At 67.3% G+C, this 42,900-nt stretch carries 37 protein-coding genes; 6 read left to right on the top strand and 31 right to left on the bottom strand.

Translation table 11 applies throughout. The annotated features are described in order from the left end of the window. Positions 1-365 precede the first annotated feature (365 nt). The 12 genes from VGV37_RS04590 to VGV37_RS04535 all read right to left on the bottom strand — a co-directional run bounded on the left by VGV37_RS04590 (position 366) and on the right by VGV37_RS04535 (position 14,371). Positions 366-1,811, bottom strand: a complete 1,446-nt coding sequence (locus VGV37_RS04590) for an aldehyde dehydrogenase family protein (protein ID WP_326878445.1) — start codon at positions 1,809-1,811, stop codon at positions 366-368. A gap of 39 nt (positions 1,812-1,850) precedes the next feature. Then, entirely contained in the window at positions 1,851-4,583 is a 2,733-nt protein-coding gene (locus tag VGV37_RS04585; protein ID WP_326878444.1) for a PAS domain-containing protein, read from the bottom strand. A 62-nt stretch (positions 4,584-4,645) separates the two neighbouring features. Then, entirely contained in the window at positions 4,646-5,296 is a 651-nt protein-coding gene (locus VGV37_RS04580; RefSeq protein ID WP_326878443.1) for a chemotaxis protein CheX, read from the bottom strand. After that, positions 5,293-5,676 carry a response regulator transcription factor gene (locus tag VGV37_RS04575; protein WP_326878442.1) on the bottom strand — a complete coding sequence of 128 codons (384 nt, stop codon included), beginning with the start codon at positions 5,674-5,676 and terminating at the stop codon, positions 5,293-5,295. Before VGV37_RS04575 ends, VGV37_RS04580 begins: the two co-directional genes overlap by 4 nt. A 99-nt stretch (positions 5,677-5,775) precedes the next feature. After that, positions 5,776-6,411: a chemotaxis protein CheX gene (locus VGV37_RS04570; RefSeq protein ID WP_326878441.1), complete on the bottom strand. Its 636-nt coding sequence runs from the start codon at positions 6,409-6,411 to the stop codon at positions 5,776-5,778. Continuing rightward, complete coding sequence (locus VGV37_RS04565) at positions 6,408-6,776, bottom strand: response regulator (protein ID WP_326878440.1); 369 nt, start codon at positions 6,774-6,776, stop codon at positions 6,408-6,410. Before VGV37_RS04565 ends, VGV37_RS04570 begins: the two co-directional genes overlap by 4 nt. A gap of 106 nt (positions 6,777-6,882) precedes the next feature. Then, positions 6,883-7,134 carry a hypothetical protein gene (locus VGV37_RS04560; protein WP_326878439.1) on the bottom strand — a complete coding sequence of 84 codons (252 nt, stop codon included), beginning with the start codon at positions 7,132-7,134 and terminating at the stop codon, positions 6,883-6,885. Then, entirely contained in the window at positions 7,131-9,086 is a 1,956-nt protein-coding gene (locus VGV37_RS04555) for a chemotaxis protein CheA (protein WP_326878438.1), read from the bottom strand. Before VGV37_RS04555 ends, VGV37_RS04560 begins: the two co-directional genes overlap by 4 nt. Next, complete coding sequence (locus tag VGV37_RS04550) at positions 9,086-9,949, bottom strand: protein-glutamate O-methyltransferase CheR (RefSeq protein ID WP_326878437.1); 864 nt, start codon at positions 9,947-9,949, stop codon at positions 9,086-9,088. The genes VGV37_RS04555 and VGV37_RS04550 overlap by 1 nt, the downstream gene beginning before the upstream one ends. Then, positions 9,946-11,046: a chemotaxis-specific protein-glutamate methyltransferase CheB gene (cheB, locus tag VGV37_RS04545; protein ID WP_326878436.1), complete on the bottom strand. Its 1,101-nt coding sequence runs from the start codon at positions 11,044-11,046 to the stop codon at positions 9,946-9,948. Before cheB ends, VGV37_RS04550 begins: the two co-directional genes overlap by 4 nt. After that, positions 11,043-12,470: a chemotaxis protein CheW gene (locus VGV37_RS04540; protein WP_326878435.1), complete on the bottom strand. Its 1,428-nt coding sequence runs from the start codon at positions 12,468-12,470 to the stop codon at positions 11,043-11,045. Before VGV37_RS04540 ends, cheB begins: the two co-directional genes overlap by 4 nt. Before the next feature lie 41 nt (positions 12,471-12,511). Further along, positions 12,512-14,371: a methyl-accepting chemotaxis protein gene (locus VGV37_RS04535; protein ID WP_326878434.1), complete on the bottom strand. Its 1,860-nt coding sequence runs from the start codon at positions 14,369-14,371 to the stop codon at positions 12,512-12,514. Between the two features lie 324 nt (positions 14,372-14,695). Between VGV37_RS04535 and VGV37_RS04530 the strand changes: the two genes are divergently transcribed. Further along, positions 14,696-15,571, top strand: a complete 876-nt coding sequence (locus VGV37_RS04530; protein ID WP_326878433.1) for a cupin domain-containing protein — start codon at positions 14,696-14,698, stop codon at positions 15,569-15,571. Positions 15,572-15,580: 9 nt separating this feature from the next. Next, positions 15,581-16,537, top strand: a complete 957-nt coding sequence (locus tag VGV37_RS04525) for a fumarylacetoacetate hydrolase family protein (RefSeq protein ID WP_326878432.1) — start codon at positions 15,581-15,583, stop codon at positions 16,535-16,537. Position 16,538: 1 nt separating this feature from the next. On the opposite strand, the gene VGV37_RS04520 is transcribed toward VGV37_RS04525, so the two are convergent. The 9 genes from VGV37_RS04520 to VGV37_RS04480 form a co-directional block, all read right to left on the bottom strand. After that, positions 16,539-17,300 carry an IclR family transcriptional regulator gene (locus tag VGV37_RS04520; RefSeq protein ID WP_326878431.1) on the bottom strand — a complete coding sequence of 254 codons (762 nt, stop codon included), beginning with the start codon at positions 17,298-17,300 and terminating at the stop codon, positions 16,539-16,541. Between the two features lie 82 nt (positions 17,301-17,382). Further along, positions 17,383-18,528 (bottom strand): FAD/NAD(P)-binding oxidoreductase, encoded by a 1,146-nt coding sequence (locus VGV37_RS04515; RefSeq protein ID WP_326878430.1) that lies wholly within the window; start codon positions 18,526-18,528, stop codon positions 17,383-17,385. A gap of 6 nt (positions 18,529-18,534) precedes the next feature. Then, a complete protein-coding gene (locus tag VGV37_RS04510) occupies positions 18,535-18,741 on the bottom strand; it encodes a ferredoxin (protein WP_326878429.1) in 207 nt (68 codons plus the stop codon). A gap of 28 nt (positions 18,742-18,769) precedes the next feature. Then, entirely contained in the window at positions 18,770-19,510 is a 741-nt protein-coding gene (locus VGV37_RS04505) for an SDR family oxidoreductase (RefSeq protein ID WP_326878428.1), read from the bottom strand. A 75-nt stretch (positions 19,511-19,585) separates the two neighbouring features. Continuing rightward, complete coding sequence (locus tag VGV37_RS04500) at positions 19,586-20,812, bottom strand: cytochrome P450 (RefSeq protein ID WP_326878427.1); 1,227 nt, start codon at positions 20,810-20,812, stop codon at positions 19,586-19,588. A 28-nt stretch (positions 20,813-20,840) separates the two neighbouring features. Beyond that, positions 20,841-22,355 (bottom strand): ABC transporter permease, encoded by a 1,515-nt coding sequence (locus VGV37_RS04495; RefSeq protein WP_326878426.1) that lies wholly within the window; start codon positions 22,353-22,355, stop codon positions 20,841-20,843. After that, the gene (locus tag VGV37_RS04490; RefSeq protein WP_326878425.1) at positions 22,352-23,185 is read right to left on the bottom strand and encodes an ABC transporter ATP-binding protein; all 834 of its coding nucleotides are present in this window, start codon (positions 23,183-23,185) and stop codon (positions 22,352-22,354) included. Before VGV37_RS04490 ends, VGV37_RS04495 begins: the two co-directional genes overlap by 4 nt. 5 nt (positions 23,186-23,190) lie before the next feature. Next, the gene (locus tag VGV37_RS04485; RefSeq protein WP_326878424.1) at positions 23,191-24,192 is read right to left on the bottom strand and encodes an ABC transporter substrate-binding protein; all 1,002 of its coding nucleotides are present in this window, start codon (positions 24,190-24,192) and stop codon (positions 23,191-23,193) included. 208 nt (positions 24,193-24,400) lie between these two features. Beyond that, positions 24,401-25,288 (bottom strand): NAD(P)-dependent oxidoreductase, encoded by an 888-nt coding sequence (locus VGV37_RS04480; protein ID WP_326878423.1) that lies wholly within the window; start codon positions 25,286-25,288, stop codon positions 24,401-24,403. 110 nt (positions 25,289-25,398) lie between these two features. Here VGV37_RS04480 and VGV37_RS04475 point away from each other — a divergent pair, with 110 nt between their 5' ends. After that, positions 25,399-26,517 (top strand): NADH:flavin oxidoreductase, encoded by a 1,119-nt coding sequence (locus VGV37_RS04475; protein WP_326878422.1) that lies wholly within the window; start codon positions 25,399-25,401, stop codon positions 26,515-26,517. A 4-nt stretch (positions 26,518-26,521) separates the two neighbouring features. Here the strand turns inward: VGV37_RS04475 and VGV37_RS04470 are convergent, their stop codons facing one another. Continuing rightward, positions 26,522-27,208 (bottom strand): EthD domain-containing protein, encoded by a 687-nt coding sequence (locus VGV37_RS04470; RefSeq protein WP_326878421.1) that lies wholly within the window; start codon positions 27,206-27,208, stop codon positions 26,522-26,524. Between the two features lie 95 nt (positions 27,209-27,303). Between VGV37_RS04470 and VGV37_RS04465 the strand changes: the two genes are divergently transcribed. Beyond that, a complete protein-coding gene (locus VGV37_RS04465) occupies positions 27,304-28,452 on the top strand; it encodes an NADH:flavin oxidoreductase/NADH oxidase (RefSeq protein ID WP_326878420.1) in 1,149 nt (382 codons plus the stop codon). A 12-nt stretch (positions 28,453-28,464) separates the two neighbouring features. Here VGV37_RS04465 and VGV37_RS04460 read toward each other — a convergent pair whose 3' ends face one another. The 3 genes from VGV37_RS04460 to VGV37_RS04450 form a co-directional block, all read right to left on the bottom strand. Continuing rightward, positions 28,465-30,285, bottom strand: a complete 1,821-nt coding sequence (locus VGV37_RS04460) for an ATP-binding protein (protein WP_326878419.1) — start codon at positions 30,283-30,285, stop codon at positions 28,465-28,467. Next, positions 30,282-30,842 (bottom strand): YfiR family protein, encoded by a 561-nt coding sequence (locus tag VGV37_RS04455; RefSeq protein WP_326878418.1) that lies wholly within the window; start codon positions 30,840-30,842, stop codon positions 30,282-30,284. The genes VGV37_RS04460 and VGV37_RS04455 overlap by 4 nt, the downstream gene beginning before the upstream one ends. Positions 30,843-30,913: 71 nt before the next feature. Continuing rightward, positions 30,914-32,791: a TonB-dependent receptor plug domain-containing protein gene (locus VGV37_RS04450; RefSeq protein WP_326878417.1), complete on the bottom strand. Its 1,878-nt coding sequence runs from the start codon at positions 32,789-32,791 to the stop codon at positions 30,914-30,916. A 407-nt stretch (positions 32,792-33,198) separates the two neighbouring features. Between VGV37_RS04450 and VGV37_RS04445 the strand changes: the two genes are divergently transcribed. Beyond that, complete coding sequence (locus VGV37_RS04445) at positions 33,199-33,582, top strand: response regulator (protein ID WP_326878416.1); 384 nt, start codon at positions 33,199-33,201, stop codon at positions 33,580-33,582. 31 nt (positions 33,583-33,613) lie between these two features. Here VGV37_RS04445 and VGV37_RS04440 read toward each other — a convergent pair whose 3' ends face one another. The 5 genes from VGV37_RS04440 to VGV37_RS04420 all read right to left on the bottom strand — a co-directional run bounded on the left by VGV37_RS04440 (position 33,614) and on the right by VGV37_RS04420 (position 40,545). Next, positions 33,614-34,891: an MFS transporter gene (locus VGV37_RS04440; RefSeq protein WP_326878415.1), complete on the bottom strand. Its 1,278-nt coding sequence runs from the start codon at positions 34,889-34,891 to the stop codon at positions 33,614-33,616. Beyond that, the gene (locus tag VGV37_RS04435) at positions 34,878-35,480 is read right to left on the bottom strand and encodes a PRC-barrel domain-containing protein (protein ID WP_326878414.1); all 603 of its coding nucleotides are present in this window, start codon (positions 35,478-35,480) and stop codon (positions 34,878-34,880) included. Before VGV37_RS04435 ends, VGV37_RS04440 begins: the two co-directional genes overlap by 14 nt. Then, positions 35,477-37,249, bottom strand: a complete 1,773-nt coding sequence (locus VGV37_RS04430; protein ID WP_326878413.1) for an ABC transporter ATP-binding protein — start codon at positions 37,247-37,249, stop codon at positions 35,477-35,479. Before VGV37_RS04430 ends, VGV37_RS04435 begins: the two co-directional genes overlap by 4 nt. A gap of 67 nt (positions 37,250-37,316) precedes the next feature. Next, positions 37,317-39,503, bottom strand: coding sequence for an amylo-alpha-1,6-glucosidase (locus VGV37_RS04425; RefSeq protein WP_326878412.1), 2,187 nt, complete (start codon positions 39,501-39,503; stop codon positions 37,317-37,319). Between the two features lie 16 nt (positions 39,504-39,519). Then, a complete protein-coding gene (locus VGV37_RS04420) occupies positions 39,520-40,545 on the bottom strand; it encodes a glycosyltransferase family 4 protein (RefSeq protein ID WP_414637920.1) in 1,026 nt (341 codons plus the stop codon). A 323-nt stretch (positions 40,546-40,868) separates the two neighbouring features. On the opposite strand from VGV37_RS04420, the gene VGV37_RS04415 reads away from it, so the two are divergent. Beyond that, on the top strand, positions 40,869-41,345 hold the full coding sequence (locus VGV37_RS04415) for a helix-turn-helix domain-containing protein (protein WP_326878410.1): 477 nt from the start codon (positions 40,869-40,871) through the stop codon (positions 41,343-41,345). A 6-nt stretch (positions 41,346-41,351) separates the two neighbouring features. Here the strand turns inward: VGV37_RS04415 and VGV37_RS04410 are convergent, their stop codons facing one another. After that, the gene (locus VGV37_RS04410; protein ID WP_326878409.1) at positions 41,352-42,800 is read right to left on the bottom strand and encodes a TolC family protein; all 1,449 of its coding nucleotides are present in this window, start codon (positions 42,798-42,800) and stop codon (positions 41,352-41,354) included. Positions 42,801-42,900 lie beyond the last annotated feature (100 nt).

Raw genomic sequence — 42,900 nt, 5'->3', positions numbered from 1 at the left:
CCAAGGGAAAAGGCCGCGGGAATCCCCGCTTCGATCAAGTCTGAGGACAGGCCACGAACGGCGGCAAACCAAAATTTTTAAAGGTCTATCAGTAAGTTTGTCGGCGAGGCCCGATTCTTGCGGATTTGCTCGGGATCGAGTTTCTTTACGGTTTAGTTACACCTCAGATTCATGCGTTTCTTTCGCCGACGTCACCGTTGCGGCCGGGAAATGCCCGGCTCGGGGCGTTCCGGCACAGAGCCGGCTACCGCGAATCGTTCGCGTGCACATGTTTAGCGGTGGCTGGGTGCGGACGGGGTTCCGGCGGGGCCGGACGGTCGAATTCTGGCGCTGGAAAGGGTCGGAACGGGATGTCGATCCCGAGCCTACTCGTGCCGGATCGCGACGGTCTTGATCGTGCTGAAATGGAACAGCGCCTCGAAGCCCTTCTCGCGCCCGTGGCCGGAGTGCTTGACGCCGCCGAACGGCAGTTCGACGCCGCCGCCGGCACCATAATTGTTGATGAACACCTGCCCGGCCTCGAGGGCGCGGGCCAGGCGCAACTGCCGTCCGCCATCTCGCGTCCAGGCGCCGGCGACCAGGCCATAGGGCGTGCCGTTGGCGATGCGCAGCGCATCCGCCTCGTCGCGAAAGCGGATGACGGTCAGCACGGGGCCGAACACTTCCTCCTGCGCCAGCGCATGGTCGGGCGGCACGTCGCCGATCAGGGTGGGCTTGACATAGAACCCGCCGGCCGGCGCCCCCGGCGAGATCCGGCCCTGGGCCAGGATCTGCAGTCCGTCGGCGCGGGCCCGCTCGATGTAGGCATCGACGCGCTGCTGCTGCTTCGGGTTGATGACCGGACCGACGTCGAGGTCCTGGGCGCTGGAGCCGACCTGCAGGATGGCGAACCGATCCGCGAGCGCGCCGACGAACCGGTCGTAGATGCCGTCCTGGACCAGCACGCGCGACCCGGCGGAGCAGGTCTGGCCGGCATTCTGGATGATGGCGCTGACCACCACGGGCAGGGCTGCCGCCAGATCCGCGTCATCGAACACGAGCTGGGCCGACTTGCCGCCCAGCTCCAGGGTGACCGGCCGATGGTGGCGCGCCGCCGCCTGCTGCACCAGGGTGCCGACCTCGGGCGAGCCGGTGAACGAGATATGGTCGATGTCCGGATGGCCGGTCAGGGCCGCACCCGCCTCCTCGCCATAGCCCGGCACGATGTTGAGCGCGCCTGGCGGAAACCCGACGTCGAGCGCCAGCTGGCCGATGATGAGCGCGGTCAGGCTCGCTTCCTCGGCCGGCTTCACCACGGCGGCATTGCCCATGGCCAGCGCCGCCGCGACCGAGCGGCCGAAGATCTGCACCGGGTAATTCCACGGGATGATGTGGCCGGTCACGCCGAACGGCTCGCGCAAGGTCATGACCGTATAGCCGCGCAGGTAGGGCAGCGTCTCGCCATGCACCTTGTCGGCAGCCCCGCCGTAGAATTCGAAATAGCGCGCGAGCGCGGTAATGTCGGCGCGCGCCTGCCGCGTCGGCTTGCCGGTGTCGAGCGCTTCCGCCGCGGCCAACTGGTCGAAATGATCGAGCACGGCGGTGCCGAGCCGGGTCAGCAGGCGGCCCCGGTCGACCGCCGCGAGGTTACCCCAGTCGCCCTTCAGTGACCGTCGGGCCGCCTGGACCGCCAGGTCGACGTCTTCCTTGGTGGCCCGGCCGATCTGGCCCTTGATCTGGCCGTCGCTCGGGTCGATCACTGGAATTGTCCCGCCCGACGCCTCGCGCCAGACGCCGTCGATCAGCAGGCCGGTTCGGTTCGCCTCGATCATTCGCGTCAATCCTCTCATCGTGGAGATCGAGCGCCGGCGTCAGCGCCGCTCGATGATGCTGCGGATGCGGACCGCGATCGCATCGACCGAGAACGGCTTCAGGATCAGGTCCATGCCGGGCCCCAGAAAGTTCGGGCGATCGACCGCGTCGGCGGCATAGCCGGTCATGAACAGGATCTGCAGGCCGGGGCGGTGTTCGCGGGCGATCGAGGCGATCTGCCGGCCGTTGAGCCCGGGCAGCCCGGCGTCGCTGACCATGAGGTCGAGGCTCTGCGAGGATTTGAGGATGGCGATGGCCTCGTCGCCGTTCCGGGCTTCGACCGCGGCATAGCCCAGCTCGTCCAGCACCTCGATGACGAGTTCGCGGACGATCTCGTCATCCTCGATGACCAGCACCGTTTCGCCGTCGCCGCGCGGCGATTCGGTCAGCTCTTCAGATCCTGGCTCCTCCAGTACGGCCTTGAAGCGCGGCAGGTAGAGCGAGATCGTCGTGCCGATCCCGAGCCGGCTGTCGATCGCGACATGGCCGTTCGACTGCTGGGCGAAGCCATAGACCATCGACAGGCCCAGGCCGGTGCCCTGGCCGATCGGCTTCGTCGTGTAGAACGGCTCGAACGCCCGGCGAACCACCTCGGGCGCCATGCCCATGCCGGTGTCGGCGACGGTGATCTTGATATAGTCACCCGGCGCCAACTCGCCGTGATCGCCGGTGGTATCCTGGACCAGCCGGACGTTGACCGTGCCGATCGTCAGGCGTCCGCCGTCGGGCATCGCGTCCCGGGCGTTGATCGCCAGGTTCAGGATCGCGCTTTCCAGCTGGTTGGTATCGCCGATTGCGGTCCAGGCATCCTCCGCCAGGTCGAGCGCGATGGCGACGCGCTCGCCCAACGTCCGGCGCAGCAGGTCCTCGATCGAGGTCACCAGGCCGTTGACGTCGAGGGCGCGGCTGTCCAGCGACTGGCGGCGGGAAAAGGCGAGCAGCCGATGGGTGAGGGCCGCCGCGCGCTCTGCCGAGGACAGCGCCATTTCGATCAGGCGGCCGAGGTCGTGGGTCTTTCCGTCCGCGATCCGGCGGCGCATGATCTCCATGCCGCCCATGATGCCCATCAGCATGTTGTTGAAATCATGGGCGAGGCCGCCGGTCAGCTGTCCCACGGCCTCCATCTTCTGGCTCTGCCGCAGCAGGTCTTCCAGCTGCTTGCGATGGGTGATGTCGCGGCCGATGCTGTAGAACACGTCGCCTTCCGGGATCGCCGTCCAATTGATCCAGCGATAGGTGCCGTTCCGGTGACGCAGGCGGCAGTCGAAATCGCGCGAGGCCTTCATGTGGGTCAGTGCCGCGAAATGCTCCGATGCCGCCGCCAGATCCTCCGGATGGATCAATGCGTCGAGACGCGAGCCAACCAGTTCGGCGTCGCCATAGCCCAGCACCGTCCGCCACGCCGGATTGACCGCACGCTGGATGCCGTCGAAGTCGCAGACATTGAACAGATCCTGGGACAGGGTCCAGACACGGTCGCGTTCCCGAGTGCGTTCCCGGACGCGTTCCTCCAGCGTGTCGGCCAGGTCGCGCAGGCGCTCCTCGGCCAGTTTCGAGGCCGTGACGTCATAGATCACGCCGACGAAATGGACCTTCGACGTCTCGCCGTCCCGGGCACTCTCGCCCCGGCGCGCCATCCAGCGCGTTTCGCCGGTGTCGGCGCGAATGATCCGGAACTCGCGGAACGAGGGGCCGACCAGCCGGTCCGACAGGTTGTCGATGATGGGCGGGTCGTCGGGATGGACGACCGAATTGATCGTCCGAACCGGCAGAGTATCGGTTTCGCGCAGGCCCAGCAGCTTGCAGAATTGCCCCGACACGTCGGCCGTGCCGAGCCCGCCCAGATATTCGAACGTGCCGACCCCGCCCGCGGTCTGCGCCACGCGCAGCCGATCCTCGACCCGGCGCTGCTGGGTGATGTCGGACAGCACGCCGGAGAAGCGTACCGGCTCGTCCTGATCGTTCAGGTGCGTTCGTCCGCGTGCCGAGATCCAGGCGACGGCGCCGTCCGGTGCGACGATCCGGTAGTCCTTCGCGAAGACCTCGGCACCGTTCACGATGCCCGCGATGGCGATCCGCACCCGGGCGCGGTCGCCGGGATGAATGGCGTCGAAGAACGCGGTCGTCGGCAAGCCGGCGGCGGCCGCTGCCGGATCGAGGCAGCAGAGGCTCGCAAACCGGGCATCGCCGTATAGGCGATCGGCCGGAATATCCCATTCCCACGCGCCGGCCACGCCCTGGACCGTGCGCACGATCCGCAGCCTGTCCTGAAGTCCGGCCAGCTCCCGACGGCTGGCGGACAGCTGCTCGCGAACCGTATCGGCGGCCCGCTCGCTGGAAATATCGACCTGGGTCGACAGGAAGAATTGAACGACATCGTCGGCATCGCGGACGGGCGCCACGTGCAGCCGGTTCCAGAACGGCGTGCCGTCCTTGCGCCGGTTCAGCAGGTCGACGCTGATTTCCGTCCCGGTTTCGAGGGCCTGGCGGATCCGCGCGACCGCGTCGGGGTCGGTGTCCGCCCCCTGCAGGAACCGGCAGTTCCGGCCGATGGCCTCGTCGGCCGTATAACCGGTCAATCGACGAAAGGCGTCATTGACATAGACGATCGGGCAATCCTGGACGAACGGGCCGCTCACGACCACCGCCATGCCCGACTGCGCGATCGCGTCGAACAATGGCCCACCCATCGAACGCAGACGGTCGAGCACCGGCTGGGCCGTCTCAGCCACGATGCAAGATGATTGTTCGCCGATCGTCATGGGATGAAGTCAAACGATTATATCCTCAAGGGTCACACTACTCCCGGTTCGTCAGGTCCAACAACCCGCGCGATGAAATCATTGACCAGTCCCTTGAGAATTCCGAGGGACGGCAGGTCCATGAGCATGGCGATATAGCCTCGAACATCCCGGTCGTTGATCGCAAAATTGATGTAGAGGAACAAGACGACCCGTCGGTCCGCCTCCACCTCCGTCGCCTCGAACAGCAGCTTTCCGTTGCCGCGCAGCACCATGGGCAATGAGAGCGTCAGGCGGCGCTTCAGCATGTTGGCCATCGAGGCGAGGCAGCCGTTGAGCACGACGTTCCCGGTTTCGGCCAGGGCCTCGTCTTCCATCAGGTGCGCCTCGTCGCCGAGCAGCGGTCCGCCCGCGACCGCATGGGCCAGCGCCAGGCTGCTGTCCTCCGGAAAGATCAGCAGGGCGCGCCCGGAAAACGCGCCTTCGAAATCCTGGCAAACCGCGACCAGGTCCTCGTTTTCCTGTTCGCGGATCAGCTTGGCCGCCGCCGTCCGCGTCATGAGCTCCAGCGACGGAACCGACAGGATCACCTGCTCGCCGACCATTTTCCGCAAACTGACCGCCGATCGGCTCACGCCGATATTGACCAGTTCGGTCAGCGCATCGCGTTCGAGATCCTCGAGGAAGATGATCTGCTCGGTCATTGCCCCGCCGACCGCAATCTCAGCGCGGCGCCGGAGAGAAAGCCGCGCATGCCGTCCTCGGTCACCGGCTTGCTGATGAAGGTCGCATTCACGGCGCGGGCGCCGGCGACAACTTCGTCCTGGACGTTTGCCGTTGCGACGGCGATCGACATGGCCGGGAAACGCCGGCGCAATTCTGCCGCCAGGGCCAGTCCGTCGAGGCCCGGCATGTTGAAATCGAGCACGGCGACGTCGACGGCCTGTCTGTCGACGATCGCCAGCGCCTCGTCGGCGTTGCCGGCTTCCACGCGCGTCCATTCCGGCTGCAGGGCCGTGATCGCCTTGCCCATCACGATCCGTGCGAGCTTGCTGTCGTCGACGATCAAAATGGTCGCTCCCATTAACCTCTCCCAACTGTAATCCGCGGACGTCGACAAAGATCCCCAGCAACGGCACCTTATGATGCGGCCGACCTTGCCGAAAAGTGCTTTCCCAATTCGTCAGGCCGCTCCCGATACTTCCGGGCCGACGATGCGCGTGATGAAGTCGTTGACCAGGCGCTTCAGCACCGCAAGCGACGGCAGGTCCATCAGCATGGCGATGTAGCCTCGGACGTCCCGTACGTCGATCGCGAAATTGATGTAGAGGAACAGCACCACGCCGTCATCCGCCGTCGCGCTCTGTTCGAACAGCGATTGCCCATTGCCGCGGATGATCTGCGGCAGCGAGAGGGTCAGCCGTTGCTGAAGCATGTTGGCCATCGAACCAATGCACTGGTTCAGCACGATATTGCCGGTTTCGGCCAGCGTCTCTTCCTCGATCAGGTCGATCTCGCCGTCGCCGATCACGTCGCTGGCAACCACGCGGACCAGCGACTGGCCGCTGTCCAGTGGAAAGATCAGCAGGGCGCGGCCCGAGAAGACGCCCTCAAAATCCTGGCTGACCGCGACCAGATCCATGTTCTCCCGCTCGCGGATCAACTTCGTCGCGGCGGCGCGCGTCATGAGGTCGAGCGACGGGACCGAGAGGGTCACCTGTTCCCCGACCATCTTGCGCAGGCCGACCGCCGCCCGGCTGACGCCGATGTTGACCAACTCGATCAGGGCGTCGCGTTCCAGCCCTTCCAGCTCGATCATTTCCCAGCCGACCGCAGTCTCAGGGCCGCGCCGGACAGGAAGCCGCGCAGGGTTTCTTCGTTGATCGGTTTGCTGACGAAGGTTGCATTCACCGCCCGCGCGCCCGCGATCACCTCGTCCTGGACGTTGGCCGTGACGATGGCCAACGGCATCACCGGAAATCGCTCGCGCAGCTCGCCCGCCAGGGACAAGCCGTCTCGGCCCGGCATGTTGTAGTCGAACACGGCGACATCGACGCTCTGGCGATCGACGATCGCCAGAGCGTCGTCCGTACTGCCGGCCTCGACCTGCGTCCATTCCGGTTGCAGGGTCGCGATCGCCTTGCTCAGCACGATTCGCGCAAGCCTGCTGTCGTCGACGATCATGATGGTCGTACCCATTCAACTCTCCCTGCGGCAACCCGCAAAGCGCGGCAACGATCCGTGCGGACGCACCATATGGTGCCGACATCTCTGCCGAAAAGTGCGTTTCTTAAGTGTCGGCCCGTACTCTCGTCAGGGTCGGCGCGATCCATCGGCGAATGAAGTCATCCCGGTTGTCGCCCAGCACCGGGGCGCCGAAGGCGACGAGCACTTGAACGACAGCGGTGTGCAGCGTCTCGGCGCCGGACCAGTCGACCGGCCGCCCAGGTACGGCCAGCAATAGCACGAACAGAGGTTCGGCGTCCTCGACATGGCAGCGGCCTTCCAGGCGGATGAGAGTGCCATCGAGCCGCACGGTCATGCGATCAGCTCCGGCAGGTCGAGCACCATCAGCACGCGCCCGTCGCCCAGCACCGCTGTGCCGGCGAGCCCGGGCGTGCCGGTCAGGAGGCCGCTCATCGGTCGCAGCAGCAGGTTCAGGCGATCGGTGAACTCGTCGACCACGACCGCGACCAGGCCATTCGTCCGACGGATGACCAGCAGCCTCAGATCGGCCCCGGGGGCGGCCTGATCCAGCCCCAACCCCAGCAGGATCGACAGGTCGAGAAGCGGCACCACGGTATCTCGAAGCACGAAGGCGCGCCCGTTGCGGACCGGCACCACCCGGTCGGGCGGGATGCGGATCGTCTCGACGACCGCGTCCATCGGCACGCCGTACTGCTCGCCGGCGCAGGCGACGACGATCACGTTGGACAACACGACCGACACCGGCAGCGCCAGGCGAACGGAGGTTCCGGATCCCGGCACGCTCGACAGCGCGATCCGGCCGCCCAGCCGCAAGGCCGCCGTCCGCACCGAGTCCATGCCGACGCCGCGCCCGGACAGATCGGTGACGGTTTCCGCGGTGGAGAAGCCCGGCGTGAAGATCAGATCGATCGTCTCCTGATCGGACAGGGCCGCCAGCGCTTCGTCGGGCATCAGCGCGCGCGCACGCGCCGTCTGCCGGATCTGCGCTGGATCGATGCCCTTGCCGTCATCCGTGATGTCGATCACGACCTGGTCGGCCACGCGTCGCGCGCTGAGGCTGATCGACCCGCGCGGCGGCTTTCCTGCCTTGGACCGGTCCGCCGCCGGCTCGATGCCATGATCGGCCGCATTGCGCAGCAGGTGCAACAACGGTTCGAACAGCCCGTCGACCAGGGATTTGTCGACCTCGATCGTCTCGCCGTCGATGACCAGGGCCACGTCCTTGCCCAGTTTCGCGCCGATCTCGCGCAGCAGGCGCGGGAAGCGTTGGAACAGCGACGATAGCGGCATGAGCCGGATGCGGGTGACCGCCCGATGCAGGCTGCCGACCAGCCGGTCGAGCGTGAGCTGGTTGGCGAGGATGCCCTGGACCAGCACGGCGCCCGCCGTGCCGCCGCGGGCCTGGGCCGCCAGATGGGCGAGCGCGTTGTTCGCGATCACGATGTCGTCGGCGATGGCACCGAGCGCGTCGATGCTGTCGACCTCGACTCGCAACGTCCGGGCTGACACCTCGCGCGTCGCCGTGCTTGCTGCCTGGTGCCGCTCCCGGGAGTTGTCGATCTCGACGAGATCGATCTGATCGAACACCAGGCGCAGAGCGGCCTGTACGTCGGCGCGCGGGGCGGTCGACACCGCGTCGAACACCAGGTTGCAGCGAAACGGATCGAACTCGTCGAGCGCGCCCCAAGGCTGCCGGGCGCCGATCGACAGGGCGCAGAGGCCGGGAATTGCCTTCACAAGGGCGAGGGGGTCGTCGCCCGTGAAGAAGCAATCCTCGCGCGGGGCATAGCGAACGGCGACCAGGTCGCCCTGGGGGATGGCGGGATGCGCATCGAGGATCGCATCGACCCACGATCGGTCGACCGCCGTCGCCTCTGTCCGGGCGGGTTCGTCCGGCGCGGTCGGGTCCATCAGCCGGCGAATGTCGTCCTGCAGCCGTCGGCCGACCTGCGCCGCATCCGCCGGCAGCGATCCCGCGGCGTCGAATGCATCGAGCCATCGGCTGGCCTGATCGATGCAGTCCACCAGCAGGTCGATGATGCCGGCGTCGGGGACGATGGCCTTCCTGCGGAGCGCGCCCAGCAGGTCTTCGGCCACATGCAGCATGTCGCCGAACGGCCGCAGGTCGAACAGGCCGGTCGAGCCCTTGAGCGTATGGACGGCCCGGAACACCGCATCGATCCGATCGGGATCGTCGGGGCGGGCGGCAAGGGCCACCAGGTCGTCGCCGGCCGACTGAACCAACTCGCGCCCTTCGGCCAGGAATTGATCGTTCAGGTTCTCCATCAGCTCTCGACCGGCCGCTGGTAGACGATCGCGTCCTCGAACCGGCGCGTGTCGAACCGGTCGCTGATCCGGGTCATCGACTCGCTGTGGCCCAGGCAGATGAAGCCGCCGGGACGCAGGCGTTCGCGCAGGTTGTGCGATGCCGCCAGCCGGGACTCGTCGTCGAAATAGATCAGCACGTTGCGACAGAACACGACGTCGAACAGACCATGCTGCGTCATCGACGCGGCGTCGATCAGGTTGACCGGCGAGAAGCTCACGGACTCCTGGATATCCTGGATGATCCGGCGCGTGCCGTTCTGCCGCGGCTCGAAATAGCGATCGACCACGTCGGCCGGCATGCGGGACAGCGCCCGTTCGTCATAGTCGCCGACGCGCGCATCCTCCAGCGCGTGGGTATCGATGTCCGACCCGATGATTTCGATATTGTACGCATCGACCAGCGGCCAGTTCTCGAGCAGCCAGATGGCGATCGAAAACGGCTCCTCGCCGGTCGAGCAGGGATTGGACCAGATGCGGATCCTGTCGCCGGGCTTCTTGTCCGCGACCAGGGCCGGCAGCAGCGCGCTGGACAGGCAGCGCAGCTGGTGCTCCTCGCGATAGAAATACGTCTCGTTGACGGTGAAGGCGTTGATCAGCAGTTCGAGTTCGTCGGTCTCGCTGCGCAGCTTCGCGAAATAGTCGCTGAAGTTGCGCATGCCGGTCGCCGCCTGGCGTTCGCTGACGCGGCGGTCGATGTAATAGCGCTTGCTCTCGCCGAACAGCATGCCGGTGCGCCGGTAGAGAAAGTCGGAGAAGCGCTGCAGGTCCTCGGTGCCGAGGGTCGTCGAGGCTGACGGCGCCTGCCGTGGCGGCCGGGTCATGGATGCCTAGCGAGTGCGATGACGCGATCCGCGATCTCCTCGAGCGGCACCACGAATTCGGCACCCCCCGCTCTGACCAGGGACCCGGGCATGCCCCAGATCACGGCGGTCTCTTCCGCCTCGGCGATGGTGCGGCCGCCCTGGTTGCGCACGCGGGTCATCGCGGCCGCGCCATCGTCGCCCATGCCGGTCATCAGCACGCCGACCAGGCGCCGGGCGCCGATATGGTCGATGGCGCTGTCGACCAGGCGGTCGACGCTCGGATGCCAATGAAATTCCGCGGAAGACGGGACCGGCTGCACGATGAGGCCGGCGGGCCGGCGGCTGACGATCAGGTCGCTGTCGCCGCGGGCGACATAGACCCGACCGGCGACGAGGGGGGTCGGGCGCACGACCTCCAGGACGTCGAGCGCACACAAGCCGTTCAGCCGCTGGGCCAGCGGTCCGGTGAAGGACGCCGGCATGTGCTGGATCACGACAACCGGCCACGGGAAATTTTCGGGCAGGGGCGACAGCAGGGCGTCGAGCGCCGGCGGACCGCCGGTCGAGGTGCCGACCAGCAGGCAGCCCGCGAGGTCGCCGGCGAGGCCGGTCGGTGGCTCGACGATCGATGGAACGGGCACGATGGGAAGCGAGGGCGGCTGCCGCAGATGTTCGCCGATCCGGGCACGCACCCGTTCCGTCAGCCGATGGGACCGCCGCAGCCGCGCCTTGGAGGCGGCGCGCGCCTTCTCGATCAGGATCGGGGCCAGCGCATCGATCTCCAGCGAGATCGCCCGACCGGGCTTGGCGACGAAATCGACGGCGCCCAGGCCGATCGACTCCAGGGTTTCCGCCGCACCGGCCGCCGTCAGGGACGAGACCATGATGACCGGGCAGGGTCGTTCCAGCATGATCCGGTCCAGGCAGGCGAGCCCGTCCATCTCCGGCATCCGGACATCGAGCGTGATCACGTCGGGCTTGAACTCGTGGAGCTGCCGCAACGCCTCGACGCCGTTGCGCGCCAGGGCGACCTCGAATTCGCCGGTCGCTTGGAAGATGCCGTCGAGCAACCGGCGCATCAGCGGCGAATCATCGACGATGAGGATCTTGATCACGGCTCGCTCGCAGCCTTCATCCCCGTCAGCAGATCGGCCTCGACGCGATCGAGCATGGCTTCCGGATCGACCAGCAGGACCATGCGCCGGTCGTCCGTCAGATCGACCACGCGATCGAACACCCGCGCGCCGTCACCCGGTAATTCCGGCGTCGCGCTCATCCGGTCCCGGGCCAGATCGGCGACTTCGGACACGGCATCGACGATGAAGCCGGCCTGAAGCTCGCCGATCCGGGTGACCAGCACCCGGCGCCGGCCGATCGTCGGCCCGTCCTCGACATCGAACCGGCGGCGCAGGTCGATCAGCGGAATGACCCGTCCCCGGAAATTCATCACCCCTTCGACGAAGGCGGGCGCGCGCGGCATCCGGGTGATCGGGTCCGGCAGGCGGACGATCTCGTCGACGGCGGCGATCGGCAGGCCGTAGGTCTCGTCGCCCAGCGTGAAGATGACGAAGCGTTCGGTGGCGGCGCCGTCGCTGTCGGTCAAGGGTCCGGCCTCCTTGTCATACCCGTCGGTCAGGATATGCGCGGTCGTGTCATCCCGGAACAGATGTTCGGGCGAAAGGATCGAGACGAGATGGCTGCCGCCGTCGAGCCGCAGGATCGACTCGATCTGGGCCTCGCCGGCGCCGCGGTTGAGCACGGCCGGGACCGGACCGATCGCGCTCTCGGGCGCGCGCATCACTGATTTCAGCCGATCGACGACCAGGCCGACGATCGAGGCGCCGATCCTGGTGACGATCACGCGGCCGATGGCCGCAAGGGGCGAAGGCGGCAGGCCCAGCAGGGCCGCGAGCGAGGCCAGCGGCAGGAAGCCGCCGCGATAGGCCACAACACCCAGCAGCGCGTCGTCGAGGCGCGGCATGCCGACGATTTCCGGCGGCAGGGTCATGACCTCGCGGACATGCTCCAGCGGCAGGGCGTACGCCTGCCCCGCCAGCTCGAAACCCAGCAGGCCGACGTCGCGCGCAGCCGTCCGGACCGGCGTCGCCGCATCGCCCGCGGTTCTGGTCGCGACCGCCGACCTTTGTGGACGAGATCCGAACTCGTGCGCCAGCAGCGCATCCAGGTCGATCAGACGGCGGGATCCTGCCTCGTCGACGAACAGCCGCGCGCCGCCGCTGCCCCGGGCCGTGGCACCGTGATCGATCGCGGCGAACGCGGTGACTTCGTCGACCGCCAGCCCCAGCGGCGGCATGCGGTCGAGCAGGATGACGCGGGCGACCGTCGCGGCCCCTGCCGCCTGCTGGCCCAGCAGATGCGCCAGGGATAGGACCGGGATGACGGCGCCCCTCAGGTTGGCCACGCCGCTGAGGCTGGCCGGCGCGTGGGGTACGCGGGTCAGGCGCGGCGAGCGCACCACCTGGGCGACATCGCCGGCCGCGACGGCGAGGCGCAGGTCGCCGACGCGAAACGAGAGCACCTTTCCGTCCTGGTCGGGAGCCCGCTCAGTCGACATGGTCGTCAGGCGTCCGAGGCGTGAAGTTCGTCGGCGAGCGAGGCGATCTCTTCGATGGCGGCGGCCAGGTCCTCGGCGCTCCGGGCCTGCTGCCGCGCCGCGATCGCCGCCTGGCCGGCAGCGCCGGCCGCCTCCTCGGCGGCGCTCGCGATCTGCTGGGTGCCGGCGAGGACCTCCCGGACCGAGATCAGGATCGACTGGGTGCTGTGTTCGATCTCGGCATTGCCGGTCTTGATGCCGGCGACGTCGGCCTGGATCGCCTGCAGGCGGTCGACGATCTTGCGGTTCTGCTGGATCTCGCCCTCGGAGGCTGCGGCGATCAGTTCGAGATCACGGCGCACGGCGGCGATCTGTCCCTGGATCTCGTAGACGACCTCCTTGATCCGGTCGGCATTGTCGGCGCTGTCCTGAGCCAGCGTGCGGATGTCGCCGGAGACGACCGCGAAGCCCCGGCCCGCTTCGCCGGTGCGCGCGGCCTCGACCGACCCGCTGACGGCGAGCATCGTGGTCTGGACCGACAGCAGCGCGATGCTGTCGACGATCTTGTCGATGCGCCGCCCGGCGCTCTCCAGCGATCCGATCAGTTCGAGTCCTGATCGCGTCTCCGCGACGGCGCTCGCCACGCCTTCGGCCAGCCGGGCGATGCCGGCGCTGCTCTCGGCGATCAGGGTCTGGGCGGCACCGACCTGTTCGACCGCCGCCTTCGCGGTGGCGCCGGCGGCCCCGGCGGATTTCTCGATCTGCGCCATGGCCGTGCTGGACTGCTGCGTCGCAGCGGCCTGAATCTGTGCGCCCCGGTTGATCTGATCGATCGCGATCAGAATTTCCGCAGCGGCACCCGACAATTCCTGGATGGTCGACGACAGTTCCTCGGCCGTGGCGCTCACTTGCTGCACCACGGACTTGGCGCCGGCACCGGATCGGAATCCCGCTGCCAGCTGGGCCAGCATGTCGGTTGCCTTGCGGCTCTGGTCCAGCGCCGTGCTCTGCTGCTGAACGGCCCGTTGCGCCTCGGCCGCCGCGGCCGACTGCTCCTCCGCGGCGCTCGAGACGATCTCGGTGCCGCGCTGGGCCTCCTTGGCGGCGATGTCGGCTTCCTGGGCCGCGACGAGCACGGCCTGGCTGCCCTCCGCCAGACTGACGGCATGGGCGCGGATGGCATCGAGATCGGTGGCGATCGCGCGACTGCTCTTGGCCTCGCTCGCCGCCTTTTCCGCGCTATTGCGGATCTGCAGGGCCAGCGTCCGGATCTCTTCGGCGATGTGGTCGGACAGGGCGTGGATCTCGCGCGAGCGCTTTTCCGATGTCTCGGCGAGCGCCCGCACCTCGTCGGCGACGATGGCGAAGCCGCGGCCGTGGTCGCCCGCCCGGGCCGCCTCGATCGCCGCATTGAGCGCCAGCAGGTTGGTCTGGTCCGAGATGTCGGCGATGGTGCGGGTGATCTCGGCGATGGCGACCGCGCGCGCTTCCAGCTTTGCCACGGTTTCGACCGAACCCAGCTGACGCTCGGCATTCGCCTCGACGGCGGTCACCGAGGCCAGGATCTGCGAGGCGGCGTCCAGCAGCAGGGACTGCAGTGCTTCGGTCCGTTGCCGGGACGTGATCGCCTTCTCCCGCGCCTCGGCGAACGCGGCGTTGAGCGAGCCGACGGCGGCCAGCGACTCATGGGAAGCGCCCGCGGCCTCTTCGGCGCCGCTCGCGATCTGTTCGAGCGACCGGCGCAGTTCTTCCGCCGCAGACGATGCCTGGGTGACACCACCCGCCAATTCCTGGGTTGCCGCTCCGATCCGCTCCGCGGCGGTCTGCTTGCGGGAGGATGCACGCGGCGCTGCCGGCTTTTGCGGTGCCGGGGCAGCTGGCGCCACCGATCCCTCGGCCGGTGGCTCGGCGCGGCGCTTTGCCCTACCCGCCAAGGTCGACGTCTTGACTAATGCCACGAACACCCCCGCCTAACCGCCCGTTTTGAACCCGAGATCTTGCCGGCGCGTCCACCCTGGGCGGATGCCGCCGAAACCGGTCCGGAGGACGCGCGCATGATAGGAGGCGGCCGGGCAGGCCGCAAGCACGGCCGGCACAGGGCCGGGGGGAAGCGCGCGCCGGCCGAGTCTGCATTGACATTGTGATTGTCTATATCGTAATCATGATGAAAACCCCGAGGAAGCGATCCGACAGAAAAGGTGGTCTGCGCCATGACGATCAATGCCGCGATAGGTGTTCGGGAAGCCGACCTGCCCTGGGTCGATATCGGCGTCCGGCCGGGCTATAACCAGCGCTATCAGGGATTCTTCGACAAGAAGCGCCACATCGGTGCCCGCATCGGCAGTCTCTATGCCGAACCGATCTATCATTCGCCCCGCCATCGCCACACGTTCCAGCAGGTCCGCTTCGTCCTGTCGGGCAAGATGCGCTACGACCGCGAGGAATATGGCGTCGGCGACTGTCTCTATCTGCCCGAGGGCGTGCATTACGGCCCGATCAAGCCGATCCCGACCGAGGCCGACGATCAGCTGCATTTCGCCGACATCCAGTTCGAAGGGCCGTCGGGCATTCCCTATCCGGATCCGGACGAGGTCGTTCAGGCCCAGCGCAAGCTGGCGGAGACCGGAAAGTTCGAGGACGGGGTCTATACCTTCCCGACCGGCCGCAAGCGCGACGCCTACGAGGCGATCCTGGAACAGGTCACCGGCAAGCCGGTCGAGTATCCCCAGGGGCGCCTGAACAATTACGTGGTGATGCGGTCGAGCGGCTATCCCTGGCTGCCCCACAAGTCGGTGCAGGGCCTCGAGACGAAGCACCTGGCCTATTTCTTCGAGAGCGGGCCGAACATCAAGATGGCCAAGCTGGAAAAGGGCGCCGCCCTGCCCAAGGGCCGTCCGACCGGCAATATCGCCGTGTTCCTGTTGAGCGGCCTGCTGGATTTCGGCGGCAAGGAATTCGACGGGCTGTCCTATTTCCTGCTGCCGAGCGGCGAGGAACATCCGGCGTTCACGGCGACGGAGAACACGGAATTGCTGGCCGTCGCCTGGAGCACGCAGGGAGAGATCATCCCGTTCGAGCTGTGGTGAGGCGGGCCCATGCGCATCGCCACGCTGCGACACCGGCGGGAAGCCCGGAAATGCCTGGCGTTCGCCGGGCCTGACGGCGCGTTCATCGCCGTTCCCGACGCCTTGGCCGCCATGTCCGGGACCCGTGACGCCGTCCCGATGAACACGCTGATGGTTCCCGAGGCGAACGGCTGGCTCGAGGCCGGCGGCCTCGGCATGCTGGCCGCGCTGCGCGACGCGGCGCTCGGCCGGGGCGTGGCGCCGGCCGACATGGCGGACTGGCGCCTGGACGTGCCGGTGACGAACCCGGGCAAGATCATCGCGGTCGGTCGCAACTACATGGACCACGTGCGCGAGGGCCAGGAACTGTGGGCCAAGCGCGGCAAGGTCGTGACCATTCCGGAATTTCCCTCGGCCTTCGCCAAATTCCCATCGTCGCTGACCGGTCCGGATACGGCGATCCTGGTGCCCCAGGGCGTCGACGACGTCGATTACGAGATCGAGCTCGCCGTCGTCATCGGCACCAAGGCGCTGAACGTGACCGAGGACGAAGCGCTGAAGCACGTCGCCGGCTATACGATCTGCAACGACATCGGCGCCCGGGGCATCCAGCGCAAGGAGATGGAGGCGCAGATCGGCATCACGCTGGCCAAGAACTTCCCGACCTTCGCGCCGATGGGGCCGTGGCTGGTGACCGCGGACGAGATACCCGATCCCCAGGCTCTGGAGATCGGCATGAAGGTCGAAGGCGAGTCGCGCCAGCATGCCAACACCAGCGACATGATCTTCTCGGTCGCGTACCTGGTGTCCTACTGGTCGCGGGTCGGGCTCGACCCCGGCGACATCATCATCACCGGCACGCCTTCCGGTGTGGCGCTGGCCCGGGCGGAGCCCGAAAAATTCTACCTGCGCGCCGGCCAGACGGTGACTGCCTGGATCGACGGCATCGGCGAACTGAACAACACCATCGCCGACGGGCCGCGGTAGTTCAGGCGCTCTGGCTCGCGGGGCTGGGAAAGTGGCGGGCGATCGCGTCCGCCATGATGCGGACGAAGCGGTCGGCGTTCTCGGTCACGACGGAGCCGACGCCGCCCAGGCAGATCGCCAGCGGCTGATGCTCGAACTGCTGCGGCAGCATCATGCCCAGCACGCCCCCGCCCGGCGTCACGGTCCGGGTCGACAGCACATAGCCAGCCTTGCGGATCTTGCGCACCTCGCGCATCACGTCGTCGAGGTCGGGCGCCTTGCCGGGCTCGGCGACCTCTTGGCTGCGCTTCACGATCGTGGCGATGTCGGCGTCGGTCCGGGCCGCCAGGAACAGATGGCCGCTCGACGATCCGGCCAGCGGCCGCACCGCGCCCGCGCGCAGATGCATGCGCAACGGGTTGGTCGCGGGGATCACGTGGATGTAGTGAACCGACAGCCCGGCCTGGGAGGCGAGGAAGATCAGCTCGCCGGTCTTGGTGCTGAGCTCGTCCAATGCCGCCATCAGATTGCCGTCGCCCAGCAGATGGGAGCGGATGCCCCGGCCCAGCAGGGCGACCCGTGCCGTCGGGCGATAGGTCCGGGTCTTGTCGTCGTAGGACAGATAGCCCAGGTTCAGCAGGCTCTTTAAAAGAATCGACGTGCTGGATTGAGGATATCCGAGATCGCGCGAAATGCTGCCGACCGATGCGGAGGGATTCTCCTCGTCGAAATACTCCAGTACTTCCAGGGTTCTCTTGATCGAACGGGCTTGATCCTGCGGCATTCGGTCCTCTCGTCTCTCCGTAACCTTGACGTGATGGCGAGCAAGGTGGTTCATGTCAAACGCGTGGTGCCGGCAAGGGGTATCATGCCGGTGGCTTGCCGACCAGGGCCCTCGCCTTGCGGACGCCGACGGGCGCGTTCCAGCCCAAGACGCCCGCGATGAGGCCGGCCTCGACATAGGCCAGGACGAAACTGTCGGTGCCGATGGTCCCGGTCAGTTCAACGACCTGCCGGTTGCCGCCGATCAGGCCATGGACCTGGATCTTCTGGTCGAACTGGTCGGTCCAGAAATAGGGGATGGGATCGAACGCCCGGTCACGACCGAGGATGTTGGCCGCCACCGCCACGCCCTGCTCCGTCGCGTTCATGCGATGCTCGATCCGCATGCGTCGGGCATAGCGTGGATTGAACCAGTTGGCGACGTCGCCTGCCGCATAGACGTTGGGCAAGGCGCGGCAATATTCGTCGCAGGTGACGCCGTTCTCGACCGGGATCCCGCTGCCGGCGAGCCATTCGGTGGCCGGACGCGACCCGACCGCGACCACCACCAGGTCGGCCTCCAGCCGCCGTCCATCCGTCAGATCGACATCCTTGGGGCCGGCCTGTTCGGCCAGAATGCGGGCGACGGGGACGCCGAAATGCATCTCCACGCCACGAGCGGCATGCAGCGCGAATAGGCGGGCGGCGACCGCCGGGCCGAACCGGTCCGCCATCGGCGCTGGCTGCGGATCGACCAGGATCGCGCGCCGGCCGCTGGCGGCGACCAGGGCCGCGAGCTCGCAGCCCAGAAAGCCAGCGCCCACGATCACCACCTTTTCGGCCGATCCGAGATGTTCGCCCAGGCGGATCGCGTCGTCGAAGGTCCGCAGGGTCAGCCCGCCGCCCGGCAGGATCGCCGGCCGGACGCCGGTCGCCACCACCAGCGCGTCCCATGGGACGGTCGCGCCATCGGCCAGAGACAAGGTTCCGCGACGGGCGTCCGCCGCGACGGCCCGCTGACCCAGCCGCAAGTCGAGATCGAGCCGCCCGAAAGCCGCCGGGTCGGTCAGCAGCAGGGTCGCGAAATCGCCTTCCTGGTAGTGCAGTTTCTTGGAGAGGGGCGGGCGGTCGTAGCCGGGCCGCCGCTCCTCGCCGATCAGGGCGATTGTGCCGGCGAAGCCTTCATCCCTGAGCGTCGCGGCGACCGCGAGCCCGGCGGCGGACGCTCCGACGATCGCCACCCTGTCCATGGCGGATCATTGCTCTTCGAGCGTGATCGCGACCGCCGGGCACAGCTTGGCCGCCTTGCGGACCGATGCGACCAGGTCGGCCGGCGCCTCGTCCATCAACAGAAACACGATGCCGTCCTCCTCGCGCTGGTCGAAGACCTGGGGCGATGCCATGACGCATTGCCCGGCGCCGACGCATTTCACCTGGTCGATGTGGATCTTGATCTTGCCCATGCCTGCCTGCCGGTCGTGAAAGGGTCGGTCACCAATCGCCGTTGGAGGTAGCACCGCCATCGACGACGATCGATTGGCCGGTGATGTAGCTGGATCGGGGCGACAGCAGGAATTCGACGACGGACGCGAGTTCGGCCGGCTCCGCCATGCGCTTCAGCGGGATGAACCCGATCAGGCTGTCGACCTGCACCAGCCCCCGCTCGATGTTCTGCTGCACCATCCGCGTGTTGACGATGCCGGGCACCACGGCATTGACCCTGACCTCGGGCGCCCATTCGACCGCGAGGGTCCGGGTGAACGCTTCGATGCCGGCCTTGGCCGCGGCATAGGGCGCCCGGCGCGGGCGGCCGACCCGGGAATTGATCGACGAGAAATTGACCACGGCGCCGGCGCTCTGCCGCAGCGGCGCCGCCATCGCCCGGCACAGACGCATCGCGCCGCCCAGATGGACGTCGAGCAGACGTTGCCAGGTCTCGTCCTCCAGTTCCTCGACCCGCTGATGCCGGTTGAAACCGGCGGCATTGACCAGCCCGTCGATGCGGCCGTAGGTCTCGACCACCGAGGCCGCGAGCCCGTCCACGGACGGCGTACTGGTCACATCCAACTGGCGGCAGTCGAAGCCGCGGTGCAGATCCGCATCCGCCTCGTCGAGGTCGGCCAGCACGACCTGCCATCCCTCCGAGCGCAGCAATTCGCCCGTCGCGAGGCCGATGCCCCTCAGGCCGCCGGTAATGATCACGACCTTCGGCGACGCAGCGTCGGCACTCATCCCGTTCCCCCGGTGATCTTATTCATCATATTGTTGATGTGTTACATCATAAATGCAATCACTATTGCCGTCCGATCACCATTCCAGCGGCAGCTTGTACAGCCCGTAGATCTGGGAATCGTACTTGAACGGGACGCTTTCCAGCGGTGTCGCCAGGCGCAGGTCCGGGAAGCGCTCGAACAGTTTCGGGAATACGATCTGCAGCTCGATGCGCGCCAGGCCCTGGCCCAGGCAGCGATGGATGCCATAGCCGAAGGCCAGGTGGTTGCTGGCATCGCGGCCGATGTCGAATGCGTCGGGATCGGGAAACTCGGTCTCGTCGCGGTTGGCGGCGGCATTGACCGCGAAGATCCCGTCGCCCTTGCGGATCCGGGCGCCGTTCACCTCGGCATCCTCGAGCGCGACGCGCCGCGGCGCGAACTGCACCGGCGACAGATAGCGCAGCAGTTCGTCGACCGCCGACTCGATCAGGTCCGGCTCGGCCTTGAGCCGCGCCAGTTGCTCCGGATGCTGCAGGAACAGCAAGGTCCCGAGCCCGATCATGTTCGTCGTCGTGTCATGGCCGGCCCGCAGGATCATCGAGCACATGTCGGCCAGATCCTCACGGCTCAGCTCGTCGGTCAGGACATAGTCCCGGATGACGCGGCTCAGCATGTCGTCCGCCGGGTTCGCCTCTTTCTTGGCGATCAGCTGGCGGCAATAGTCCACCAGGTCGGCCGCGGACTGCGCCGCCTGCTCGGGCGATTGCGACAGGCCGTGCCGGCCCGCCGCGCATTTCGCGATGTAGGTATGGTCCTCGTAGGGCGAGCCGAACAGCGCGCACATGACGAGCGCCGGCATCTCGACCGCCAGTGCGGCAATCAGGTCGGTCGGCGGGCCCTTCCGCTCGATCGCATTCAGCAGATCGTCGGTGATGGCGGCGATCTGCGGCCGCAGCGCCAGCATGCGCTTCGCCGTGAATTCCTTCAGCAGCATGCGGCGGTAATGGTCGTGGCGCGGATTGTCCATGCCGACAAAAGCGCGCTCCGCCTTGTCGATGCCGCGCCGGGCCTCGGTCACGGTCGGAAAATCGGGGCGCGCGAACTCTCCCGAGAAGCGGGGGTCGACCAGGACCGAGCAGAAATCTGCGTGGCGCGTCAGCAGCCAGGCCTTCTGGCCGTTCCACAATTGGACGGGTGTGACGGGGCACCCGCCGCGCGCCTCGGCATATTGCGCGGGCAGTTCGAACTGGCGCGTGCGGGTGAACGGGAACAGGGGCAGCCGGTCCGTCTCGTCCGCGACGGGCTTTGCCTCGATTGACATGCAAACTCCTTTCAAAGCGCCGATCCGGTCAGGCCTTGGCCATGCTGCGTTCCGCCGCCATCAGGCCGGCGTTGACGGTGATGGCGAAGGCGGCGATCAGGATCGTCACGGCCATCATGGTGGCGGTGTCGTTGATATCGATGCTGTTCATGATCAGGAATCCCAGCCCGCGGCTGGACGCGAACATCTCGCCGATCATCACGCCCAGGAACGTGATGGAAAAGCTGACGCGGATGCCGGTGACCAGCTCCGGCACGATCGCCGGAATGATGACGGTGCCGATGGTCTGCGCGCGCGACAGCTGCAGAACGCGCGCGGTCTTCGGCAGGGTCCTGTTCATGCTGCGGATCGCGTTCATCGCGATCAGCATCATCGGGATCATGCCGTACATCGCACCGAACACGACCTTGGCGGTCAGGCCGATGCCGAAGAACAGCAGGACCAGCGGATAGAGCGCCACCTTGGGCAGCGCATAGAGCGTGACCAGCAGGGGCGAGACCACCTCGCTCGCGATCGGGCTCATGCCTATCAGGATGCCGAGCAGGGTACCGGCGGCACACGAGAAGAACAGGGCGAGGCCGATCGCCCGCGCGGTTTCGCCGACATGGCCCCAGAACCCGTCGGTCCCGGCCATCGCCCAGAGATGCTCTGCGGTCTGCAGCGGCGGGGCCAACGCCTCCGTACCGGCGAAATCATGCACGCCCTGCCAGGCGATCAGCAGCACGGCCGCGATGCCGAGCGCCGCCAACGCCTTCGACAGTTTCGAGACGTCCTTGTGCTCGCTGGACGACCGGACCGGACCGGAGCGATGCTGGATGGCGCCTTCCGCGCGATGGATCAGCATCGTCAGCGCCGAGATGACGATCAGCAGGAACAGCAGCAGGGCATACATCTTCCTGTCTTCGAAATTATTATAGGCATAGGAGATGTCATAGCCGAAGCCGGCGTCGGCCAGGATGAACTCGGAGCCCAGCACGCCGGTTATGGCGTAACCGAACGCGAGCTTGCCGCCGGTGAAGATGTGCGGTGCCGCCGCCGGCAGCGAGATGAACATTGCCTCGCGCAGCCCGGACAGCTGGTGGATCCTGCCGGTCCGACGCAGCACCTTCGGGATCCGGTCGAGCCCGCTCAAGGTTCCGATGATCACGGCCATGACGCCGTAGAGGAAGCCCAGCAGGATGATCGGCGACTGGTTCATGCCCATCAGCACGACGAACAGCGGATAGAGCGCGAAGAACGGCAGCGCGTAGTAGGACGAGAGCAGCGGCTCGATCGCGTCGCGGAACCGGGGCAGGCCGTGCAGCACGACGCCGAGCGTGCAGCCCACGACCATCGCCAGCGCGAAGGCGATCACGGTCGCCTTCGCGCTGAACCAGACGTCGTGCCAGAACCCGGCCGTGTGCATCAGCGACCACAATTCGCCGACCATCGCCGTGGGCGGCGTCAGCAGGCCCTGTTTGACCCAGCCCAGCCGTGCGACCAGTTCGAGCGCGAGCACGACCGCCAGCACGATGATGATGCGGATGAGCGTCGCCAGCCTCATGCCTGCAGGGCCGACTGCGCCGCCATCGCCTTCATCGATTCCCCGCGCAGCAGCTGCCAGATCCGGGCAGTGACCTGGCCGAACTCGGCATGGGTCGCGATCCGGCTGTCGCGGTCGCGCGGCCAGCCGGTTTCGATGATCTCGATGAAACGGCCGGGACGGGACGACATCACGCCGACCCGGTCGGCCAGCATGGCGGCCTCGTCGATCGAATGGGTGATCAGCATGACGGTGGCGCCGGTCTCGCGCCACAGGCGCAGCAGCTCGTCGCCCATGAGCAGCCGCGTCTGCTGATCGAGCGCCCCGAACGGCTCGTCGAGCAGGATCAGCCGCGGCTCCATCACCAGGGTGCGGGCGATGCAGACCCGCTGGCGCATGCCGCCAGAGAGCTGGCTGGGATAGGCGTCGGCGAAGGCCGCGAGGCCCATGAAATTGAGCGCCCGCTCGGCCCGCTTGGCGATTTCCGGTTTCGCCATGCCCCGGCGGCGCAGGCCGAAGCCGATGTTGCTGGCGACGGTCAGCCAGGGAAAGGTCGCGTCCTCCTGGAACACGACGCCGACCCCGTCGGGCACGCTGCCGTCGACCGGCTTGCCCTCGAACAGGATGGCGCCGCCGGTCGGCTTGTTGAGGCCGGCCAGCACGTCGAGCAGGGTGGACTTGCCGCATCCGGAGGGGCCTACGACCGCGAAGAACTCGTTGTGCCGCAAGGTCAGGTCGATCGGACCCAGCGCATGGATCATGCCGGCATAGACCCGCGTTACCTGGGAGATCGAGACGCTGATCGCGTCCGGCGTCTCGATCCGGCCGGGTACCGCCGGACTGCGCTTCATCAAGGTCATCGGCGCAGGTTTTCCGCGAGGAACGTCTGGTTGATCATCTTCGACCAGTCGGGATCGCCCTCCCATTCGCCCTGCTCCTTCATCGCCTGGACCCAGAAGTCGAGTCCGACGATGTCGATCTCGCCGCGGCTCCAGTACTTGATCTTCTGCAGATTCGCGACCGCCTCCTTGGCCACGTCGACCGGCAGGTTCTGCGCGCCGTAGCGCTTGGACATCAGGGCCGCCGCCTCGTCGCCGTTGCTGTAGGTGAAGTCGACCGACTTGCCCCAGGCGCCAATCAGCGCCTTCAGCACCTCCGGCTGCTCGCGGATCATCTTGCCGGTGGCGACGCCGACCATCTGGCTCATCGGCGGCAGTTCCGACAGGGTGAAGGCGACCTGGTAGCGGCCCTTCCGGGCGCTCCACAGCGGCTCCAGGATCAGCGTCGCGTCGACGCCGCCGGATTCCAGTGCCGACAGGCCGGAGCCCACGGCACCGGTCGAGATGAGCTGAACCTGTCCGTCCATGCCGTGTTTCTTCAGCATCCAGCGGATCATGGTCTCGCTGATCGATTTCGGCTTGGTGAAGCCGATCTTCTTGCCCTTGAGGTCCTGGATCGACTTGATGCCACTGTTGGGCATCGAGACCCAGAACAGGTCTTCCATAGTGCGGATCGCGCCATGGACGATGCGGACGTCGATGCCCTCGCGCATGCCTGTGAGCGCGGCCGACGTGCCGACGATGCCATAGTCGACGTTGCCGCCGACCATGTTGCGGATCGCCGTGCCGCCGCCGGTCGTGCTGACCGCGTCGGTGACCTCGACCAGGGGCGTGGAATAATAGCCCTTCTCGAGCCCGACGCCGACGACCGCGGTGTTGATCAGCGCGCCGTAGTAGGCGACCAGGATTTCCATCTTCTGCGCAGCGGCGAGGCCTTTGCCGGGCAGCAGCATCGCCGCCCCCGCGCCAAGGCCGAGCGCCAAGGCTTGCCGTCGGCCGAGCTGCATTCTGTCGAGCATCCGATCCTCCCGGGTGGCTTGGAATTTCTGTCGTGAGACAAAATTCCTGGCGTTTTTCTTATGGGGCTATGGTACTGGATCCATCACGAATATGAAGAGAAATATCATAATGTCAATTTCTCTCCTCGTGAACCCGTTGTCCGAACGAGCTGGAAATGGGCGGAAAACCCAGCGTTTCTGCGGCGGGTCGCCGGGCGCGGCGGATCGCTCAGCTCGTGCCGACCTTGACGCCGGCGATCGCCTCCATGGGCAGGATGACCGACGCGATGTCCCCGCTGTGGCCGAGGCCGGCGGCTTCGACGAAGCATTGCAGCGCCACGTTGGGCAGCAGCAGGCGGACGCCCAGCTTGCGGCCGGTATCGACCGCGCATTCCAGGTCCTTCACCACCGTCGCCATCATCACCGCCGGCTCGAAGTTGCGCTTGAGGAAATGGTGCGGCACCACCCGCTCCAGCGAACGGCTGCTGGCGGAACTGGCGCTCAGCACTTCATAGAGCCGATGGGCATCGATGCCGGCTTTGACGCCCAGCACCATGGCCTCGGCCAAGAGGGCATGGGTCGTGATGGTGATCATGTTGTTGCACAGCTTGGCGGCCACACCGGCGCCGATCGGCCCCATGTGGAACGTCTTCTTGCCCAGCAGATCGAACAGCGGCTGCGCGCGATCCACATCCGCCGAGGCGCCGCCGACGATGATGCTCAGCGTCTTCGCTGCGGCGCCGTCGGGTCCGCCGCTGATCGGCGCATCGAGAAAGCCCATGCCCCGGTCGGCCAGGGCCTGGCCGATCGCCTTCGAGGTTTCGGGATCGATGGTCGACAGGTCGACGCACAACAATTCCCGGTTCCCGGCCTGGATCGCCCCGTCCGCGCCCAGGAATGTCTCGCGCGATTGTTCGGGCGTGACCCGGCAGGAAAAGAAAACGTCGACCTGGTCCGCGATTTCGCGGGGCGTGGCGCAAACCGTGGCGCCGGCCGCCGCGAGGATCTCCAGCGGCTGCGACGACGAACTGGCGACGAACAACTGATGGCCGCCGGCAATCAGGTGACGTGCCATCGGCAAGCCCATGAGTCCCAGGCCGACAAATCCGACGCGCATGATTTCGCTCCCGAAGTTAAATGACGAGCAAATCATGTTCTCAAAAAATGGAAAGTCAATATTCGATTTATGATTACAAGATAATTCCAAAAATACTTGGGGAATGACATATGTCTACTGATGTGTTTTCGCCTTTATTCAGTCCCGTCACGATTTCCGGCTTGAATCTTCGGAATCGTATTGTGATGTCGCCGATGAGTCGGTACCGCTCGCCAGGCGGCGTCCCGGATGCGGCGGTCGTCGACTATTACCGGCGGCGTGCCGCGGCGGGCGTCGGCCTGATCGTCAGCGAGGCGACCTACATCGATCATCCGGGCGCGCCCGTTTATCAGAACGTCCCGCATTTTTTCGGCGAGGCCGCGCTGGCCGGCTGGCGCCGGGTGCTCGACGCCGTCCACGGGCTGGGCGCCGCGATGGTCCCGCAGATCTGGCACGTCGGGAACAACCGCAAGCGGGGTGCGCCGCCGGACCCGGCGCTGCCGGGGTTCGGGCCGTCGAAGATCGAGCAGGATGGGCAGACCCTGGTCGTCGAGATGACCCACGACGACATGCGCGACGTCGCCGATTCCTACGCCCGCAGCGCCTATAGCGCGCGCGAGCTGGGTTTCGACGGCGTCGCCATCCATGGCGGGCATGGCTATCTGCTGGACCAGTTTTTCTGGCCGGTGGACAACCGGCGTGACGATGGCTACGGCGGGACGATCGAGAATCGCTGCCGCCTCGCTGTCGAGGTCGTCGGCGCGATGCGCCGGGCGGTCGGGGACGGCTTTCCGATCCTGTTCCGATTTTCCCAGTGGAAGGCGACCGACTATGACGCGCGGATCGCCGAGACGCCCGAGGAACTGGGCCTGTTCCTGCGCCTCCTGACCCGGGCGGGCGTGGACATCTTCGACGTCAGCACCCGCCGCTTCTGGCAAAGCGCGTTCGACGGCGATCCGAAATCGCTCGCCGCCTGGACGCGGCACCTGTCCCATCGGCCGGTCATCGCGGTCGGCAGCATCGGCCTCGACCAGCCGCACCAGTCCAAGTTCTTCCGGACGGCCGACAATGTCGCGTCCAGCGTGACGGACTTGCGCATGGTCGAGGAAGGGCTGGCGCGCGGCGATTTCGATCTCGCCGCCGTCGGGCGGGCCATTCTCGCCGACCCGCAATGGGTCGAAAAGGCGCGGCGCGGCGCGTTCGACGAGATCCTGCCGTTCACCCGCGCCGCCATGGACGATTACCACTGAGCGTCTATTCGGCCGCCGGATGGAGCAAGGTTTCCTGGGTCAGGACGCAGCGGACGGACGCGACGATGTGCGAATGATCCAGCGTTTCCCGCAGGCGATCGAGGAAGCCGGACGGATCGCGGAGCGCGATCTCGTCGATGCAATCGGCCGGGAAGCCCTGGGGCGACGGGGTGGCACGCGCATGGTTCTGGACATAGCCGCCGCCGGGATCCAGCGACCCGACCCGTTCCACCAGGCGCGGACCGACCGCACCGCACCACAAGTCGCGGAACGCGGCGGCGGTCAGCGCCTCGGCGCGCCGGAGGGCGACGAACAGCTTCGGCCGGCCCGACGCTGCCATCTTGAAGATGATTTCGTCGGTCAGCAGGGCGAATTGGGCGACAGGGCGGGCAAAGGTCTCCCGCTCGTCCGCTTTCGTCATCGCTGCCGCGGGATCCGCGCCATGGGCCTGGCGGGTCGCCTCGCTGCGATACCAGACCAGGGCGACGCCGTCGCACTCGAGCGGCGCGAAACCGGCGGCGGACAGCGGGATCGGGTCGCATTGTGCATAGCGCTCGATGTTGCGCCACCGCGGCAGGCTCATGCCCAGCGCGCCATGCTGGCGCCATCGCGCTTTGAAGCCCACCGGATCGAACGAGGGGTGGCGCTCGGCGAAATAGACCAGCTTGGGATGCGGCGTCGGCGTTCCCATGGGCGGCAGGCCCGCTCGTTGAAGGAATTCTGATCACATAATCGATATTTATGATCTAAATCGCGATCAAAAGCAATTTGGCAGAGGGATCGCTCATGGCGGATGCACCGGCCGGCGGCCTGTTCGAACCGATCGCGCTCCGAGACGTGCGGGCGCGCAACCGCGTCACCGTCTCGCCCATGCAGCAGTTCATGGCGGTGGACGGCATGCCGGCGGATTGGCATCTCGTCCATCTGGGCCAGTTCGCCATGGGCAATGCGGGCATCGTGTTCACCGAAGCGATGGCGGTCGATCCGGTCGGGCGCATCTCCTATGGCGACATGGGCATCTGGTCCGCGGTGCAGGCCGACGCGCTTCGGCGGTTGACCGGCTTCATCCGGTCGATGGGGGCAGTACCGGGCATCCAGATCTCCCATGCCGGCCGGCGAGGCGCCATCAGCCGGCCGTGGGAGGGCAAGCGCCCGCTGACGGGCGCCGATGCCGCACGCGGCGAGCCGCCCTGGACGCTCTGGGCGCCGAGCGCCGTGCCCAGCCGGGCCGCGGCGCAGACGCCCGTCGCCATGGATCTTGCGATGATCGAACAGGTTCAGGCCGCCTACGTCCGTGCCGCCGCACTCGCCGACCATGCCGGGTTCGAGGCGCTGGAGCTGCATGGCGGCCACGGCTACATGATCCATTCCTTCTTGTCGCCGCTCGCCAACTTCCGCGACGACGGCTATGGCGGCAGCCGATCGAACCGGATGCGTTTCGCGCTCGAGGTCGCGGCCCGGGTACGCGCCGCCTGGCCGGCGGGCAAGCCGCTCTTTTTCCGCATCTCGGCGATCGACGGCGTTGCGGGCGGCTGGGAACTGGAAGATACGCTCGCCCTGGTGCCGGAGCTGGTGCGCTGCGGTATCGACGTGATCGACGTCTCGTCGGGCGGCCTGTCGGGCCTGTCGTCCAACGCCTCGGCCTTCGCCCGCGTGCCGGGATACCACGTTCCGCTGGCGGCGGAGATCCGGCGCCGGACCGGCGTCTTGACCCAGGTCGTCGGCCTGATCACCGAGCCGGAGCAGGCGGCGCGGATCGTCGCCGACGGATCGGCGGACCTGGTCGCGGTGGCGCGCGAAGTACTGCGCAACCCGTTCTGGGCGGCCCATGCCGCCGAACGGTTGGGCGATGCGAGCTTCTCCGCCTGGCCGGAGCCCTACGCCTGGTGGCTGCGCGCCCGCCGCGAGCATCTGGCGGGGCGGTCGGTGGGATGAGCCCGAGGCCGTTCAAACCTTGGGGACGGGGCGCCCTTCCAGGATATGCCGGACCTTGTGGGCGAGCGCTGCATAGGTGAAGGGCTTGCCGATCAGGTCGACCCCGCGGTCGAGCCGGCCCTGGTGAGCAACCAGATCGGGTGCGTAGCCGGTGGTCAGCAGGACCGGCAGTTCCGGGCGGCGCCGGCGCGCTTCCTCGGCCAATTGCCAGCCGGTCATGTCGCCCGGCAGGCCGATATCGGTGAACAACAGGCGCACGCGCGGTTCGCCCTCGAGCAGGCGCAGCGCCGCCCGCCCGTCTTCGGCCTCGATCACCCGGTAGCCCAGGCCTCGCAGCATCTCGAGGCCGATTTCGCGCACGTTCTCGTCGTCTTCGACCAGCAGGATCAGTTCCTGGTCGGAGCCCTGGGGCATTTCCTGCGGTGCGTGAGCTGCGACCGGGCGCAGATCGGGATCGGGAATCCGGGGCAGATAGATTTCGATCGTCGTCCCGCTGCCGACCGCGCTCACGATCCTGATGTGGCCGCCCGATTGTTTGACGAACCCATAGACTTGCGACAGCCCCAGCCCGGTGCCGCGCCCGAACTCCTTGGTGGTGAAGAACGGTTCGAACGCCTTCTTGATGACGTCTCCGGACATGCCGCTGCCGGTATCGCCCACGGCGACGAGGACGTAGGGGCCGCTCGGGCTCGCGGCCGGATCGTCCTCGTCAAGCTCGTCCAGCTGCACATTTCGCGTCCGGATGGTCAGCCGGCCGCCGCGTTCCATCGCGTCGCGGGCATTGACTGCGAGATTCAGCAGGGCGTTTTCCAGCTGGTTCGCATCGGCGGAGACCCACCACAGCCCGCCCGACAGGGCGGTCTCGATCACGATCCCTTCGCCCAGGGTCCGGCGCAGCAGGTCCGACATCCCGGCGACCAGCTTGTTCATTTCGACCGGGCGGGAATCGAGCGGCTGGCGCCGGGCGAAGGCGAGCAGCTGCGCCGTCAGCACCGCGGCCCGCTCGCCGGCGCGCACCGCCGCATCCAGTTTCTGGCCGAACGCCGGATCACCGGCCGGCGCCAGCCGTTTCAGGATGTCGAGATTGCCCAGGATGATCTGCAGCAGATTGTTGAAATCATGGGCGATGCCGCCGGTCAGCTGGCCGACCGCCTCCATCTTCTGGGCCTGGCGCAGCGTCTCCTCGATGCGCTCGCGCTCCGCGATCTGGTGTTCCAACTGGGCGTTCACCGCCGCCAATTCGGCGGCGTGCTGCCCCAGCTCGACGTTCGCGCGGGTCAGCGCGGCCTGCCCCACGCCCAGGACGCCGACCACCAGGGCTGCCATGATCGCCAGCAGCGCGATCGCGCCATAGCGCTGGACCTGCTGCTGGAACGGTTCCGACAGGGTCCGCACGAAAACGGTGCCCAGCAGGACGCCGTTCTGGATGATCGGGGCCGTGACGGCGAGGCGTCCGTCTTCGGTCGGGATGGATCCCAGCTGCAGCCGGTCGGGCAGCGGCATCGCACCGTCGCGCAGATAGCTGGCGAACAGGGTGCCGTCGGCACCATAGACCGCCGCCGCGCGCAAGGCCGGGTCCGCTTCGAGCGCACCGACATATTCGCGGGCGGCCTCCTTGTCGTCGAACGCCACGGCGGCGGTCACGGTCGACGCCAGGATGCCTGCCTGCACCGTCAGCTGTCCGATGCGCTCGTAGCGGTAGGAATGGTCGGTATAGAGCACGATCGTCAGGCCGGCGAGCAACAGGATCGCGGCGGCCGACAGGGCGAATGTCGGCAGGGACCGACTGAAGAATGCGGCTGGCGAACGGCGCATCATCGGCGTGTCCTTCATGGCTCCCTCGGCCTTACGGCAACGGCAAGGCTCAGCAATTTCGAACTGATCGTCAGTCCGCGCCGTGCCGCCTGGGCATCATCGATCTCGAACCGCACGTGATTGTCGCGCACGACGAAATTGATGACGCCCTTGTGCCCCTCCTCCGCCTGGTTGGTCACGACGAGCGTCGACGCGCCGGGGACCGCGGCTTCGGGCGGCGGCGTGTTCGCTTTCCCGTCGGCGTCGATGAACAGGATCTGGCATCCTGCTGTGGGCGCACCCGGTGCGAGACGACGCAGGGCCGTCGGGCTGGCATCCGCGGCGGGCTTGCTCTCGGCAATCTCGATCAGGCCCGCGATCTGGTCGTGATCGAATACGCAGAGCGTTCGCGGGCCGGCAGGCTCGCCGGCGGGCCAGTCGACGAAGGCCGCGAACTTGGTCAGATAGGCAGCCTCGATCGCGGCCACGCCCGGACCGTCGTCGGCGCGGGCATCCGACAGGCCCAGGCACAGCAGGGCCGCAGCGATGAAACCCCATCGCTTGAAACGGCCGCTTGCCGGTCGCGGGCCGGTCATCGCTCAGGCGCCCGCGGGTCGTCGGTCGCGGCGGGCCGGTCTGGCCCTATCCCTCTCGATCGCCGGCACGGTCAAAATCTCCACCGGGTCGCCACGAAGAAGCTGCGCGGTATCTGGTCGCTCTGTCCCGATTCGAGGAATTCCACGTGGTGGGCATGCAGCAGGTTGAACCCGGAGAGGGTGACCTCCAGGGACTTGGAGAGGGTCCAGCCCAGACTGGTGTTCATCTCGGCATATTCCGGCACCGTGGTGTTCTGCAATTTGCCGACATAGCGCAGGTCGGCTTCCCAGGTGACGTCGTCTGCGAGGTTCATCGACGAACGCAGGGTCGCCTGATGGTTCGGATCCTCCGCGGCGAAGGCCAGGCCGCCGATCCCGCTGCTGCCCGGCTTGAAGCGCAGGTGCTCGTGCTGCAGATCGACGCTGGCGCTCAGGCGCCACCAGTCGGCGACCCGGAAACTGCCCCAGATTTCGGTGCCGTAGACCAGGCCCATCATCTTGTTGCCCCAGCGCAGCGGCAGGAACCCGCCGGGCGCCGTCTCGATGGTCCTCAGATCGTCATAGACGTTGTAGAAGCTCGACACCGAGAACGACAGCCTCGGCGAAGCCTGGATGCGCGTTCCCACCTCGTAGGCGGTCAGCACCTCGGGCACGAAGCTCTGCGAGCCGGTCAGGAACGGCGCTCCCCCGAGGCTTTCGACCAGGTCGCGATCGACCGGCGTCGGCGCACGGATCGCCCGCGACACCGCCGACCAGAGCAACGCATCGTCGGTCACCTTCCACGAGATGCGCGCGCTCGGCAGCGGCTCGGTGTCGGCGAACGGATCGTTCTCCAGCTTGAGGCCGAGCGTCAGCTTGACCCTGTCGCTGAGACCGATCGTATCCTGGCCGAAGATGTCCGACAGGTTGAGCGTCTGCCCGGCCGGCACGAAGGCGAGCGCCGTATTCTCGAAGTGATAGCTGATGACCCGGTCGCCGGCGCCCCAGACGATGCTGTTCCGGGCACCGAGCGTGAAGCTGTGCTGGAATTCGACGTCGTAGGTAGCGATCGAGAAGCCGCCATTGCCGTCGTCCAGGTAACGCTTGGCCTCGTCGAAATAGGCCTGCAGCTGGAGCGACCCGTTGCCCAGCTGATGCTGCCAACTGGCCAGCATGTCGCGGCCGCCGATCGAGCCGTTGGGCGCCTCGGATGCCTGGTAGATGTCGCCCTGCAGCGACAGCGCGTCGCCCGCCGGGGTCCAGTCGATCCGGAAGCCACCCTGTGGTTTGGACCAGCTGTCGCTTGCGTCGGGCCCGCCGGGAACCTGGTACGGGCTGTAATAGGCGCCCTCGGCATGGACGCGATAGGTCAGGTTGTCGCCGATCTTGCCGCCATATTGCAGGCTGGCGCTGCGTTCGAGATTGCCGGCACCGATGGTCAGGACCCCGCCCTGGGTATCCGACGCTTTGCGCGTGATGATGTTGATGACGCCGTTGACGGCGTTGGCGCCCCATAGCGTGGCGCCGGGACCGCTGATCACCTCGATCCGCTCGATATTCTCCGGCAGCACCTGCTGCATGTCCCAATAGACGCCGCCGAACAGCGGGGTATAGACGCTGCGGCCGTCGACCAGCACCAGCAGTTTGTCGGACAGGCTGGCGTTGTTGCCGACGTTGAAGCCCCGCGCCGAAATCGCGTAGCTGGTCGGGCTCAGCTGGGCGACTTCCAGGTTGGGCGCCAGCCGCAGAAGCTCCGGAATACGGGTCAGACCGGACCGGACGATGTCTTCGTGGCTGATGACATAGACCGCCGCCGGCGCGTCGCTCAGCGGTCCGGACGTCTTGGAAACCGAGGAGATCTGGACGTTCGCGAGCTCCTCGATCGAAAGCTGCCGCAACTCGTCGATGGTTTGGGCCGCGGCGGGCGAGACGATGCCGGCCATAATTCCGGCGAGCGCAAGACCGGCCATGCCGGAAGATCCCGGCGATCTCCTTTCCGCTCCGCCTAGGCGCGACCGTTTCCGGCTTCTTGTCACCGACGTTCCCCCAATCGGCCCTGTGCGCTGTGAACGGCCGCTCCCGTGTATGGTTGCGATGGCCGGACCGCGGACGAGATCCACCTTTGCGCCTCACCGTTTCGCCGAAGTCGGCGTTGTCCGCCCGACGTTAATTTAGCGCCGACGCGAGTTCCAGCACTCGTTCCGCACGAGAGTGGCGGCGTGCCTGCGCGCCGAACTTTCTGTAGCCGAAGCCGATCAAATCTTCATGAACCGGTGAGGGTCTGGTGGTGAGATCGGGTCATGATGACTGACGATACCGCGGTGCCGAACTTCCCCTTCCGTCGATCCGCATCGCGGCGTCTCGAGGTACCGAACCCATGGCACCGATAGAACGGACCGATCCGGCCATCCTGGTGGTCGAAGATGACTTCCTGATCCGCATGGCGGTCGGAGACGCGCTGCGCGACCGCGGCTTTGCCGTCGTCGAAGCGTCCGATGCGCAGGAAGCGGTCGAGATCCTGGAACAGGGGCCGGGCGTCTCGGTCGTCTTCACCGACGTCCGCATGCCGGGCGCGATGGACGGCTTCGCCCTGGCCGGCTGGATCGCGGAGCGTTATCCGGCGATCTGCACCATTCTGACCTCGGGCGAGATCGGCAGCGCACAGGCACCGGCCGATTTCGACTGGGCCGGCCGTTTCATCCGCAAGCCCTATCGGCTGCACGAGGTTGCTGAAAGGCTCCAGGCACTCGTCGCCGGCTGATCACCCGGCCGCGCGTGTTTTCGGTGCGACGTCAGGCGGCTTCCGGCCGCGCCGGACGCGTTTCCGGCAGTGCCACCCAGACCAGGATGGCGCCGGCGGCGCTGACGGCCGCGAAGCTCAAAAACGTCGCGACGTCGCCGAAATGATCCGCGGTCCAGCCGGCGAGGCTGGTGCTGATCGTGGCACCGATGCCGATCGCGAACCCCACCATCCCGAGGCACAGGTTGAAATGGCCGGTGCGCCCGGCGATGTCGCTCGTGACCAGCGGCACCATCACGCCGAAGCAGGCGCCCGCGATGCCGTCGAACGCCTGGATCGCGACGATCAAGGCCGGCTCCGTCACCCAGGCGAACAGAAAGGCGCGCACGGCGAGCGACAGGAAGGCCAGCAGCACGACGGTGCGCCGGCCCAGCCGGTCGGCGATGCGCCCGACCGTTGGCGATAGGAGTGCCACGATGACCTGCGGCAGCACGATGCAGGCCGCGATCAGCAGGTTGGCCTCGCCCGTCGCCCGTTTGGTCAATGCGCTGCTGACGAGCGGCAGCAGGGCGGCATTGCCGAGCGTGAACAGGGCGGCGCAGAAGCCGAAAACAACCAGGCGCCGGTCGAGCAGCAACCGGCGGATCATCGCGAAACGGCCGCCATGTGTCACCGATGCTCCCGGTTCCGTGCGCTTTGCCGGGGGAGCCGCAGCCTCGTACCGGAACAGCGGCACCAGGGAACCCAACGCCGGGATGGTCAGCGCCGCCGTCAGGAAGAAGACAGACCGCTCCGACAGGTAGTAGCCGCAGGCGCCCATCAGCGCCGCACCGATGCCGTTGCCGATCGAGGCGAAGCGGGCATTGCGGCCGAGCCGCGCGCCCAGCGAGGAGGAGCCGGCGAGCACCAGGCTGAGCGCCGCGATAGCCGGGCCCAGCGTACAGCTGGAAAAACCGTGCAGGATCTCCGCAAGATAGATCGACAAGGTGGTCGGCCAGATCGCGAACAGCAATGCGCTGCCGGTGAAGGCGAGCAGGCTGAACAGTGCCACGGCGCTCTTCCGGGCGATGGCATCGACCAGGGCACCGGCCGGCACCTGGCTTGCCATCGCGGTGACCGTGCCGATGCTGAGGGCGAAGCCGATCGCCGTCTGGGTCCAGCCCTGGCTGGTCAGGAAGACGGCGATGAACGGCCCGAAACCGGTCTGGATGTTGGCGACGCACAGGTTGAGCGCGTCGAGCCCCCATCCGGCCGACCGATGAACCGGACCGGCAGGGTCCGATGGCGTACCGTGCCGGTCGACCGCCGCTGCGGGCCTATCGAGCAACATCGGGACCGGACGGCGGCGGTCCGACCATCACCGGCGGCTGCGCCGTGTCCTTGTATTCAGGAGCCGCTTGAACGTCGGCCTTGCCCAGGCTGAGCGCGATCGGCGCGTCCGCGTCGTCCGGCACGAAGCGGACCAGCCGCCAGTCGATCGCGATCTTTCGGCTGCCGACGCCCAGGAACCCGCCGAAATCGATCACCACGGTCTGCAACCGGCCATCGCGGTCGAGCAGCAGGTCGACGACCCGGCCCATGTCTTCGCCGGCCGGGCCATGCACCTTTTTGCCGAGAACGGAAATGGCCGCCGTCTTGGGGATCGGCTCCAGGTTCTTCGGCGGCTGGGGCACCTCTTTCGCCGGTGCGGGCGGGGGTGGTGGCGGGCTCGGCGCGGGGGGCGGCGAGGCGGGCTGGTCCATGGGCGGCGGCGTCGCCTGATTGCCCGCCGGCGCTTGACCAGATGGCACGGACGCCGCGTCGGGCGCCGGACCGCTCGACGGCGATGGCGATGGATCGTCGCCGGCGTGGGCGAGCGGCGGCGACAGGACGAGGCCGGCCAAGACCAGCAACGCGCGGCCGGTCCGAAGGCGGCTCATTCCCGCTTCTCCATGCCGGACAGCTGCCGTCCGTACATCCGGCTATAGGGGCCATTCCGGCGCAGCAGGTCGCGCGGCGACCCGTCCTCGATGATCCGCCCGCGCTCCAGCACGAGGATGCGGTCGAACGAATTGAGCGTCGACAGCCGGTGGGCGATGGCGATGACCGTGCGGTTCTTGACCAGCCGCATCAGCGCTTCCTGGATCGACTGCTCGGATTCGGTATCGAGCGCCGAGGTCGCCTCGTCGAGCAGGATGATCGGGGCATCGCGCAGAAACGCGCGTGCGATCGCCAGGCGCTGGCGCTGGCCGCCGGACAGCTTCAGGCCACGCTCGCCCACGATCGTGTCGAACCCGTCCGGCAGGCGCCGGATGAATTCGGTGCAATGGGCCGCCTCGGCAGCGTGATAGACCTCGTCGTCGGTCGCCTCGGGCTTGCCGTAGCGCAGGTTCTCCAGCGCCGAGCGATGGAACAGCGAAATGTCCTGCTGCACCACCGCCACGGAATGGCGCAGGCTTTCCTGGGTGACGTGGGCGATGTCCTGCTCGTCGATCAGCACGCGTCCCATGACCGGGTCGTAGAGCCGCTGCAGCAGCGCGATGATGGTCGATTTCCCAGCGCCGGACTTGCCGACCAGCCCGACCTTCTGACCCGCCGGAACCTGGAGATCGAAGCCCAGCAGCACCGGGGCGCCGCTCGGATAGTTGAAGGCGACGCCTTCGAACGTGACGCCGCCGCCAAGGTTGATCAGCGGCCTTGCGTCCGGTCTGTCCTGCATCTCGTGCGGCAGGCCCAGGACCTGGATCGCCTCGCCCAGCTTGGCGAAATGCTGGACCATCTCCACGAGGGCCATCGCCAGGTCGCGCGAGGCATGCAGCATGGTGAAGCCCAGCGTGGTGGTCAGCACCACGTCGCCGGTCGTGATCAGGTGCTGGCGCCACAGCTCGATCGCCCAGACCAGGATGCCGCCGGTGACGATGAAGACCGAAAAGGCATGGAACAGCCGCAGCCGTTCGAGCGAGCGCAGGCTGTCGCGCTGCGCCGACATCTCGCCCTCGATCTTGCGGGACAGGCGGTCCTGCTCGCGCCGGGCGGCGCCGAACGCGCGTACCAGGCTCATGTTGCTGACCACGTCGGTGATGTCGCCGCTGACCGCGGCGGCCCGCCCGGCAAAGCGCGCGTGCAGGTCGTGGCCGCTCGACGCCAGCTTGGCGATGATCGCGGCCAGGATCGCCACGATCGCGAACAGCACCGCCGTGATCTCCCAGTTGATGATGCCCAGCAGCGCGATGCTGCTCAGCACCGCGGTGGCCGGCGGAATCGTAGTCCAGGTCAGCGAGTTCTCGATGATGTAGGCCGTGTTGGCGGCGGTCGAGATGCGGCCGCCGAGCGCGCCCGGAAACTGGTCGGCGAAATAACGGGTGCCATGGCCCGACAGATGGTCGAACAGGTCGAGGCGCAGGTCGCCGCCGACCGCTACGAAGGCATAGGTCGCGACCCAGCCGGCCAGCCGCCACAGCAGGTTGTCGCCGGCAACGAGCGCCAGCAGCACGCCGACGGCACCCCACAGGCGTGTGTCGCCGACATTGGGATCGCCCAGCGCGTCGACCAGGTTCTTGACGCCATATTGGGCGCCGATGGCGCAGCCGACGGCGGCGAAGACCGCGAACAGCACGACCAGATGGGTGCCGAGGCGGCGCGAAACGTAGTGCAGCAGGAAACGACCGGGGCCGCGCGAGGCGTAGCGGGGCAGGGACATGCTCGTCATTCACCTTTCAGGGACGGAGGATAAGGATCTTTCGTCTCTCGAAGGTGCTGGCAGGCTTGGCGGCCGATCAGTTGATGATCGCGATCTCCACGTCGCCGGTGCGCTTCAGCACATGCAGGGCTACGTCGCTGCCGTGGCGCCGCAGCTGCAGGTCGACCGAGGCGTCGCCCAGCCGCAGGTCGGTGATCCGGCAATCGTCCATCCAGTCCGGCAGCGCCGGGCGGGTGAACCGGATCTGCCGCGCCGCCGGGTCGAACGAGATCCCGAGCACGGCGCCCAGCAGCCCGAACACCGAGGCGGAGGACCAGGCCTGGGGAATGCAGGCGACGGGATATCCGGTCGGCGACGATCCCGGGCGGCGCTCGAAGCCGCAGAACAGTTCCGGCAGGCGCCGGTCGGCCATGAACATCGAGGCGTCGAACAGCGCGCTCATCACCTTCAGCAGCGGCTCGCGCAGGCCGTAGCGTGCGAACCCCAGGCCGATCAGCGCGTTGTCGTGCGGCCAGACCGACCCGTTGTGATAGGACATCGGGTTGTAGCGCGCCTCGGTGCTCTCGACGGTGCGGATGCCCCAGAGCGAAAAGGATGCGGGCGAGACCAGCCGGTCCGCGACGCGTGCGGCCCGTTCCGGCGAGGCGAGCCCGCCCATCAGCACATGGCCGGCGTTGGAGGCGGCGACCCGGCACGGCTGCTTGCGACCATCGAGCGCCAGGGCATAGGTGCCGAGGGCTTCCAGCCAGAACGCCTGTTCGAAATTCTCGCGCAGCCGCTCGGCAGCCTCCGTCAGGGCTGTGGCACGATCCGCCTGGCCCATCCGGGTCGCGAGTTCGGCAGCGCCCAGGTAGGCGGCATAGGCATAGGCCTGGACTTCGGCGAGCGCGATGGGTGCGTCGGCCAGCCGGCCGTCGGCATGGAAGATCGAATCGCTGCTGTCCTTCCAGCCCTGGTTGATCAGGCCGTTCACGGACTTCCGGTCATATTCCAGGAACCCGTCGCCGTCGAGGTCGCCATATTTGGCCATCCACTCGAGCGCCGCCTCGATCTGCGGCCAGATCGAACGGATCAGCGCCATATCGCCGGTGCGTCGATAGTAGGCCGAGGCCAGGACGACGAACAGCGGCGTCGAATCAACCCCGCCGTAATAGCGCGCGAACGGCACCTCGCCCAGGATCGCCATCTCGCCGTGGCGGGTCTCATGCAGGATCTTGCCGGGCTCCGCATCGGCCCGCGGATCGAGCTCGGTCGCCTGGTTCGCCGCCAGGAAGCGCAGGGTGCCCGCCGCCAGCGTCGGGTCCATCCACAGGCATTGCAGCGCCGTGATGATGCCGTCGCGGCCGAACGCGGTCGAAAACCAGGGGATGCCGGCATAGGGATAGAGGCCCTGCGGCGTGTCGGTCACCAGCATCTCGAGATCGGCGCGCGAGCGGCTGGCCCAGTCATTGAAGCTCTCGTTGCTGGTGAAGAGCTGGGTGGTGTCGGCCTGGCGGCTCGCCCTGCGCCCGGCGGCGGCAACCAGGCAGGCGCCGCGGTCCGGGCGCGCCACGGGATTGTTGCCGCGGACGCATTGGATCGCGATTTCGATGGTGCGTGTGCCGCCGGGCGACAGGGTGACGGTCCAGCCGGCGCGGCGCGGGTTCGCCATTTCCGGCGGGGGGTCGAAAGTCAGGCAGGTCCGCCGCAGGATGTCGTCGCGGCCCTGGTACCCCAGCACGACGCCGTCCGTCGTCCGTTCGTCCGGCAACATCTCGCCGCGCCTGGCGCGTGGTGTGCCGCGTACCTCGAAGATATCGACGAAATCGGCCGCGAAATTCACGTCCAGCCGGAAGCGGACTTCCTCATGGCCGAAATTGCGAATGGCCAGGCTCTGGAACAGCGCATCGTTGCCGAGCAGGGTCGTGCTGAGGATATGGACCGTGTCCCTCGGCAACTTGCGCCCATCCTCGGAAACCAGGTCCGGGTTGGTGAGGTCGGCCGACAGCGCGCCATTGCCCTCGGTCACGAAGGAGGAGAGCAGCAGCGGACGGACGCCGTCGATGGTCAGCAGCAACTGGGCCAGATAGCGCGTGTCCTCGAAGAACAGGCCCTGGGCGGCCGGCCCCATCGCCTGGGCATTGCCGAAATCGTCGAGGACCGCAAAGGCCTCGCCCTGCTTCAGCACCCGCGGCCGCTGCGTCGCGACGGCCGCGGTGGCGGGGATGTAGAAGGGCGAAACGGCTTCGGGGCTGTCCGACGGCATCGCGCTGGTTTCGGTCATCCCGCCCTCCCGCTTCTCAAGCAAGTTTCAGTTGCATCGGCTGGCGCATGGCGATCAGCCGCTCGTAGAGGCGAACGTAGTCCTCTGCCATCCGGCGTCCGGTGAACCGTGTGTCAAAGGCGTGGCGCACCTTCGCGCGATCCAGTTCGGGCAGGCGGCGGACCGCGGCGATGGCCTCGTCTTCGTTCTCGACGATGAAACCGCTGACCCCCTCCTCGATCACCTCGGGCACGGAGCCTTGGCGCATGGCGACGACCGGTGTGCCGCAGGCCATGGCCTCGATCATCGCCAGTCCGAACGGCTCGCGCCAGGCGATCGGGAACAGCAGGCCGGCGGCATTGCCCAGGAACTCGCTCTTCTGGAATTCGTCGATCTCGCCGATGAATTCCACGTGCGGCAGGGCCAGCAGCGGCTCGACATGCTCTTCGAAATAGGCCTGGTCGACCTTGTCGATCTTGGCCGCGATCTTGATGTTCATGCCGGCGGCCCCGGCGATGCGGATCGCGGCGTCTGGCGCCTTTTCCGGCGAGATGCGGCCGATGAACGCCAGGTAGCCTCCCGATCCTGTACCGGCCTTCAGCAGGCGGCGCGGCAGGCCGTGGTAGATCGTGTCGACATAATTCGCGATCGGCAGCGGCTCGCGCTGGGAATCGGAGATCGAGACGACCGGCACTTCGGAGAAGGTTTCGTACACCTGCCGCAGTTCCGGCAGATCGAGCCGGCCGTGCAGCGTGGTGACGAACGGCACGTCGATCCGCTGCAACAGCGGATAGCCCAGATAGTCGATGTGCAGGTGGATCATGTCGAACTCGTGGGCCCGGCGCGCCAGGGTCTCCAGCAGGATGATGTGCGGCGCCAGATAATCGCGCATCGTCGGGTCCAGCCGCAGGGCATGGGGCCATACGGCCGCAAGCTTCGCCTTGGTCTGGCTGTCGCCGCTGGCGAACAGGGTCACGTCATGCCCAAGCTCGACCAGCTCGTCGGTCAGATAGGCGACGATCCGCTCGGTGCCGCCATAGAGCTTCGGGGGCACAGCTTCCATCAGCGATGAAACTTGGGCGATTTTCATGGGGAACCTTGCCGGATTTGAGGGGAACGAGCGGGATCACCCCCTGTGTCGGCGAGGCGGACCCTACCTGCGAAGACACCTTCGTCGACCGATCGGTTCCGTGACCTTTATTGCACTGCGTCGTGGTGCCGCGATTCGGCGTCGCGGGCCGGAGCCTGTTTTCGAGCCGGTTGGTCCCCGTCGCGAACTGGAATTCCCATGCCGCTATCACCATGATATGAAGAGCCGTCGGCACCGGCGCCGAGCGTTTTTCACCAGCCTTCCGGGTCTTCATGCAGCGTAAGAGTTTCGGCGACATGCCCTGTCCGATCGCCCGCAGCCTCGAGCATGTGGGCGAATGGTGGAGCATCCTCATCCTGCGTGACGCCTTCCATGGCTTCACGCGGTTCGACCAGTTCCAGAAAAGCCTGGAGATCGCGCCGAACATGCTGACCCGCCGGCTGAACGCGCTCGTGGAATCCGGCCTGCTCGAACGCCGCCGCTACAGCGAGCGGCCGCCGCGCGACGAATATGTGCTGACGGAGAAGGGACGGGATTTCCGGCCGGTGCTCTGGTCGATGCTTGCCTATGGCAACAAGCATTTCGCACCGGAGGGAGCGACCGTCCTGCTCGTCGACAACGAAACCGGTGCGCCGGCCGACCCGATGCTGGTCGATCGCGTAACCGGCCGACCGTTGTCGGAGGCGACCCATCACGCCGCCGCCGGCCCGGCAGCCGACGACGAGGTGCGCCGCCGCTATGCATCCCGCCGCCAGGGTGTGCCTGCCGCGTGACGGCGGCTACCAGCCGCCGCCCAGCGCCCGGAACGAACTGACCGCCGCCCGCGCCGTGTCGGCCCGGGTGCGGGCCAGGTCGTCCTGGGCCAGCAGCAGCTGACGATCGGCGTCGAGCACGTCGGTCAGGCCGATGGCGCCGCCCTGATAGGCTTCCTGCGAACTGTCCCGGGCGCGCGCCAGGGCGTCGATCTCATGGGCCAGTTCCTGGTTCTGCGCTTCGAACTGCACCAGGGCCGTGAAGGAATTCTCCACATCCTCGGCGGCATGCAGCACCGACCGGCGATAGCGGGCCAGCGCTTCGGCAGTGGCGCCGCGCGCCTGGGCGACCTCCGCGTCGACCTTGCCGAAATCGAACAGGCGCCAGCGCAGGCCGGCGGTCGCCTGGGGCTGGAAGGCGCCGCCGGTGACGAGATGGCCGGCGCTCAGGCTCTCGAAACCCAGCAGGCCGGATAGGGAGACCTTCGGGTAATAGTCCGAGATCGCCTCGCCGATCCGGGCGTTGCTGGCGGCGAGCCGCCGTTCCGCCGCGCGCACGTCGGGCCGCCGGCGCAGCAGGTCGGACGCTTCCCTGGTCGAGGACACGCCCGGCACCGTGGGGATCGGCGCCTCGGCCGACAGGTCCAGGTCGCCGGTGCCCGGCTGCATGCCCATCAGCACGTCGAGCCGGTTGCGCTGTGCCTCGACCGCCGTGCGCAGCGGCGGGATCGTCGCACGGGCCTGCGACAACAGGGCGTCGGCCTGGGCGGCTTCCCGCTCGGTCGCAGCGCCGCGCGTCTGGCGCAGGCGCACCAGATCCAGCAGATGGGCGTCGGTTGCGACCTGGTCCTGCGCCAGCCTCAGGCGGGCCTGATCGCCGCGGATCTGGAAATAGGCGTCGGCTGCTTCGGCCGCGACCGAGATGCGCGTACCCAGATGGTCGGCCTCAGCCGCCGCCGCTTCGGCGCCGGCCGCCTCGATGCCGCGCTGCAGGCCGCCGAACAGGTCGATCTCCCAGCTGGCGCCGATGCCGGCGTCATAAAGGCTCTGGTCGCGCCCGTAGCCCGGCAGATGGCGGCCGATCGCGCCGATCGGACTTTCCAGCGACTGATGCTCGGGACTGATGCCGGCCTCCAGCGTGCCGGACGGCAGCAGCTGTGCGCCGGCCGCCTGAGCCGCAGCCCGGGCCTGATCGACCCGGGCGAGCGAGGCGGCCAGGTCCAGGTTCTGATCCAGCGTGCGCTGGACGATGCGGGTCAAGACCGGATCGTCGAAGCCGGTCCACCAGCTGTCGAGCGGCGGCGTGGTTGCCGGTCGTGCCGCGACCGCGCTTTCGTTGTGGAACGGCTGCAGCGTCGCGGCCGGCGCCTGGTAGTCGGGTCCGGCGACCGCGCAGGATTCCAGCAGAAGTCCAAGCGCTAAGAAACCCGTCCCGCGACCGAGACCTCGCGTCGCCCTGTTGCCTGCCCCGTCCATCCAGCCGCTCCCGTTCATCGCGTTTCATCATGATACTTGCATGACGATAGTTACTGCTATATATGACTTTCATGATGATATCAACAAGGGCGGGGCTTCC

The organism is Aliidongia sp. (assembly GCF_035943795.1).
Classification (GTDB): domain Bacteria; phylum Pseudomonadota; class Alphaproteobacteria; order ATCC43930; family CGMCC-115725; genus Aliidongia.
This window is presented reverse-complemented; position numbering and strand designations above follow the sequence as displayed.

Bases quoted from the DNA above. Each gene is read 5' to 3' on its own strand.
- VGV37_RS04460 (WP_326878419.1), bottom strand. From the start codon at position 30,285: ATGAAGGACACGCCGATGATGCGCCGTTCGCCAGCCGCATTCTTCAGT.
- VGV37_RS04490 (WP_326878425.1), bottom strand. From the start codon at position 23,185: ATGAAGCGCAGTCCGGCGGTACCCGGCCGGATCGAGACGCCGGACGCG.
- VGV37_RS04575 (WP_326878442.1), bottom strand. From the start codon at position 5,676: ATGGGAGCGACCATTTTGATCGTCGACGACAGCAAGCTCGCACGGATC.
- VGV37_RS04510 (WP_326878429.1), bottom strand. From the start codon at position 18,741: ATGGGCAAGATCAAGATCCACATCGACCAGGTGAAATGCGTCGGCGCC.
- VGV37_RS04410 (WP_326878409.1), bottom strand. From the start codon at position 42,800: ATGGACGGGGCAGGCAACAGGGCGACGCGAGGTCTCGGTCGCGGGACG.
- VGV37_RS04555 (WP_326878438.1), bottom strand. From the start codon at position 9,086: ATGGAGAACCTGAACGATCAATTCCTGGCCGAAGGGCGCGAGTTGGTT.
- VGV37_RS04530 (WP_326878433.1), top strand. From the start codon at position 14,696: ATGACGATCAATGCCGCGATAGGTGTTCGGGAAGCCGACCTGCCCTGG.
- VGV37_RS04415 (WP_326878410.1), top strand. From the start codon at position 40,869: ATGCCCTGTCCGATCGCCCGCAGCCTCGAGCATGTGGGCGAATGGTGG.
- VGV37_RS04560 (WP_326878439.1), bottom strand. From the start codon at position 7,134: ATGACCGTGCGGCTCGATGGCACTCTCATCCGCCTGGAAGGCCGCTGC.
- VGV37_RS04470 (WP_326878421.1), bottom strand. From the start codon at position 27,208: ATGGGAACGCCGACGCCGCATCCCAAGCTGGTCTATTTCGCCGAGCGC.
- VGV37_RS04570 (WP_326878441.1), bottom strand. From the start codon at position 6,411: ATGATCGAGCTGGAAGGGCTGGAACGCGACGCCCTGATCGAGTTGGTC.
- VGV37_RS04580 (WP_326878443.1), bottom strand. From the start codon at position 5,296: ATGACCGAGCAGATCATCTTCCTCGAGGATCTCGAACGCGATGCGCTG.
- VGV37_RS04550 (WP_326878437.1), bottom strand. From the start codon at position 9,949: ATGACCCGGCCGCCACGGCAGGCGCCGTCAGCCTCGACGACCCTCGGC.
- VGV37_RS04485 (WP_326878424.1), bottom strand. From the start codon at position 24,192: ATGCTCGACAGAATGCAGCTCGGCCGACGGCAAGCCTTGGCGCTCGGC.
- VGV37_RS04445 (WP_326878416.1), top strand. From the start codon at position 33,199: ATGGCACCGATAGAACGGACCGATCCGGCCATCCTGGTGGTCGAAGAT.
- VGV37_RS04500 (WP_326878427.1), bottom strand. From the start codon at position 20,812: ATGTCAATCGAGGCAAAGCCCGTCGCGGACGAGACGGACCGGCTGCCC.
- VGV37_RS04480 (WP_326878423.1), bottom strand. From the start codon at position 25,288: ATGCGCGTCGGATTTGTCGGCCTGGGACTCATGGGCTTGCCGATGGCA.
- VGV37_RS04435 (WP_326878414.1), bottom strand. From the start codon at position 35,480: ATGAGCCGCCTTCGGACCGGCCGCGCGTTGCTGGTCTTGGCCGGCCTC.
- VGV37_RS04455 (WP_326878418.1), bottom strand. From the start codon at position 30,842: ATGACCGGCCCGCGACCGGCAAGCGGCCGTTTCAAGCGATGGGGTTTC.
- VGV37_RS04515 (WP_326878430.1), bottom strand. From the start codon at position 18,528: ATGGACAGGGTGGCGATCGTCGGAGCGTCCGCCGCCGGGCTCGCGGTC.
- VGV37_RS04475 (WP_326878422.1), top strand. From the start codon at position 25,399: ATGTCTACTGATGTGTTTTCGCCTTTATTCAGTCCCGTCACGATTTCC.
- VGV37_RS04425 (WP_326878412.1), bottom strand. From the start codon at position 39,503: ATGACCGAAACCAGCGCGATGCCGTCGGACAGCCCCGAAGCCGTTTCG.
- VGV37_RS04465 (WP_326878420.1), top strand. From the start codon at position 27,304: ATGGCGGATGCACCGGCCGGCGGCCTGTTCGAACCGATCGCGCTCCGA.
- VGV37_RS04450 (WP_326878417.1), bottom strand. From the start codon at position 32,791: ATGGCCGGTCTTGCGCTCGCCGGAATTATGGCCGGCATCGTCTCGCCC.
- VGV37_RS04495 (WP_326878426.1), bottom strand. From the start codon at position 22,355: ATGAGGCTGGCGACGCTCATCCGCATCATCATCGTGCTGGCGGTCGTG.
- VGV37_RS04565 (WP_326878440.1), bottom strand. From the start codon at position 6,776: ATGATCGTCGACGACAGCAGGCTTGCGCGAATCGTGCTGAGCAAGGCG.
- VGV37_RS04440 (WP_326878415.1), bottom strand. From the start codon at position 34,891: ATGTTGCTCGATAGGCCCGCAGCGGCGGTCGACCGGCACGGTACGCCA.
- VGV37_RS04590 (WP_326878445.1), bottom strand. From the start codon at position 1,811: ATGATCGAGGCGAACCGAACCGGCCTGCTGATCGACGGCGTCTGGCGC.
- VGV37_RS04520 (WP_326878431.1), bottom strand. From the start codon at position 17,300: ATGCCGCAGGATCAAGCCCGTTCGATCAAGAGAACCCTGGAAGTACTG.
- VGV37_RS04420 (WP_414637920.1), bottom strand. From the start codon at position 40,545: ATGGAAGCTGTGCCCCCGAAGCTCTATGGCGGCACCGAGCGGATCGTC.
- VGV37_RS04525 (WP_326878432.1), top strand. From the start codon at position 15,581: ATGCGCATCGCCACGCTGCGACACCGGCGGGAAGCCCGGAAATGCCTG.
- VGV37_RS04430 (WP_326878413.1), bottom strand. From the start codon at position 37,249: ATGACGAGCATGTCCCTGCCCCGCTACGCCTCGCGCGGCCCCGGTCGT.
- VGV37_RS04505 (WP_326878428.1), bottom strand. From the start codon at position 19,510: ATGAGTGCCGACGCTGCGTCGCCGAAGGTCGTGATCATTACCGGCGGC.